The sequence below is a fragment of the Microcoleus sp. FACHB-68 genome (assembly GCF_014695715.1).
GTDB lineage: Bacteria > Cyanobacteriota > Cyanobacteriia > Cyanobacteriales > Oscillatoriaceae > FACHB-68.
In genome coordinates this window covers 1-57,671 of record NZ_JACJOT010000007.1, presented here as the reverse complement: position 1 = coordinate 57,671, position 57,671 = coordinate 1, and the positions used below count along the sequence as shown (strand labels likewise).

The following is a 57,671-nucleotide window of genomic DNA, read 5'->3' as shown; positions in this document are numbered from 1 at the left end:
TAGCTGTTCTCTTTGCTGCAATTGCTCTCGACTTTTGTACTCTTGATGGATAAAATCAACAAGATAATCATGAACTAATTGATAATGATCTGCCGGCTCTTCCCGGTGATGAAACACTAGACCTGAACCGACTAAAATCTCTAAGATTAAGTTTAATTTGTTAGCCTTAAATGTCAAGGCTGCCGCCAAGTCATGTTTAGTCTTGAGGGGGCGTCTGCCTTCGGCATCTGTGAGCGAAAATAATACTGTCCAAGCCGCTTCTTCATTTTCTGGCCCACAATCGCCGATGACTTGCTTAAGGGAGCGCTGAACTAATTTTGCTTTGGGATTATCATCATCAAGGCTGCGGTATTGTTCTAGGGTGGTAATTTTATCTTCTTGCAACTGAGCACCGACCACCTGCAACTCAATCGGACGCACAGTTTCTCGCTCACTGAGAAGGTTGTTGACTAAGGCATCAATTAAGGCTTCTTCTAAGTAAAACTGAGAGCCTTCAGTTAAGCTTTTCAAAACATTTTTGGCTTCAGTTTCAGAAAAGTTTTTGATAGGATAGCGAATTTCCTTATCTAAAATATTGTTATCAATGGCATCTAAGTTTAAATCGTTGAAGCCTTCATACTCCAGCAAATAGTGAAGATAATCTTCCCGTAAAGATAAGATAACCTTGACAAAAGGAATGTTGAGACAGTCGCGCAAAAATTCAAAAAACGGTCGTCGATTAATGGGAAGTTGATCAACAAAGAAAAATTCTTCAAATTGGTCAAAAATTAGCACAGTCAGCCGGTTGCGGTCGGCATTTTGACGCAGTTGTTCAAGAATGGCATCTTTTGAATTAAACGGGGGGGAGAGGGGGAAGGCGTCACTGATCGCGCTTGTCTCTTCTGGGGTTGTTTGCTGAAGTGCTTTGGCTAACTCTCTGCCTAGGGCAACCATCCAATCTGTGTAAACTCGCAGCACCACCGGCAAGGCGACGCGATCACCGATCGCTCGCTGCTGCAAGGCAGGAACTAAGCCGGCGTTGACTAAGGAGGATTTACCGACGCCAGAGGTTCCGTAAATCACGGTCAGCTTATAATCATTGCGACCCATCCGTTCGATTAAGCGCTCGATATCCTGCCGGCGTGCCGCAACTGCTAGTTCTGGAGCGACAACGCGCAGGCTTAGCGCTGTATCGTCTAAAGCTGGGTTAATTCCCTGTCGCTGGGGTTGCAGTTGGCCGGCACCGATGAAAGCCCGCAACCCATACTGATGCTCGATTTCCCGTTGCTGTTTTTTAATTAAAAAAGCATTTAAATACTGACCTTGCTTAAAATAAAGCGATCTCAGCTCCTCCATGATGCGAATGTAAAGCTGGGGATCGCGGCGGTGCGCCAGCGCCACTCTCGCCTGTTCCAGGTAAGTGATGGCAATGCGTTCACCATTGACATGAACCATTTGCCGGGAAAGGGGCAGCCGCTGTGTTGCGGCTTCCAGGCGCAGCGCCCGCGCTAGCAAAAACAGATATAAGCCTTGATCCTGCTGCTGGTTCACCGATGCTGAGGCCAAAATATCTAGGGCTTGTTGAGCTGCCCATTTGGCATCCCGTGCTTGTTTATTGGCCTCGCGGACTTGCTGAGTCGCTTTCTTAGCATCGATTTGGCCCTCACTTACTTTGGACAGTTGTAAGGCTTCCTCGGCTTTCTCCACACACACTTCAGCCAAAAAGCCATAATCCTGAGCGAGCTGCACCCGCCTGTCGTCGGTATAATGCAAAATCAGTGCTTTTTGGGCGAGTTTGTGCAACTGATCCCATGCTTCCAAACGCCGCAGAACTTCACCGAGATGGTTGATAAATTTTGAGATTAAATCGGGCCGGTTCCCCCGCTCAAAGACATCTAAACATTGTTGTAGGTAACGCCTTGCCTTATTCCAGTGCTGCCGACTCTCGGCTGGTTCCCGTTCGGCTTTGCGGCAATAACACAAACCAATATGAAATAAGACAACGCCTTGCCGTTCTATAAAATATTGGATGAGCAGGAAATGCTGTTGCGCTCGCCGGCTTTGTTGGATGTGTCTCCATCTACCCTGCTGCCAAAACCCTAAGCTTTGCTTGAAGTAGCCGAGGGCTAAATTGAAATCGTCATTGGCATAAGAATCCAAGCCGAGAACAAATTGCACACCGGCATCAACTGCCGGTTCTACGCGAACCCCGCGTGCTAGCAAATCGCGCTGGGCTAATTCAAGTTCTAGCCGATCTGGAGAACGCTCAGCCGGCATTTGCATACTGCTACCAGCTTGCAGAATTCGGGTGAACTCTGCCTCTGCCGGTTGCCGCAAAATGTGGATTAACTCCTCACAAGCGATTTCAAATTTAATTGAGGTTGCAGCCCAGCTTTTAAAATCGGCAGCCAAGCGCACCAGCTTTTGCAAAAGAACATCATTAACCCACAGCACCAAAGGAAACGGAAAATTTTTGCGAAATTCCTCCCGTACTTGGTTGGTAGAAGCCAGCACTCGCTCGATCTCTGTGACTGACTCCAAGCCGAAAACCATTAATGCTTGCGGGGTTTGATCTGCCAGTAAATCCCGGATTGTCGTGTAGAGAGTTGTAACGAACTCAGGCAGAACAAGCTCTGGAACATTGATCACCGGCATTTGAGAGGCGTTAGTGAGCCGGTACTCTTCGCTGCTAAGAAATTCCCGGAGCCGGTTTGCCATCCGCTCTTGCAGAACTGCATAATTGCAGCGGACAAAAATCAGCGTAAACTGGCCGGCAGAAAGAGTGATCGCCCTCGCCAAAATTTTCACTGAACGCTCGTTGTAGGCGTCCGTATATTCCAATGGGTGCGGGTCAGTCATCGTTAAATGTTTCGCTGCTGCCAAAGCTAATTGCATACCTCAAACTGCACCCTATATATTCACGTAATGCTGCGAGCATACGCTGATGTTAAGAGCATACGATTAACGCTAAAACACGACTCTTCACGTGGGGGAATGTCTTTCATTTTAGAAGCTCGCGAACACGCTTTGCGCTTATGCTCCAAGCCTGGCGCGTGTCTTCTCAAAGCGTCACAGTCTCTCAAAACTCAACCGCACTGCAAAGCACGTGTTTAACCTTTTAAGTAAATCTACCCCCACTCAACGGGCGAGCTCAGGAGAATCCGCCCTGCGCTAGATTTCAGATTGAGTGCTTTGCGTATCTACATCATCTAATTAGGTGGGTTTCTCAAGTGAATCCCTCTAAGGGAGGATTTTTAATATATTGCTGAGATGATGGGCTGTTTGCCATACCTCCAAAGCTATGCGGCTGAATGGGTTGACGCCAAACATCGAATGAATGAGGTTCTAATCCAAACAGCAGATGATCATCAGCTCATTTCCTGGAATCGGCACACAGGCGATTGTAACCGGCATTCGATGAACTGCCACAAGGTGCAACATCCTAGGATGCCGGTGGGTGCCATCCCATTTTTCGCAACGAGTGCAAAACATCGATTCAGAGGATGGGGGGGGGGATAAATGTTTGGCCGCCATTCCCTAATTCCCCGCCGGCCACTCTATTGATAGCGCCGCTCAACAAAAATAGGGAAATTATTGATCGGGTTTTAAAATTATCCCGATCAACGCACGAAGCCTCAGAAAAACAACACATATACCGAAAGACCTATACCGAACACTTTAAATTCCCCTGACTGAGATCGGCCAGGGGAATTATATTTTTTAAGGATCGATATTGATCGCAATGTTAAACCCCAAACATTGAAAATAATCCCGCCCAGCCGCGCCGGGTTGCCTGCTTTATGCCACTTAGACAAAGTGTCACAAGCGCTCTCAACCGGCGAACCTATGCAGCCGGCTTAACTGTCACAAACTGGCAAAAACAAAGTAAGCCGGCTTAACTGTCACAAACTGGCAGAAACAAAGTAAAAAACTTATCCACGATCAAAGCAACCCCTTCACAGCTGAGGTTACTGGAATGTATTTAAGCTTTTTCACCAGTTTTAGTGCTGGATTAGTTGTTTTGCTGCTGCTAGCCTTTGGACTACTGCAATGGTTACACATCCCCGCCGGCAGCATTCTGGACTGGGTGATTGGCGGAGCGAGTTTTTGGTGGTTGGTAGTGATTGTCACCGTGCCTTGGAATGTCTATTTTCAGGCTAAAGAAGTTTTAGCAGAAGCCGAACGATCCACTGAAAAGGGAATTGCAGTCGATGAAAAGCAAGTGACATACGTCAAACGTTTAGCGTCGCGTTCGCTTCTCGTTGCCATTGCACTGCATTTGCTTTCAGCCATCGGACTCTACACTTTGGCAATCACCGGCATCAGTGCAGTTGGCTATGTCAGTTCCGGTGCCGCCTTACTTCTAACGCTTTTAAGGCCGGCAGTCAGAGGTTATGAGTATTTAGCCGCGCGTCTGCGTGCGATCGGTCAAGAAGTGCAGTATCCCCGCGAAGACGTTGTGGAATTGCGCCAGCGCGTCATCACTTTGGAGTCAACCGTCGAGCAACTGCAACAGCAACTGAACCCTGAAAATCCCACCTCTTGGGTCTCCACCCAAGAGCGCCAATCACTCGCGACTCGTAACGAGCTAACCCGCGTTGCGGCTTCTTTAGAACAGCTACGAGTCACAAATCAGGCTGAGCATGATCGGCTAGCCAGAGAATCGCAAAATGCGGTCGCCCAGCTCAGCACTGACGGCCAATTTCTCGACCACGTTCGGGAAATTATTCGGTTCTTTAAGACAGCTTAAGGGAGTGCTGAGTCCTGAGTCCTGAGTCCTGAGTGGGGGAGTGGGAGAAAAGTTTCTCATCCAATGCCCAATGCCCCATGCCCTATCCCCCATTCCCCATTCCCCATTCTCCTACAACAACTTCGCTGACTCATACAACCGTCTGAGGAGAGCCATGATTTTCGCCCCATATTCTAAATTTGCCGCCCAGCGTCCGCTTAGCTGATCTACCAAAGGGGCAACCCCTCGCGTGACAAAGCGAAACCTGGGATCGACGATTTCCTGAACAATTGGCTCTGTAGAGGCATAAGCTTTTAAATGCTGGATGTGTGCTCTGACGCCAATTCTGGCGCTGGGGAAAGAAGCTCCCTCAATGCCGGTGCCCACTCCCCCTAAACCGGCAAAGTTATTTTGAGAAGGTCTAACACCGCTGACAAAGCGCAGAAATGCGGTTTCTAAACACATTTGACAGAACGCAATGTCATAATTGACGCCCTCAATACTGGCTTCCTCCCTATAAAGCTTGGGGATATCTGGAAACTGGTTCAGGGCAGCGTCATTGTTGGCTTTAAGAAACATGATTAACTCCATTTCGCTGGTGTTACCATGCCCCATAATCTTATCGAGCTGGCCGGCGCACACATTCAAAATAGAGCGAAGACTGACGGTGCGGGTAGAAGAGTCCCAACCTAAAGAGATATTGAAATCCCGCAGTTCAACTGCTCTGAGATAGACAATATTTCTGTAGGTAACGCGGCGAACTTGGGAGGCTCTTGTCAGATCGATTCCCAAACTATCGATTAAATCAATTGGAACGTAGGCATTGCCGTTGATAAGGATGCCTTTCTCGCCGTACAACTGCCCGTTAATGTTGATATTGCATAATGGATAAGTATCTGCCGGCCCTGGGGTTGGATCTGGCACTGGGATAGGAGTTGGCGTTGGCGTTGGCGTTGGCGTTGGTAAGGTCGTTCCGCGCACCCACGCCGCCAGTCCGTCTGCAATTCCTAAAGCGATATCCCGGCGTCGGTTTTGGATCAGATATCGGTCATCTGGATTGGTGAGAAAGCCAACTTCCATCTGCATTGACGGAATAATAATTCCCCGACAAAAGGGCAAACTCCCGACCTCGGTGGTAATGTCAGGCTTAGCGCCCCGACTGGGCAGTTGAGGTAGCCGCCGTAGCAATCCCAGCAGCAGCAGTTCTGCATCTGCTTTGCGCCGTTCGTTGTTGGCGATGTAATAAACGCTAGCGCCCCTGGTTGCTGGATTGAAATACGCATCGGCATGAATTTCTAGGGCAACATCACCCGGACGCTGACGAGCATTAATCCATTCAATGGTCTGTTTCATACTCAGCTCGTCCGGTACAGCCAAGACTTCTAAATTGCGAGAGCGCAACTCTGTTATCACCATATCGCGCAGCAAAATCATTTCTCTGGCTTCTGTGGTGCCACCGGCTACTACGCCGGAATCGAGAACTTGTCCCTCATAACCCCCGTGGCCGGCTGAAATAAAAACTCGTCCCATGTGCAATTCTTGTCCTAAAGATAGAAGTATTTGATATCAAGCAATTACCATAATGGATTCTGCCGTTCCTAGGTTAACCGAGCTGTGACCTAGTTTTATAGGAATACTGCGTTGCATTTACACTGACAGGCACTTTCAGAACATTGGCTGGCCGATAAGCCTGTCTGTATCCCCAAAGCAGCCGACACAATTTCCCCATCGCTCTTGGTTTCTGAACATTTGTTACCCTGTAACTGAACAAATTCGCAGAATCACGTCCCATCAAACCGGACTATATATGCGTAAAACCAAAATTATCTGCACCCTTGGCCCCGCTAGTTCCGATTACCAGACGATTAAAGCGATGGTAGAGGCCGGCATGGATGTGGCCCGCCTCAATTTTTCTCACGGAGAATACGCAACCCACGAGAAAAACATTCACATCTTGCAGGAAATTTCTTCTGAACTCAATCGTCCTCTGGCCATTCTCCAAGATTTACAGGGCCCGAAAATTCGGGTGGGAGACATGGAAGATGGAGCCATTTTAAGAGCCGGTGAGAAAACTGTGATCACCATGAATGAAGTCACCGGCACCGCAGAGCGATTTAGTTGCACCTATAAGGGACTCGCCTCGGATGTTAAGGAGGGAGAACCCTTGCTCATTAATGATGGACTGCTTCGCCTTCGGGTGGACAAAGTGGCCGGCAGTGAAATTCATGCAACCGTGATTCATGGTGGCCCCCTGGAAAGTCATAAGGGGATTAACCTCAGTCAATCTTCGATCTCGACTCCTGCTTTAACAGACAAAGACATCGAAGATTTAAACTTTGGGTTGAGCCAAAATGTTGATTATGTGGCGCTTTCCTTTGTTCGGGAAGCTTCGGATATCAAAGAAGTCAAAGGTGCCGTTAAACGCAAGGAAAAAGCAACGAATGTGGTTGCCAAGGTGGAACGTCACGAAGCCGTTGAGGAACTTGAAGGTATTGTCGATGCTGCTGATGTGGTGATGGTGGCGCGGGGGGACTTGGGTGTGGAAATGCCTTTGGAACAGGTTCCCATTATCCAAAAGTCGATTATTGAAATGTGCCACAGCCATCTCAAGCCGGTGATCACGGCGACTCAGATGCTAGAGTCCATGATTTACAACCCCCGGCCCACTCGTGCAGAGGTTTCTGACGTCGCAAATGCGATTATTGACGGCACAGATGCGATTATGCTTTCCGGCGAGACGGCAGTGGGACGCTATCCGGTGGAAACAGTCAAAACAATGGCCCGGATTGCGGAAACGGTAGAGGCACAGTTAGTCCGCTCTACCAAGTACCTCAGCGGAGTCAAGGATTTGGAGATGTCCAACTCTGTGGCTCATGCGGCTTGCCAGTTGGCAGAAGATTTAAAGGCAAAAGCGATTATCTGCTTTACAGAACATGGATTTACTGCGCGAATCCTGTCTAAATACCGGCAGCCAATTCCTGTAATTGCCTTAACGCCTTCAGTGTTGGTGCAGCGCCGGCTGGCTCTCTATTGGGGTGTGCGATCACTTCTCCTTCAGCAGGTTTCTAGTACCGATCAGATGATTTTCTTCGCGGAACAGGCTGTGCTTGAAGCTGGATATGTCTCTAAGGGAGATGTTGTTGTGATGACTGCCGGCTTGCCTTTACCTTTTACTGGCGTGACGAATTTAATTAAGGTTCACCGCATTGGGGAAACTCAGTTGGTTTAGTTATTTTTCCACGCCCTCGTCCGCAATACGCGTCATTTCAAATAAATTTTGGGCGTTAGGGCCGAGAAATGCTTCAAATAGTGCCGTTTGTCCGGGCGCAATTTCTATGAGGTTGCGCTCGGCTATTTCGTAATAGGCATAAGTCCAAGGGATGGTAATAAGTTCTTTAGTGATATCATCTCGCACCGGCACGTTTTCTGTAATGGCTTGGGTTGCTGTCTGACGCAAACCTGTGCTTCGATTGCCTTCGATTTCGGCTTTCATCGGAACGCCTCGTTCGGCTAAGCCACGGGCTGTGCTTTCGATATCGGGGTATTGTTGGGTATTGTGGCGGTTGATGTAGCCGGTGAAGTGGTTCACAGCATAACCATGCAGCAGCACCCAAGCTCCATATTGAGTGATTTTATTAACAGTTTCGACGGTTGAGCGTAAGGGGGGTTGCCAAGGACGGGTGAAGATTTTTTGAAGTTGATCGGCAATGTGTTCTGTGTCTGCTGTGTTCATTAGAGAGGCAATTGATTGGGTTGCTATTGCGAGATCGGTGGTGACAGTTTGCTCAATTAATTGTGCGATGTCTGCCGGCAGTTCTTCAACAATTAGTTCGCTGATAAACAGTTTAGGTAAATCAAATTGTTCTTGCTGAGGGTGCCGGTAATGACGGGCATAAAGTTTTTGATCGGGGAAGGATAATTCTCCAGCAACGAAGTAACCCAAAGCTTCTGCAATTTGCTCGATATATTCAATTCCCAAGTTTTTCTTGCCTTGGGGAGTTTCGACATTCAGACGCAAGGAACGGAAAGCGATGTGGTCATTGGCTATTGTGCCACCGGCTTCTAAGATCATTTGCTGATAGATGCCGGCATAACTTACCCTGGCGCTGTAATTTTCCCACAATTTATTCCACAGCTTGCCGGCAATTTCGATATTTTTTAAGTTGGTATCAGACGAGTTGGCTATCATTGGCTCTACACTCCTTAATTTTCTAATTTTCTGTTAAAACTAAATATTAAACTTTTAATTAAATTTAAAAACCATAGAAATTCAAATTCTAAGCAAAGAAAATAATAAAATCAAGCAAATTGACCTATATAATTTTAAAGATTTGGAGCTTCTCTGGGCAACTATCATCTTTTTATTAACCGCAGATAAACGCAGATAAACGCAGATGAATACAGGATGCCGTCAGGTATGGGCAGATGATACTAAATCCGGTTGGGTAAACCTCCTTTTTTAGGAGCGAAACTTTATTAACAATGGTTCATTAGTCGAAAAATCAAATCGGCGATCTTGCTTACATAGTAGGCTTTTAGCCTGTGATGAATGACCACAGGCTGGCTTTATGCCACTCTTATGTATTTACTTAACAACCTAGTTCTTCAAACAACTCCGTGAGAATCTGTAAAGCCGTTTCAACCTGATCGCTTTCAATAACTAAAGGTGGGCAAAACCGAATCGCAGATTTACCGCACCCCAGTAATAATAATCCTTTGTAAAAAGCCCGATCCACAATTTGATCCCGTAACTCAGAATTTAAATGACCGTCGCTATCAAGTAAATCAATTGCCACCATCAAACCTTTGCCTCGTGGCAAAGAAACCCGACTAAACCGGCTTGCCAGCTTACTTAGCCCCGCTTGTAATAGCTCACCCATTTTATAAGCATTATCAATCAAACCGGCTTCTAGTAATCGTAACGTCACATTCGCAGCAGCACAGGCAACCGGATTGCCGCCAAAGGTTGTTGCATGGGAACCGGGCGGCCATGTCATTAACTCAGGTCGAGATAAAATAGCACCGAGAGGCAAACCGCTGGCAATGCCTTTGGCAAGGGTAATAATATCTGGCATCACACCCCAGTGTTCAGTGGCAAAAAGTTTGCCGGTGCGCCCCATGCCGGCTTGCACTTCATCAACAATCATCAGAATGCCGTGGCGAGAGCAAATACTGCGAATGCGCTCTAAAAAGCCATCTTCCGGCACAATATAACCCCCTTCTCCTTGAATCGGTTCAACGACGATCGCCGCTACCTCTGCCGGCGGCAGCACTGTGGGGAAAAGCTTTTGTTCTAGGTAATCTAGGCTTTCATGGGTGCCGTAAGGGATGTGGGTGACACCGGGTAACAATGGCCCAAATTGCTGGCGCTGGACAGTTTTAGAGCCGGTGAGAGACATCGCGCCATAAGTGCGCCCGTGAAAAGCGCCCAGGAAGGCAATGATCAGTGATCGCCTTGTATAGTAACGCGCCAGTTTTATCGCCCCTTCGTTCGACTCCGCCCCAGAATTGCTGAAAAACACCCGCGCACCATTGGGAAAGGGAGCGCGTTTGGCTAAGTCTTCTGCCAGCTGCACCATCGGTTCATAATAAAAATCAGTTCCCGACATATGCACTAGACGCGCAGACTGCTCTTGGATAGCTGCGACAACTTCAGGATGAGCATGGCCGGTTGCCGTGACTGCAATGCCGGCAGTTAAGTCTAAAAAAACGTTGCCATCCACATCTTCGAGCATACAGCCGGCACCGCGAGCCACTACCAAGGGGTAACCACGAGTGTAGGAAGGGGACGTTACAGCCCGATCTCGCTCTACAAGCGCACGGGCGCGAGGCCCAGGCAGGGATGTCAAGAGCTGGGGAGTGCGAGGCAGAGTCCAGTTGGTGGGAACGCTCAGCATAGCTATTCAGGTTAAAGAGTCTATAATTTTAAATTTTAGATATTAGATTTGAGAGTTAAAGCATTTTTTAAAATAATAAACATTGTAAAATATTTTCCAATAGGAAGCTTGTATCCAAGAAATTGCGACAAATAAGCTTATAGAAAATCACCTATTAAAAATTCATTAAAGGGCGGAAAATTTTAATAAAACGCCTCAATTCTTAATACTTAGGGTAAATTTTACTTTTATGAAGCTACATACAAAACTTAACCGTTTGAGAGTTGGTTAAAATTGGGTTGTCACACAGAGCTGTTATCGAGCTGTTAATACAGCGCAATGCGTTGGCCTAGCTATCTCTCAGACTGGAGTAAGTTAATGAAATTGAAGTTTCTGTATCTGCGGCGTTATGGCGTAGCTGTATTGGCTGTAGCACTAGCGCTGCTGCTGACACTCCTACTAAAACCATTGCTGCAAACCACTCCCACCGCACTGTTTTTAGGGGCTGTGGCTCTCAGCTCTTGGTATGGCGGCTTCCCGTCTGGGTTGCTGGCCACTATTTTATCTGCCTTGTGCCTCGACTACTTTTTTCTGAAATCGGGCTATTCGATTCAAGCTATCGCGTTACAAGACATTTTGCTGCTGAGCTTGTTTATACTGGTGGCGCTAATGATCAGTTCGCTCAACGCCGCCCGCCTGAAGGCTGAAAAGCGGGTGAGAGTCAGTGAAGAGAATTTCCGCTTGCTGGTTCAGGGTGTGAAAGATTACGCGATTTTCATGATCGATCCTGATGGGTATATTGTGAGTTGGAACGAGGGAGCAGAAAACATTAAGGGTTATAAAGCTAAAGAGATTATCGGTCAGCATCTCTCCCGCTTTTACACTGCTGAAGACATTGCACAAAGTAGGCCAGAACGCATCTTGCAGGTGGCAGCCGCTAAAGGTCGGTTTGAAGATAAGGGTTGGCGCATTCGTAAAGACGGTTCGCGGTTCTGGGCTGATGCCATCCTCACCGCGTTACGAGACGAAGCCGGCAACCTCAAAGGCTTCTCAAAAGTAACACGCGATATTACTGCCACAAAGATCGCGGAGGAAGAAGCCAAAATCTCTCTTAAACAGCTCTCAGATATAAAATTTGCTTTAGATGAATCTGCGATCATAGCGCGAACTGATCACAGAGGAATTATTAATTATGTTAATGATAAGTTTTGTGAAATTTCCAAATTTTCTAAAGAAGAACTGGTAGGACAAGACCACCGAATCCTTAATTCTGGATATCACCCCAAGGAATTTTTTAGAACCTTGTGGGCAACAATTTCTAGTGGGCAAATTTGGAAGGGAGAAATCAGAAACCGAGCGAAAGATGGAACGTATTACTGGGTTGACACCACGATTGTTCCTTTTGTCGATGAACAAGGAAAGCCCTTTCAATATTTAGCAATCAGATCCGATATCACGGAACTTAAACGGGTAGAGGAAGAGTTAAGAATCCGAGCGCGACAGCAAGAAGCGATCGCCCAACTGGGTCAGCGAGCACTTTCGGGCACCGATCTTGGGACGCTGATGGACGAAACGGTGAGGCTAATCGCCCAAACCCTAGAAGTGGAGTATTGCAAAGTTTTAGAACTGCTACCAGAGGGTAATGCCTTGTTGCTGAGAGCCGGCGTGGGATGGCAGGAAGGATTGGTTGGTCACGGCACCGTAGGTAAAGGAATGGATTCACAAGCTGGTTACACCTTAGCGTCTTCTGAGCCGGTGGTTGTGACGGATCTACGGACGGAAACAAGATTCTCTGGCCCTCCTTTGCTGCATAACCACGGGGTCATTAGCGGTCTAAGCGTGATTATTTGGGGTTCGAGGACGCTGTCGAATAAGGCCGGCCAGACACTGAAAAGCAACTTTCAAAATGCTAAACCTTGGGGGGTTTTGGGTGCCCACACAACCACGTACCGGAAGTTCAGCCAGGATGATATTTACTTTTTCCAAGCGGCTGCAAATATTCTGGCGCAAGCGATTCAACGCCAGGGGGTGGAAGAAGAACGCGCCCGAATTTTAGAGCGTGAGCGAGCAGCCCGTGCAGAAGCGGAGGCAAGCGAGCGGTACAATCGTTTCTTCGCCGAAGCCGTTCCCCAGATCATTTGGACCGCTCAAGCGGATGGTTGGGTGGATTATTATAACCAGCGCTGGGTTGACTACACCGGCATGACGATCGAAGAAACTCAGGGCTGGGGATGGGGTCCAGTGTTGCATCCTGACGATGTCCAGAAGTGTATCAATAACTGGAACCACAGCGTTCAGACGGGCGAGCCTTACGAAATTGAATACCGCTTTAAAAGGGCTTCTGACGGGCAATATCGCTGGCATTTAGGTCGGGCCTTGCCAATGCGCGATCACAATGGTGAAATCGTCAAGTGGTTCGGAACTTGCACAGACATTGACGAGCAGAAACGGGCAGAGGAAGAACGCACCCAATTGTTGAAGCGCGAGCAAACCGCACGGGCTGTTGCTGAATCAGCCCGTGAAATGGTACAGCGTCTCCAAGCTGTCACGGATGCGGCGATCGCGCATCTGTCGCTGGATGATTTGCTTAATGAGTTACTGGATCGCCTCTGTGAAGTTTTGTCGGTAGATACGGCGGCTGTTTTACTGCTGGACGCTGAAAGTCACACGCTGGTGGTGCGGGCGGCTAGGGGAGTTGAGGGGGCAATTGAGCAACAACTCCGCATCCCCATTGGTCAAGGAGTGGCCGGACGCATTGCTGCTGAGCGTCAGCCGGTGTTGATCGACCGGGAGGCTTATAGTCTAGCCTACAGCCCCATCTTGCAAGAACAACAGATTCAATCGCTGATGGGTGCTCCGCTGTTGGTTGAAGATCGAGTGCTGGGAGTTGTCCAAGTCGGCACCGTTAATACCCGCAGTTTTACTTCAGACGATTTGCATCTGCTTCAGCTTGTGGCTGAGCGCGTTGCTTTGGCGATTGATCGTGCCAACCTGTATGAGGCAGAACAGTCCGCACGCACGCAAGCGGAAGCAGCCAACCGCATTAAAGATGAGTTTCTGGCAATTGTTTCTCACGAACTCCGCACGCCTCTCAATTCAATCTTGGGCTGGTCGCAAATGCTCCGCAGCCAGAAGTTAAATGAAGGGATTAGGACTAAAGCACTGGAAACGATTGAGCGTAATGCTAAGCAACAGGTGAGAGTGATCGACGATATTCTCGATATGTCCCGCATTCTGCGCGGCAAGATTCGCTTGAATGTGATTCCAGTTAACTTGGCAGGAATTGTTGAGGAGACATTGGAGACATTTAAACCGGCACTGGATGCCAAGAATATTCAAGTAGAGTCTATACTTGCCGGCTCAGATACTACCGTCTCAGGCGATCCAGATCGCTTGCAACAAATTATTAACAATTTGCTTTCCAATGCCATCAAGTTTACCCCTGAAGGGGGACGGCTGGAAGTCAAACTTGAGCTTGCCGGCAAGCACGTCCAACTTACGGTAAGCGACACCGGCATTGGAATTGACGCTGAGTTTCTGCCTCATGTGTTTGAAGGGTTCCGCCAAGCCGATAGCTCAACGACACGAACACACGGCGGGCTAGGTTTAGGATTGACGATCGTTCGCTATCTTGTAGAACTGCATGGTGGCACGATTGAGGCATTTAGTGAAGGCAAAGACAAGGGAGCGACGTTTACGGTGAAGTTGCCACTAGCGACGAAAGCGCGAGTTTCATGGCTAGTAGCAACAGAGGTTGAGAGTGAAGGAACCTCCCAAGACTTGTGGGTACTGGATGGCTTGCGGGTGCTGGTTGTGGATGATGATACCGATACCTGCGAATTGATTGCCACAGTGCTAACGCATTACGGGGTGAGCGTAACGGCGGTTTCATCAGCCCGTGAGGCGTTTGCAGCTCTTGAACAGCTGACACCCGATGTTTTAGTCAGTGACATCGGAATGCCTGGGGAGAATGGCTACCAGCTAATCCGCAAGCTCAGACAGCAAGAAGCAACGCGGGGGGAACAGATTCCGGCTGTGGCGTTGACGGCATTTGCCAGAGATGAGGATCGCCGGCAAGCGATGCTGGCAGGATTTCAAATGCACGTCTCCAAGCCGGTTGAGCCGGCTGAGTTGGCGAAAGTGGTTGCTAAGCTTGCCAGTTTGAGTTAGGGGCATGGGGCATGGGGCATTGGGCATGGGGCATGGGGCATGGGGCAAGGCTTCGCCAACCTAAAGGTATGGGCATTGGGCATTGGGCAAGGCTTCGCCAACCTAAAGGTATGGGCATTGGGCATGGGGAAAATTAAATATTTTTCCAATCTCCTTTGAAGAGGGCGCTACACGCTCTTGCGCCCCGACAACTCACTCTCCCACTCACCACCTCGCCCTCTCTCCTACTCTCTACTCTCTTACTCAGCACTCAGGACTCAAGACTCAGCACTCCCCTAATGGTTGTCAATTTGAGCGCGTTGCAAGCGACCGGAAAAATCTACATAAACGCTTTTCCATTCTGTAAAAACATCAAGAACAGCGCTGCCGGCTTCCCGGTGTCCGTTACCTGTTTGCTTAACTCCGCCAAAAGGTAGATGCACTTCTGCGCCAATGGTGGGGCCATTGATGTAAGTGATGCCGGCTTCGATGTCGCGCATGGCTTGGAAGGCGCGGTTTACATCGCGGGTATAAACGGATGAGGATAAGCCGTAGGGTGTGTCGTTGAGAACTGCGATCGCTTCTTCAAATGAACTGATTTCGATGAGGGCGACAACCGGCCCAAAGATTTCTTCACGGGCGACTCGCATATCGGGAGTGACCTGATCGAGAATCGTTGGCTGGAAGAAGAAACCTTTTTTAATCGGGCCTTCAGTTGCTCTCTCGCCGCCGGTTAATATTTTTGCACCTTCACTGCGGGCGACTTCCATATAATCCATCACCCGTTGCAACTGCACTCCGTTAATAATGGGGCCGATTTGTGTATCTGGATCTGTGCCGGCACCGATCCGCAATTTGCCGGTGCTTTCCAGCAGCATGGCGGTGAATTTATCTTTGATATCGCGGTGCAGGAGCAGTCGGCTGGTGGCGGTGCAGCGCTGGCCGGCGGTGCCAAAAGCTCCCCACAGTGCGCCTTCGAGTGCGAGTTCTAAGTCTGCATCTTCCATCACGATTTGGGCATTTTTACCGCCCATTTCCAGACAAACACGCTTGTGAGTGCGGCTGCAAATTTCTCCAACGTGGGCACCTGTTTGGGATGAGCCGGTGAAGGAGACTAAATCGACACCTGGGTGCTCAACTAAAGCTTGACCGGCTTCTTCTCCCAAACCATGAATTAAATTAACGACTCCCGGTGGCAAGCCGGCATCGTGGAATATCTGGATCAGGAAGTTCGCACACGCCGGTGTATCTTCGGCAGGTTTAAGGATGATCGTGTTACCGCACACGAGAGCCGGTAATGCTTTCCAACAGGGTATGGCGACAGGAAAATTCCAGGGTGTGATCAGGGCGCACACTCCTATGGGCATTCGCATGGTCATCGCAAATTTATTCGGCATCTCTGAGGTCGTTGTTTGACCAAATAGCCGCCGGCCTTCTCCCGCATAGTAAAAGGCGCAATCAACGCCTTCTTGCACGTCTCCACGGGATTCGGTGATGGGTTTACCCATCTCTAGGCTCATCAGGTGGGCGAGTTCTTCTTTGCGTTTGAGTAACAGTTCTCCTACTCGATAGATAAAGTCTGCACGGGTTGGTGCCGGCACCAAACGCCATGTCTGGTAGGCGCTTCGGGCTGCTTGAACGGCTTTGTCGGCATCGGCGCTGTTGGAATGGGGAAATGTGGCAACAAGTTCGTGCCAGTTGGCAGGGTTGCGGCTTTCTAGGGTGGCTTCTGATTGAGCCGGCATCCATTGGCCATCGATGTAGTTAAGGCAGGTATACATTGCTGGTTGGGGGGTTGGGTTTTGGAAGGAATTCCGAGATTTTTGTATTTCTCCCTTTCCTACTCTCTTGGAAGATTAGGGGATTAGGGGATTGTGTTTATTTGTCAGGTTTTTTGAGTTTATGTGAGGGGATAAGCGCGGTCTTTACCGCCAGTTTTTAAATTGTCATTGTCTATTTTTGTTGTAACTCACGAATTGGCAATTGTGGGGCTGCCCAATGGTAGACGCATAAGGAAGTGGCTTTAAAAAAAGCGGTTTTTCCAGATGCCGCCAGGGATTTTCGGAATCAAGTAGCAGAAAGTTACTTGATGGATTATTTCTCATGGGCATCTACAAAATTGCTTTATCGGGTTTATTACTGCTCGGCGGTGCTGTTAATTTTCAGGGTGTTGAGTTGCGCCTGTCTGAAGGATATCAAGTTGATTCCACTCAAAAAGTGGCTTTTTCTCAGGTGCAAACTACGAAGGATCGCTGCGATGATCGTCCGGGTTGTGATGATCGGCGTGCTAATCGTGGCAGTGGGCGTGTTGAGTCTGATCCTGTGCCGGTTCAAGCAAAAGATACTAAGGATGACGAGGATCGTCCCGGTGGTGATAGACGCTATGCTAATCGCGGCAGTGGGCGTGTTGAGTCTGATCCGTTGCCGGTTCAAGCCAAAAATGATCAGGATGATCAGGATCGTCCCGGTGGTGATAGACGCTATGCTAATCGCGGCAGTGGGCGCGTTGAGTCTGATTCTTCAGATTCTTTGCCAACAACAACCACTTGATGTCTATTTTCCTGTGAGGAACTGAGAGAGTTTCAAGTTCAATTTGAATGTGGTTTTAAATGTATGTTCTTGTCTGAAAGTACCCTATCTAAAATCTAAAATCCACAATAAAATAGGTAGGGTAAGGGTTCAGTGTTGATCGTAAAATAAAGTAATCAGCATTGACGACTCCTGCAAGAAACATTCATTAAATTTGGTAGTTTTAGAAAAGAAAGTAGCGCTGCGCTAATGGCAAAACGGTTGCCGGTTCGCAAGTTAGCAATTCGCCATCTGCTCGCACTTCATAGGTTTCTGGGTCAACTTCTATATGGGGAAGGGCGTCGTTGAGCTTCATATCTCGCTTACTCAGCCGGCGCGTTCCTGAAACCGCTACTGTCTTTTTCTGCAAGTTTAACTGGCTGGGAATGTTCAAGTCTAAGGCGGCTTGAGAAACAAAGGTTAGGGATGTGGATGTTCTCGCACCGGCATAACTGCCAAACATCGGGCGCATCTGAACCGGCTGCGGCGTGGGAATGCTGGCATTAGCGTCTCCCATCTGCGACCAGGCGATCATGCCTCCTTTGATGACGATTTCTGGTTTAACGCCAAAAAAGGCCGGTTTCCACAGGCACAAGTCTGCCAGTTTGCCGGCTTCGACTGAACCGACGTGTTCTGCAATGCCGTGGGCGATCGCCGGGTTAATCGTGTACTTGGCGACATAACGTTTGGCGCGGAAGTTGTCTGCCGGTTCCGAGTTGAGGCTTCCGCGTTGCACTTTCATTTTGTGCGCTGTCTGCCAAGTGCGAATAATCACTTCCCCAACTCTTCCCATTGCTTGGGAATCTGAGGCAATCATGCTGAATGCGCCCAAGTCGTGCAAGATATCTTCAGCGGCGATCGTTTCGCGGCGAATCCGTGACTCGGCAAAGGCCACATCTTCGGGTATGCCGCGATCAAGGTGGTGGCATACCATCAGCATATCGAGATGTTCTTCTAATGTATTAACAGTGTAAGGGCGTGTGGGGTTTGTGGAGGAGGGGAGAACGTTGGCTTGGCCGCACACTTTGATGATATCGGGTGCGTGTCCACCGCCGGCCCCTTCTGTGTGGTAAGTGTGGATGGTGCGGTTTTTGAAGGCGGCAATGGTGGTTTCGACAAAACCGGCTTCGTTGAGGGTGTCGGTGTGAATGGCAACCTGCACGTCATGTTCATCGGCAACATTTAAGCAGGTGTCAATGGTTGCGGGGGTGGTTCCCCAGTCTTCGTGCAGTTTTAGTCCGATTGCGCCGGCGGCGATTTGTTCGGTGAGTCCTGCCGGTTGGGAACTGTTGCCTTTGCCTAAAAATCCCAGGTTAACAGGGAAGGCGTCGGCGGCTTGTAGCATTAAGTAAATGTTCCGAGGGCCGGGAGTGCAGGTGGTGGCGTTTGTGCCGGTGGCTGGGCCGGTTCCGCCGCCAATCATGGTGGTGATGCCGGATGCGATGGCGACTTCGATTTGCTGGGGACAAATAAAGTGAATGTGGCTGTCAATGCCGCCGGCTGTGAGAATCATGCCTTCGCCGGCGACGGCTTCGGTTCCTGGGCCAATGATGATATCGACATTGTCTTGAATGTAGGGGTTGCCGGCTTTTCCTATTTTGAATATTTTGCCATCTTTAATCCCGATATCGGCTTTAATAATGCCCCACCAATCCAGGATTAAGGCATTGGTAATCACGAGATCAACCGCACCCTCAGCGTTAGAAATGGGAGATTGTCCCATGCCATCTCGAATGACTTTGCCGCCGCCAAATTTGACTTCATCGCCGTAGGTTGTTAAGTCTTGTTCAACTTCGATAAACAATTCTGTATCGGCTAGACGAATGCGATCACCTACAGTTGGGCCGTAGGTTTCTGCGTAGGCGCGGCGATCCATGCGATAACTCATGCTGACTCCCATTCACACTTAAATAGAATTTTTACACGCAACGGGCGCTAAAAAAGTTTAATTTTTGCTTGCGCTTAAGAGATTCCCGATGGCAGTAAATCTATTTGGTGTTGGATAGTGAGATGCTTTCTTGCGATTTCTTTATAGTTGCTTTGGCTTAAAAATATTGTATCAGTTACTTCAATTTGCTTTTCACAAATTCTCAATTTTTAATTTTTCAAAGGTAATGGGGAACCCATGTCCTTCTGGGGAGGCGCACATCACGCCGGCGGTTAGGGTTTGTGCCGGTGTTAAATAGGCTAGCCTCAGCATGGTGTATTCTTTTCCATCGAAAGAGTAGTGGATCTCGACTGCTGTGCCACGTCGGGTGAGGCGCAACCATATTGAAGCGGGATTTTGTGGTGCCGGCACTACAGACCAATCCGAGTAATCTCTTGTGACGACAGCGCTGATTTGCTGTACACCTTCAACAAATTCAATGCCACATTTTAACCAGTTTGCTTCATCCAACCGTACCATGATGCCGGCTTGATCGTACAGGTCTTGATATTCTCCGTTAACTTTGACTTCAATAATAAAGTCTCCGGTAATTTCCTGGTAAAAAAAGTGGCCGTTATCTCTAATAAAGCCGTAGTGAGTCTCGCGCCAAAAATCTGTTTTCCTTCCAGAAGTAACAGTGATCTTATCTTCTTCTACATTCCAAGCCGGTGGTTCATTATACCATTTCATTTTCTCTCTACCTTTTACAACAATCTCGTTTTAAATTTAAATCGAAAATTTTTTATCAAAAATCTAATCCGCGCATAATTTAGCGTATCAACTCCTTAACCTTATCTACGTTTATTTGTAGTTGTTCAATTCCGCAAATCACCCTTTGCAGTAATTACTAATCTGCTAATTCGGTTTTTTGGCAGAAATCATTAATCGCGAACCTGTAACTTTTTCATTTTTTCGCGCTTTGTAACTATTGTAAGTTTGGATTTTCGTGAATCCTTGGGTTTCAAGAAAATACAGAAGTTCATGGAGGGAAATTATTCCAAAATTATGAGTTTCATTAATTCTTACTTGCCCTTCTTCCGGATCGTCCCAAAAAAACAATTCTTCAGACGTAAAAATACAGTTATGGAAATTTGCGAAATGATGCACAACTAAATTGATGGTTTTCCCATCTCTTGTTGCTGTTCTTGCTGTACGATCTTTAAAGTTATTCAAAATCCACAAGAAGTTAGCGAGATCGAGAAATAAAAGACCTCCTGGCTTCAATGCTTGAAACATCCGCCGCAGGGTATCAATTCGATCTTCAATTTTAACCAAATAAGAAAAAGGGCCATTAATGGCTGCAATTATATTAAATTCTTCTGTTCCATGAATGCCGGCAAACCCTTCAGGCAGGACAGTAACATTTTTAAATTCTTCTGCGACAAGTAAGGCTTGTGTAATATAATCTGGGTCGGGTTCCATTCCGACTGTTTCCCAACCCATTGTGCCAAACTCACGCAGCATTCGACCAGTCCCGCAGCCAATATCAAGAATCTTTACCGGCTCCAAAATATCATAAGCAGCGGCTAACCATTGCACAAATTCAATAACTTCAGATGTATCAGTTTGATAAAATGCTGAATACAGATCACTTCGTAAGTTGCGTTGAGTGTTCATTTTTTTCTTCAATAACTTGTTGATAGTCTATCTGCTGACGAATTTTTTCTTTGACTTCGCTGCCGGCAAGCTTTTCACACAAATATAATCCTAAATCAATGGATGAAGTTACGCCTCTTGCTGTAATCACATCTCCTTCATCAACGATTCTTTCTGGAACAACAGATTCACAATATTTTTTCAGTTCATTGTAAGCATTGGGATGGGTGGTTGCTTTCTTTCCTTTTAAAAAGCCGGCTTCACCTAACAAAAGAGATCCCGTACAGACTGAAGTTTTTAAAGGGGTGCTTTGTGCCGTTCTCAGCCATTCAATAAAATGAGTTGTGCTAATTAATTTTTGTAAATGCGCTCCAACTCCACCAGGGACAATAATTAAATCATATCCTTGCAGAGATTCGTTGATTTTTGTGGGTAAAAGCCGCAACCCATTTTCATCACTCACTTCTGGAGAAATCGCGCAAATCTCCCAGGATAATTCAGGCATAAAACTCATTGTTTTAAGGCGAATAATTGGGTCGTAAATGCCAACAAAATCCAAAACAGTCATGCCTTGATAAATAATAAATGCAACCTTCATAATAACTTACTCAATTTGAAGTGTTGATGATGATGCCCCTAGGTTTCTATTGAAATTCGGGGCAAGAAAAGTTTTGCTGACACCTAGTTTTCGTATCATTGCCGTCAGGAAGCTTATCTGTACAGCTAGGGAACATAAACTGACATCGGCTCAACACCTAATTCCTTCCTCCATTCTGATAGAGGTTTATCCCAATGTTCTTCCCACTTTTGGGCTAAAAAGGGTTTTGCTTTTGCTCCCATTCTATATCCCACTGCAATGCGATCTAGCAAACTATCCAATCCTTCTGGCGCTTTGAATAGGGTACTCAATAAACCACCAGCTAATAAGATAGCTGACATGGTTCTACGCGTTTGAGCAAGTTCAAAAGCTTTCAGTCCTAATTCTCCCACAACATCGACAGAGAAATCTGTCACGATATGCCAAATATCATGGGTTTGCCGGATGCGTAAAACGATGTAGCTCGCGTCATCTTCAACTGCTAGCTTGCGATAGAAGTTAGGATCGAATCCCGCTTCTTTGATATAAGATGCGTAGGCATATCCCAAGGAGTTTTCGGGATATTTTAGTAAAGCATCCAAATCTGGAGATGGGGCAAGATATCGTTCTTGAATAATCTGGGCAACTTCAGGCTTAGATTTGACATAATCGACTGCTAGTTGAGTGGCTTTGGTATGACGCAGTCCATCTTCTATATCATAAACAGAGTCGGTTTGAGTGGGATCTCTTAATATAGAAACCACTCCTTTTAAGGTAGTCAAAAAATCTAAATTAAATGCTTGTAACTTGGGTAGCATAAAGTTCCCTCAAAGCAATTGTTGATGAAATGGAAAATTTATGACAAATATCCATTAATTTTGCTGTTGAAGCCGTAGACTTGGCGGCTGCCGGCAAAGGAGACTAATTCAACTTCTTTTTCATCCCCAGGTTCAAAACGAACTGCTGTGCCGGCAGGAATATTAAGGCGCATTCCTCGTGCGGTTTCACGTTCAAAATTTAAAGCTTCATTCACTTCATAAAAGTGGAAGTGGGAACCCACTTGAATGGGACGATCGCCGGTGTTCGCAACTGGTAACCGCACGGTGGTACGTCCTGAATTTAATTCAATTTCTCCCTCTTGTGTAATAATTTCCCCTGGAATCATGGTTGTCCTCTTCTCGGTATTTGTTTCTAATCTGTGTCATGCTTACCCTTGCCAATTATGGCCGGCAATAGAATTAATCGCACGGCTAACAGGGGCAGATTTGTCAGTCTCACCGGCATTACACCAGTTTCTCATTTCAGGCGTAAAATCGCTACCTGCCGGCACCATTATTTCACTGAAAATAAAAAACCCGTTCTTGATTAGAAAACGGGCGATTTTATTTGAAGTATCAGATTTAGATTTTTCCAGCCTGTCTAGGCAGCAACGGCCACCTTTTCTGGCGACGGCGTTTCATGTTCCACCCGAAATACATTCGCATAGAGGTTAGCGATAATTTGTTTTCCCTCTTGCGTGAGGTCTAAATAAAGAAGTGCGTCCTGAATGTAAGGATACACAACGTTCCAGTAAAACTTCGGGTAGTTCTTCCGTAAATCTCCTGGATGACGATATCCCAAGATTTTATCCTGGCCGGTTTCTACAAATTCGTAGTAAAGAGCGCTTATCTTTTGGAGGTAACGCGGATCGCTTAACTGACCGATCAGATCCGCAGCGCGAACCAGTCCGGGATAGTTGATAGTGTCTTGATGATCTTCATCTTTGGGAACGGGGAAACGGGTGAGTTCAATATTATTCTTGATCACCTCAGCATCTATTAGCAGGTGTCCCCCAAACCTTTCGTTAATAAAAAGTTTGCCCCGATCCACATGATAAGGTGTGAGACTGGCATCGGTCGATCCGAGTGGCAAGTTCACTAATTTGCCATCTATGCCGGTGGCGTATAACCTTTCTGCATCTTTGTCTTGCCGGCAAACACCTTTAACATATCCAATGTCGTGGCATAACAAAGAGATGGTGAAGTGCAGCCAGTCTTCACAGGAAACACCCCCTTCACGGATGTGCTTGCCCCGCAAAATTTCCTGCCCGACTAAGGTGACTAAGATTGTATGTTCGACGTTGTGATAGAGGGCGTCGCTGTTTGCGATATTTTCCAAGGCCATGTTGCCGGCCCAGGCAATAATATCTGCATAGTCTGGCTTGTACCCGCCGTAGGTGCGTTTGTAGCCACCCTGCAATTTTTCAACAAAGGCGCTTATCAGGAGTTCTGTGGCATTAAGCATTTAATTTCCCCCCCCCATCACGGAAGTGTTACCACTCATTCAAAATAGTATAAAGTTAAATTGATAAATACGTCTCTACCGCTCGATCTATTCGGGAGGTTTTTTCGATTTAATCTGCCAAACCCAGCCATCCCCGGCGCACCGCGTAGAGCAAGCGGTTGATCAGCCTGTAGTCTTGGGTGCTGATACAATCAGTTAGCAAGATTGCTCGGATTTCCTCTCTTTGACATACCTTAAGTTTACCAGTTTCCCAAACCTCGAAAGAGAGTTCGGTCAGGCTAAATTGTGGGAGGGCACTTGCAAACGGCATTATGTTTAATAAAACTCGACACCTCTATAATGCGTCATTCTTCTGCATAATACTGTGATTGCAATCCGTAAAACGCTGTGACGCTTACCTGCTGCATTTGTGATGTAAATCTCTAGTAAGTGGCGATCTGAAATGGCAGGTGAAGCGATTTAAATTCGGTAGAAGTTGTGAGAGTAATAACATAAGTTGGTGATACTTATCACTGACTTAGATTTTCAGGGCGTTTGCTTAGTCTTGTTTTTTGTGCCGGCTTTTGCGAAATGATTGAGAAAATCAAGAGAATGATTGAGCCATGTCAAATTATCCAACACGCGCACTTGTGATGTTAACGCTCACACAACGGTTGCCGGCGAACCCAGGGGCGATTGTAATGTTAACCCTTGCTCTCACAGCCGAGGAACGCTCTCGCAGCCGCTACCGGCTAGAAACGCCTGAGTTTTCAGTGTCGCTTCAACTGCCACGAGGGACGGTGTTACGCGATGGCGATCTTTTGCAACCGGCAAATAGTGAGCAGTTCGTGCGAGTTGTGGCCAAACCAGAGCCGGTGTACACTGTGAGCGGTAAAACTCCCTTGGATCTATTGCGTGCTGCCTATCATTTGGGCAATCGTCATGTGCCCTTAGAAATCACACCCACTTATTTAAAATTAGCACCCGATCCGGTATTGCACTCAATGCTAGAGCAACTAGGGGTTGAGGTGCGGCAGGAAGTATCACCCTTTCAGCCGGAAGCCGGTGCTTATGGGCATAGTCATTGAGTGCTGAGTGCTGAGTGCTGAGTGCTGAGTGGGGGGATAGGGAGAGTATGATTCATTATTTCTTAACTATGCCCAATGCCCAATGCCCCATGCCCAATGCCCAATGCCCCTACCTTTAGGTTGGCGCAGCCTTGCCCTATGCCCCATGCCCCATGCCCCATTCCCAATGCCCCATTCATGTTAAATAATTTAGCACTTTTAAATTTGTTACAGTTAGCGAGTCCGGCGCTGCCGGTGGGAGCTTATAGTTATTCTGAAGGACTTGAAACGCTTGTTAATAATAGTACGATTAATAATAGACAGAGCTTAGAAAACTGGATATTACACTCTTTAAAATCCGGGGGAATTCGGCTGGAAGCAGCGGTGATGGTGCGTGCTTATCGGGCTGCTGAAGCGGGGGATCTGGAGAGTTTAAAATACTGGAATGCTTGGGCAACAGCGGCAAGAGAAACGGAAGAGTTGCGGCAGCAAAGTTTGCAGATGGGAAGTGCTTTAAACCGGCTGCTTCGGTCAATGCAGCCGCAGTTAGAGGTGTGCTTGAGTGCTTGCGGGAATTCTTGTAATTTTGCCCTTGCTTTTGGGATTGCAGCTCAATTTTGGCAAATTGATTGTGAAGCGGCTGTGCAGGGTTATGTACATAGTTGGGCATCCAATTTAATCGGTGCCGGTGTTAAACTGATTCCGCTCGGTCAAACTGCCGGCCAACAGTTATTACTGAGTTTACATCCAAATTTGATTACAGCTACCCAAGAAATTTTATCCTGGGAAGATGACGATTTAAGCGTTTGCAGTTGGGGCTTATCGCTGGCGAGTATGAACCATGAAACACTTTACACTCGGCTATTTCGCAGTTAAAACTCCCTAATTTATAAAGGTGAAATCTCATGGACGAACCTACAATTGAGCGACTGCGTCGCATCTCGCAGAGTGTACATCAAGTGGCAGCACAAGGACGGGAAGCCATTACAGTTGGCCCTTTTCAAGCGCTGCTTGAGCCGTTTACAGATATGATTTGGCTGAACTATGCGGTTCCCATTGCCCCGCTAGGAAGCGCTAGAGAGGTGGCTGAAGCACTGGCAGAACTGCGGCGTGTGTTTGCTGAGCGCCAGCGTACCATCCGCTTTGAGTTTATAGAGGCGCTTTGGCCGGCACTTCCTGGGGCATTAGAAGAGGCCGGTTTGCAACTACAGGCACGTCAACCACTGATGCTTTGCACACCCGGCGATTTTCAACCGTTTAACGCCCCTGATGTGCAGGTGCAGCGCCTCACTGACACCGAGAATCTAGAGATTCTCACAAACTACCTATCTATACAAAGCGAAAGTTTCAACTTTGGGGAGATAAATGAACCTCCATCGGCAGAGATGATCGAGCAGTTGCGCGAGCATTTGCAGCGTGGCAGTTGGCGGTGCGCGATGGCAACTGTTGAGGGAATGCCGGCTGGGGGTGGCTGTACAATGCCCTTGGAACGGCTTTGTGAGCTTGCGGGTGTGGGTACATTACCCTCTATGCGCCGGCGCGGTGTGGCGGCTACGCTGTGCAGCTTTCTGGTGCAAGATCATTTTGACTCTGGGGGCGATTTGGTTTGGCTTTCTGCCGGCGATGCTGTTTCTCAAGCACTTTACCAAAAAATTGGATTTAGTGTCGTGAACACGCAGTTAAACTATATTGATACGGATAAAAATCTTGCTATTTAAAGTTTAAAAAATCAAAGCAGATAATGGTCTAAACCGTAATTTTTGACTTTATCATCTCACACCCATGCCCCATGCCCAAAAAAGTTATGTTTTTAAAAGTAAACTACTATAAATTCTTATGAGTGCATTTCGTGTAGGAATTGCCGGCCCTGTTGGATCGGGAAAAACTGCCTTAGTTGATGCTTTATGCAAGGCGATGCGGCAGCAATACAAAATTGCGGTTGTTACGAATGATATTTACACCCAAGAAGACGCTCAATTTTTAGTTCGCTCTCAAGCCTTAGAACAGGATCGCATTTTGGGAGTGGAAACCGGCGGCTGTCCCCATACTGCCATTCGTGAGGATGCTTCCATTAATTTGGTGGCAATTGAACAGTTGGAGGTGCGGTTTTCAGATTTAAATTTGGTGTTTGTAGAAAGTGGGGGAGATAATCTCGCCTCAACGTTTAGTCCGGAGTTAGTTGATTTAACGATTTATGTGATTGATGTGGCTGCCGGCGATAAAATTCCTCGCAAAGGTGGCCCAGGAATTACGAAGTCAGATTTGCTAGTAATTAATAAGATTGACTTGGCTCCTTATGTTGGGGCAGATTTGGGTGTAATGGAACGCGATACTAAAAAAATGAGAGGCGAAAAACCGTTTGTTTTTGCAAATTTGAAAAGCCAGGAAGGACTAGAAGTTGTGGTTAACTTTATCCGTTATCATCTAAACTGATTTCTGGTTTGTAGGACAGGTTTAATGCCTATCCTACAAAAGCTGCCGGTTTAGCCCATTAAAACGTAAATGTTGTGCGGAGTGTCCCAACATACATCGTCTTGTTCTCGCTGTTGTGTTCAGGATCGAGAATGACCATTAAACCTGGAGTAATGCCGATATTGTCCGTAATTTGATAGCGATAAAACGCTTCTAAATGTAAAGAGGAATCTTCATCTTCAGCAACATCACTATTGGTTATTTTTGGCGGCATTCCCACGACAATTCCCCCTAAGTTACCTTCTTTGCCGAGGTCTGGAAAAGCTAAGGTAAGTGCCCAGTTTAAAATCGTGGCATCGTCTCCCTGATTCGCAACTCTCACTCCATTACTAAAAGCATTATTTTGAGCAGTTGCTTCTGTCCTACCAACCCAACCGCCTAACACAAATCTGGGGCTAAGCCGCCAAGTTGCTTCTACGCCATAAGAATCTAATGAAGTGGCAACATCTCCAAAGGGTTTTTCTGCTAAGGAACTGCCCACTCCACCGGCAGTGCTGACATTATTATTTGCCACATCTTCTCCGGTAAAATAAGAGCGCACATAAGTCAAACCTAACCCAATATTTTCGGTGGGTTGCACGGTTAATTGTGCGATTGCGCCAAAAGTTCCATTAAAAAATCCGCGTTTAGGACTGGGATCGCCACCGGAAAGATAATTGCCGGCTAAATAACCTAAAGATAAACCCAAGCTTTTGCTGAAATTATAGGTTGCTCCCGCACCTACACCGGCCCCACTAAGCCGATAAATAGGGTTACGCTGTCCAAATTGGGAGATAGTTCCTAGGGCAGCGCCGCCGTAATCTAGGGCGTTGAGTGAGGGGGCAAAATCATCGAGTTTACCGCCGGCAAATTCGATCAAAACGTTGCCTTTGTCGCCGAGAGGAAAGTTATACCAACCTAAATCAATGTCGAAATTATTGCCAGTGCCTCTGTCTGGGTGGAGTCGCGCCATATTTGTGCCGGCAGCAGCACCTAAATTTGGAGTATTAGATGCGTATAAGCGAACTAATAAACTATCTTGGCCGGTGAAACTCGTAATAAAATTGAGACGCACTCGTTCAGATAAAGTGGGGACTGCGTTTCTGCCGGTGTCGATTTCTCCGATGATATCGCTGGCAGCAAATACGACTTCTCCAACGAGTTTTGTGGTTGTAGAGAATTGATTGGCTTCTAGTTCAGATGTACGGGCTTCTAAAGCGTCAATCCGACCTCTTAAAGTAGCCAATTCTCCTTGAAATTCTTCAAGTAGCCGGTTAAGAATTGCTAAATCTTCTTGGGTGACAAAGTCTTCCCCCGGCTGAATTAGCTGAGTAATCGCTTCTAAGCAGGCATTTAAACCGGCAGCAAATTCATATCGCGTTATTGCCCGATTTCCTCGAAATGTTCCATCGGGATATCCAGCTATGCAACCATAACGTTCAACTAAGTTTTGTAAAGCTTGAAATGCCCAATCAGTTGGTTGCACATCAGACAGTTGGGAAACGGATGTCACTTGTTCCATTTCCTGATTTTTTACAAGAGTTTCGACATTTTCTACTTGAGGGCTACCAAGATTTAATGGCTCATTTAGTGCCGGCATTTCTTCAATCACTGCCGGCTCAATTGCGCTCTCCTCAGATTTAATTGGCAATTCAAGAATTTGCAATTTTTTGGGGGATTCTTCAGCAATTGTGGCCATTGAAACACCCAGCAGAGAGATTAAAATTGCTGGGCTAATGAGCAACAATCGCCACAAAACTTTATGCATTTTTCCTCACACCCGGACACAGAGATGAATAGCGAAAAAAATAGCAAAGGCCGCTTGTAAGTAATGTAGTGTAAGCTACAATCTGCCTTTACCTATAGAAGGCCCAAGAAGGCCGGTTGAGCGATCAGTAAAATTATTAGTTATCCCAAAACAGTGCAAGGGAATCGTGAAAATTACACCATTTAGACGCCTCACACTACAGGCTGGTGAGCCTTTGCCAATTGTAAAGATTAGGTTAAGTCTAGGGAAACCTGTCAAGAAAATTTTGGTTTTGTATCGCAGATAACAATTTTTGTGGAGAGGCAAGGTTTAGTATCACACGTTATGTGTAGTGTCCATCTATCATCTGGACTAATAAAGATATGGTAAGGCGATTAGGCCGGCGTAAATTTTTGCTCTATGGTTCAGCCACTCTAGGAACCAGTATTTTCTTGAAAGCTTGTAGCGGATCGCCGACACAGACTGGAACAAATGGCACGACGACAGGTGCTTCTCCCTCTCCAAACGCTACAACCGTTGCCGCTGCCAGTGGGGACACTATTAAAGTTGGCATTCTTCACTCACTCACCGGCACGATGGGAATTAGTGAAAAAAGCGTCGTTGATGCCGAACAACTCGCTATAGAAGAGATTAACAAAGCCGGTGGTGTTCTCGGCAAACAAATCCAAGCGGTTGTAGAAGATGGGCAATCAGATTGGCCAACTTTTGCAGAGAAAGCGAGAAAGCTGATAGAGCAGGATAAAGTTGTCACTGTTTTTGGTTGCTGGACTTCTGCCAGTCGTAAAGCAGTGCTGCCGGTGTTTGAGCAGAAAAATCATATGCTCTGGTATCCTGTGCAGTACGAAGGTCAAGAGTGTTCTAAAAACGTCTTTTACACAGGTGCCGCTCCCAATCAGCAAATCGAGCCGGCGGTTAATTGGCTATTAGAAAATAAAGGCAAAAGGTTCTTTTTAGTTGGCTCTGACTACGTTTTTCCGCGCACTGCCAACACCATCATTAAAGCACAGCTAGAAGCCCAAGGTGGGGAAACAGTCGGGGAAGATTACTTAACCCTAGGAAGTACAGAAGTAACGCCGCTGATTACTAAAATTAAAGCAGCTTTGCCCGATGGCGGCGTAATTTTCAACACCCTCAATGGTGACAGTAACGTTGCTTTCTTCAAACAACTGCAAGGTGCCGGTTTAGGTCCAGATAAGTATCCGACAATGTCGGTGAGTATTGCCGAAGAAGAAGTCAAAGCAATCGGTGTAGAATATCTCAAAGGTCACTATGCCGCCTGGAACTACTTCCAAACCGTGGATAGTCCTGCTAATAAGAAATTTGTTGAATCGTTCAAGGCTAAATATGGAGCTGATCGGGTAACGAATGACCCGATGGAAGCTGCTTATATTATGGTTTACTTGTGGAAACAAGCCGTTGAAAAAGCGAAAACACCTGACGATTTAGAATTAGTTAGAGCTGCGGCTTTAGGGCAGACTTTTGATGCGCCTGGAGGCTTGGTCACTTTAGACAATAATCATCATTTGGCTAAAGTCGTGCGCTTAGGGCAAGTCAGGGATGATGGTTTGTTTGAGATTGTTTACTCTACACCTAAAGCAGTAGAGCCATTACCTTGGAATCAATTTGTGAAAGACACCAAAGGCTATGCTTGTGATTGGTCAGATCCAGCAAAAGGCGGAAAATACAAGAAAGCCTAAAATCTGACAAGTTTAGATTTTTTAACCGCAGATAAATTAAAAATGCAACTTAATTTAACGAAAATCATTTGTGTTTATTAGGTATTTATCTGTGGTTAAAAAACTAAAGTCTGAAATTTCAGAACTTTGAGTGTTAATCGCACTGCTACCGCTTTATATTTCAAATTAGCTTAAATTAGCTAGATACTAACCCCAAAGAAAAGGTAAAAATCGGAGAAATATTCCGTGAACAATTTAGCTTTGCAAGTCATTGATGGTTTATTTAATGGAATAAGTATTGGTGCAGTCTTATTAATTGCGGCTTTGGGGTTAGCAATTATTTTTGGCTTGATGGGCGTGATCAACATGGCTCACGGCGAGTTAATGATGCTGGGAGCTTATACAACTTTTGTGGTGCAAAATGCCTTCAAAATTTTGGGTGCACCTTGGTCAGAATTATATATTTTCTTTGCCCTAGTTTGCGCGTTTTTAGTGACGGCTTTAGCAGGGTTAATCCTAGAAAAAGGGGTAATTCGCTACCTCTACGGTCGTCCTTTAGAAACCCTGCTGGCGACTTGGGGAGTCAGTTTGATTCTACAACAGTTTGTCCGTAGTGTTAACTGGGTACTCGTGGTTGGAATTGGGCTATTTTGTCTATTATTTTTTGGGGCGATGTGGTTGCTAAACCGGCAATCGGTTATAGAGCAAGTTCGCAACAGAGCAATTGCAGTCATATTACCTTTGTCATTAGGAATTAGCTGGGCTGCTGGTCAAGTTTTAGCTCAAACTTATCAATTAGCCGTAACCAAGCCGTGGTTTGGTGCCCAGAATGTTAATGTTACAGCACCAGCTTGGCTGCGAGGTTGGTGGGAGCCGGCTACAAATTTGAGGCTACCTTATGCGCGGCTATTTATTATTGCGCTAACGGTTATTTGTGTGATAGGAATTTACCTATTTTTAAACCGTTCGGCGTGGGGATTGCGAATTCGGGCAGTGATGCAAAATCGCAATATGAGTGCTTGTTTAGGAATCCCCACAAAAAAGGTAGATGCCTTGACATTTGCTCTCGGTTCTGGATTAGCTGGGGTTGCCGGTTGTGCAATTAGCTTATTAGGTTCGGTAGGGCCGAATACAGGTCAGAATTATGTGGTAGATACGTTTATGGTGGTCGTCGTGGGTGGGGTTGGCAAGTTAGTCGGCAGTATTGTAGCAGCACTAACGATTGGGACAGTTAGTTACTTAATGGGTTCAGGTACACTGGCAGCTTTGTTCAAGCCGGTGCCATATTTGGCCGATATTTTTGCCTTCTTTTCAACAACAAGTATGGCGAAAGTGATGGTTTTTGCGCTGATTATTGCTTTTTTACAAGTGAAGCCGGCAGGAATCTTCCCGCAAAAAGGGCGTACCGTTGATGCTTAAGAATTAAAATATTTAACAGGGAGAAATGAAAATGCAACAGGGGGAAAAAGGTACAGAAGTCGAAAGTGAGAATGAGAGCGATCTACAACCAAAAAATATAAAAGTTGAGCGGTTCTCCTTGAGAAGAAAGAAAGCGGAGGATTGGAGAAGTGGAAGCGAGAATTCTTCACGGTTGCACTCTCTAACATCTAAACAAAATTCGCTATGGATAGAAGCCGCTGCGGTTGTGGTGATCGCAGCGATCCTCATCTTTATAATGCCGGCACTTCTGACAGAGTTTCGTCTCAACTTGCTGGGGCGATTTTTAGCCCTGGCAATTGCTGCCCTCGGCATTGATTTGATCTGGGGTTACACGGGAATGTTGAGCCTAGGGCATGGCGTTTTATTTGCTCTAGGGGGTTATGCTTTGGCAATGCACTTAAAGCTGCAAATTCCCCCCGATGCCAGTATTCAGTTACCGGAATTTATGTCGCTTTATGGGGTAACAGAACTCCCTTGGTTTTGGCAACCTTTTTACTCTTTTGGTTTTACCGTGGCTGCCGTAATTCTAATTCCTTCTGTGGTAGCAGCATTACTCGGTTATTTAGTGTTTCGCAACCGCATTCGAGGCGTTTACTTTTCGATTCTGACGCAGGCGGCAACGATTGTATTTTTCAACTTTTTTAATGGACAGCAACAACTGATTAATGGTACTAACGGGCTAACAGATTTTAAAACGTTATTTGGAGCAGAAGTCAATGCACCTCGGACGCAGCTCGTTTTCTATTCGATTACGGTGCTGTTGCTGGGTGGTGCCTATGCCTTGTGCCGTTGGTTGACAAGTGGGCGATTTGGGCGTTTGTTGATGGCAATTCGGGATGATGAAAGTCGGGTGCGTTTTTCCGGCTACAATCCCACCGGCTTTAAAGTTTTAGTATTTGCTATCTCTGCGGCACTTGCCGGCATCTCAGGTGCAATATTTACGCTGCAAACCGGCATCATTTCACCCAAAGCAATGGATATTGCTTTTTCCATAGAAATGGTAATTTGGGTGGCAGTAGGGGGACGAGCAAGTTTGGTCGGTGCGATTGTTGGGGCAGTTGTTGTTAACTATGCAAAAAGTTTGTTGAGCGAACAATTACCCGAAGTTTGGCTATTTTTTCAAGGCGCACTGTTTTTAATTGTGGTGATGGTACTTCCGAATGGTTTAGTGGGTTGGTTGCGTTACCAAGCTATTGATCAGATTAAAGGATTCTTTGGATTCCGCAAACAAGTCGCAACCTATCCCAGTCTAGAAGAAGATCCAGAAGTGCGACAGGAACGAGAAAAGATAGGGACTGGGGACTAAGAAAATAAAAGCCGGCTGAGGTGCAGTGTGAACGAAAAAATTCTGGAAATTGAAAATTTAACCGTTAGTTTTGATGGATTTAAAGCGCTTAACCAGCTCAATTTTAGTATGGATGCTGGGGAGTTGCGCGTTGTTATTGGCCCGAATGGAGCGGGAAAAACCACGTTTCTGGATGCCATCACCGGCAAGGTGCAACCAACCACCGGGCGGGTATTATTTAAAGGGAGAAATTTACGCTCCCTCTCTGAAGATAAAATCGCCCGATTCGGGATTGGCAGAAAGTTTCAGACGCCGCGAGTTTACCTTAATTTAACGCCTCGTGAAAATTTAGAGTTAGCGGGCAACCGCAATAAAAATGTTTTAACAACTTTGTTTAAAAAGCCCCCAATATCTGAACGAAGAAATGTTACCCAGTTATTAGAAACAATTGGGTTAGTCGCAAAAGCAGATATTCATGCCGGCTTACTGTCTCACGGGGAAAAGCAGTGGTTAGAAATTGGGATGCTCGTTGCTCAAGCCCCAGATTTACTGCTAGTCGATGAGCCGGTTGCCGGTTTGACGGATGAAGAAACAGAATTAACCGGCAATTTACTTCTCTCCCTGGCGGAAAGTCACTCGATTATTGTCATTGAGCATGATATGGAATTTGTGCGACAAATTGCTCGAAAAGTAACCGTCTTACATGAAGGTTCCCTTTTATGTGAGGGCACGATTGAAGAAGTGCAAAATAACCCGCGTGTGATAGAAGTGTATTTAGGAAAACCGATGACCGATTACGAGGTAGCTTGAGGCGAAATTGAGATGATGCTGCAAGTAGCTGGATTAAATGTTTACTACGGTGAGAGTCATATTCTTCGGGATGTGGATTTAAGCGTGCCGGCGGGCAAAATGGTATGTCTAATTGGACGCAATGGCGTAGGCAAAACGACGCTTTTAAAAACTGTGATGGGGTTGCTCAAACCTCGCAGTGGCACGATTACCTTTGCCGGCAATTTAATCAATTCCAAATCTCCAGATAAACGCGCCCGATCAGGGATTGGATATGTACCCCAAGGACGAGAAATTATCCCGCGTTTGACGGTAAAAGAAAATTTGCTCTTGGGTTTAGAAGCAAGAAGCCGGCAAGAGAAACGCCTCACCCCCAATCAAGCCATTCCCGATGAAATTTTTGAGCTATTTCCTGTCTTAAAATCCATGCTTTCTCGCATGGGTGGCGACTTGAGCGGAGGACAGCAACAGCAGCTAGCTATTGCCCGTGCGTTGATGGGAAAACCTCAATTATTGGTATTAGATGAACCCACGGAAGGCATCCAACCCTCGATCATTTTAGAAATTGAGGCAGCAGTGCGAGGCATCATCGCAGCCACCGGCATCTCTGTTTTATTAGTTGAACAACATCTGCATTTCGTCCGACAAGCAGATTGGTATTATGCCATGCAAAAAGGCGGAATTGTGGCTTCTGGCGCTACGAGCGAACTTAGCAATGAAATTATACAAAGATTTTTAGCGGTGTAAGTCTAGACGCTGCCATCTGTTAGACAATAGAGAGTGCCGGTGGAGACGTGAGCGATTGCGTCTCTACCTTACTTATGTAATTTTAGCCCAACGATGATCCGGATGCCGGCAGAAAACTTATCCACCGGCTGGCATGGCAATCTTAACTTGATTTACGCCAAACGTGCCGGCACAACTCAATTAATTCATAATCAAAATCAAGCACCTTTGAAAGTGCAGCGACCATTTTATCCTGAAGGGCCGGCTGTCTGTCATAGCATTATTTTACACACCGCCGGCGGCATCGTGGGGGGCGATCACTTATATTCAGATTTTCACCTTCAACCGGATGCTCACGCCTTAATTACCACCGCAGCCGCCGGTAAAATTTATCGAAGTAATGGTAATTCTGCTAGACAAAACATTCAAATTCATGTCGAAACGGGTGCTTGTTTAGAATGGCTGCCGCAAGAATCAATTATATTTAACGGGGCAATTTATCAGCAAAATTTAAAAGTTGAATTAGCCCCAAAAGCAAGCTGGTTGGGATGGGAAATTACCCGTTTCGGTCGAACTGCTAGAGGTGAACAATTTTTGCAAGGAAATTGGCGTTCTCACACAGAAATTTGGCAGGAAGGACAACCTTTGTGGATAGACCGGCAGCACTTAACAGGTGGAGAAGAAATGTTCAACAGTCCGCACGGATTAGCCGGACAGCCGGTGGTGGGAACATTGGCTTGGGTGGGGCAGCCGGCAACGCCAGAAATCGTAGAAAAAGCCCGCCTTTTGTGGCAAACTGCTGAACACCAAGGCGAAGCCGGAGTCAGCCGGCTCACCGCAGGACTCTTATGCCGATATCGTGGTCAGTCTACCTCAGAGGTGAGAAACTGGTTTACAGATGTTTGGCAACTGCTACGCCCATCCTTTTTAGGACGTACCAGCCGCCTACCGCGAGTTTGGCAAAATTAAAGGAGTTATGAATGCAACTCTCACCGCAAGAAAAAGACAAATTACTAATTTTTACTGCCGGCTTGCTTGCAGAACGTCGCAAAAATAGAGGGTTAAAACTGAATCACCCAGAAGCCGTTGCTTATATTTCTGCGGCAATTTTGGAAGGGGCGAGAGATGGGCGCACTGTTGCAGATTTAATGAGTTACGGAACAACGCTGCTAACGCGGGATGATGTCATGGAAGGAGTGCCAGAAATGGTAGATGAGGTACAAGTAGAAGCAACCTTTCCTGATGGCACAAAATTAGTAACTGTGCATACCCCAATTCGTTAGCAACAGTGCTAAAAACTTACACCGCACTTTTTTGAATTTCCCTGACATTTGAGCCGGCAGGTTCAAGCAGTAAAGTGAGTCCGCATCTGCGAACCACACAAACACTCTGGCCGGCTGCCAGCGTGACTTCTTGCTCACAACGAGCCGGCCACAATGAGCCATCAAATTGAACTCTACCCACCTGTTGAGGTTGTATCGGCTCATCTACAATCGCTCCCGATACTAAGTAGCGAAAGGTTAACTTGAGAGAATGTTTTCTGACACCAGTGCTAGGCCGGTTGTCAGCTTTCGCCGCTGAAAAAATCCTGACAGCAAACATGAAAATATCCCACAGCCTCAACGGGATTGGCATGGATTTTGTCCTCCAATGAACACCGGCTCTCAGCGGCCATTTTTGCTTAGTGCGTGAGGACGCAGGGCTGTAAAGCCTAGAAAATTCAACCCTCAAGTAAGATGATTGACAAGGTATACTTTCTAACTTAGTATATTAAATATATAAATTTTGCGGACGTTATCAACCGCTAAGGCAACAAATTTTAGGGCCATTTGGCGGTCGGGACAGTCACTCACGTGTTAAGGGAGATGCCGGTGCGATGCAACTGTTCGCACTACGACTGTGTAAAATCCTCCTGCCGAAGGATTTTTAATTTTCCGTAGCGATTCAGCCGACATTATAGGGAACTTTACCGGATGAATACACTGCATTATTTAAGGAGTTGCCCATTAGTTAACCTTTACTCCAAAAAGCTAAGTTATATTTTTTCAAAAAAATTAAGTATGAGTATTCAAAAGTATATTGTAAAAATTCTTTCAGGAAAACTTAGGAATACACTCACACAAAGCCAATGGAAGCTCTCACCAGTACGCGTCTTGAGGGTAACAGAATATAATAAAAATCGGAGACTTTTGAAATGCGAGAAGACTATCTTGATTCCCCCAATACCCGAAGAATATCTGCAAATGTTAACCGCTGAACGCGGCGTGTCTGGTGCCGAGTTACAAGCTTTGCAAATGGCCCTTGGCGGCCAATCGACTGCCGAGATCGCAACAGACCTGGGCATTAGCAACATTGCTGTCCGCAAGCGACTTGGTGAGGTCTACAGGAAATTTAATATCACAGGTGCCGGCCCAGGCAAATTAGCTGAATTGAGACACCAGCTGCTGTCCATCTATCAAGGTGGGCCGCATCAGGCACTATATGCAACGTCTTCCCAGCCGGCTTCCTCCGCACCCGTTATTCTCCCCCAGCGCCGAGATTTGAGCGAAGCACCCGACGTTCCCGTTTTTTATGGGCGCACGGAAGAAATGGCCACCCTAGAACAGTGGCTCTTGCAAGATAAATGCCGGCTTGTCTCAGTCCTCGGCTTAGGCGGCATTGGCAAAACCAGTTTATCTGTCCAAATCGCCAAACAAATTCAGGAACAGTTTGACTTTGTCATTTGGCAGTCACTTCGCAACGCCCCGACAGCCGAAGAGTTATTAAGTGGTTTAACCCAATTTTTATATAACCAGAAAAAACCCGACGTATTAACAGACATCAACGGTCGAGTCTCGCGGTTGATCGAGTATTTACGCAATCACAAATGTCTGCTGATTTTAGATGATTTTGAAAATGTCCTGCAAAGTGAAGAGCTAGCCGGTCAGTATCGTAAAGGATACGAAGGTTATCGCGAGCTACTCAAACGAATTGCAGAAACCAACCATACCAGTTGCTTAATGATCGTCTCTTCAGAGAAACCCGCAGACTTAGCCTTACTTGAAGGAGAAAAAGTTCGTTCCTTGCCACTGATCGGTTCAGGAGAAGTCGCCCTAGAAATTATCCGAGAGAAAGGCTTGTCAGGCCGGCAGCCAGAATGGAGCGCCCTAATTGACCGCTATGGAGGCAACCCATTAGCGATTAAAATCATGTCTTCAACCATTAAAGAATTGTTTAATGGCAATGTCGCAGACTTCTTAAAAAACACACTGTTTCTTGGAGATATTCGATATTTACTCGACCAGCAGTTTGTGAGACTATCTGACTCAGAAAAAGAAATTATGTTTTGGTTGGCAATTGAAGGCAATCCGCTAGACATTACTACCTTGAGAGAAGAGAGTTTGTTTCCTGTCTCACCCTCAGAGTTGCTCACAACACTGGCCTCTTTAGATCGGCGTTCACTGATCCAAAAAATAACGGAAAAAAGTGAAACTCTATTTACGCTTCAGCCGTTAATTATGAAGTATGTACTCAACCAATTTGTGGAGCAAGTAATAGACGAAATTCGAGAAGTGGTCAAAACGCAAAAACCTGAAAGATTAGCAGTCTTAAAAAGTCATGCGTTGAACCCAAATGAAAGTTTGCCAGATATTCATGAACTTCCTGATGTCTTGAAATTAGTGAAGCAGAAGCTGGAAACAATGCTGTATAGCAACCCAGGATTCGTTGAAGATCAGATTAATGGTCTAAAACAAGTTTTATCAAAGCTTGAAGGCAAATCCCGACGGGAAGTTAGATATGCCGAGGATAATATTCGTACACTGCTTACGATTCTTAAGGAAGATATAAGCGCGTGATTTACTGCATCAACCCCAGATGTCCTAATCGCGAAAACCCAGACAATCTGGAAACTTGCCAGACTTGCGGTTCCAGCTTGCTGATCAATGACCGATATCGGGTCGTGAAACCATTGCGGGAACTTAACCCAGCTTATCCGACCGATATTTATGAAGTCAAAGATTTGGGTGGGGTTGATGACTGGGGAACCTTAAAGGTTCTGAAAGTTTTGAAGTTCAACAACCCGGAACTCACGCGCCTGTTTAAGGAAGAAGCACGCGCTTTGATGTTTTTAAGGCATCGAGGAATTCCCAGAGTTGAACCGGATGATTATTTCACATTTTCTCCTAACACCGGCAAGTCGTTGCCTTGCTTAGTTATGGAGAAAATAGAGGGAGACAACTTAGCAGATTGGTTAGAAGGTAACGGCCCAATTACCAAAAAAGAAGCGCTGGATTGGCTGCAACAGCTCACAGAAATTTTGGATCGGGTACACGAACAAAACCTTTTGCATCGAGATATTAAACCCTCTAATATCATTCGCAAACCAAATGGCCGGCTGGCTTTGATAGACTTTGGCACGGTTAAAGTCGGGAATGACGGTGGGACGAGAGTTGGGACAACGGGATACGCAGCACCAGAGCAAGTAATTGGCCAATCAGGGCCACGCTCAGATTTCTATGCTTTGGGGCGCACTTTTGTCCATTTACTCACCGGCATTCCTCCACAAGATTTTAGTACCGACTCTGATCCAGAAACTCTGAATTGGCGAGAAAGCGCCAAGGGTTTAAAACCTTGGACGCCGCTTTCAAAAGGTTTAGCAGATTTAATTGATGAGCTGATGGAACCGGAACCTAAGAGCCGGCCAGAAAATACCTGGGAAATCTCTAAACGCCTAGAAAGCATTGCTAAAGCTTCAGACACGCCTAATTCTGGTTTCCGAAAGTTAAAAGCAGCACTGCTGTCTTTAGGATTTATCAGTTTTCCTCTAATCGCTCCTCAAATTCCCGTTCTAGTTAATCAATTTTTGGTTCCTAAACTTGATCGTTTTTTTGTTTCACTTGGGACTGCAAACTATAGTGAGGGTCAACTTCAAAGTGCCAAATTTTACTACGAATTAGCCCTCAAACTCAATCCTAAGTCTGGGGCTGCTCACTACAGCTTGGGCATGATTTGCGAAGATAAAAAAGATTTTGAGTGTGCCAATAATCAATACTCGCTTGCTACGCAGAGCAACGATAAAAACGTTGCTCCTGCTGCTATCAGTAACTTAAGTCGCTTGCAAATTTTGGATCGAGACAGTGCCAAAGCCGTCGATCTACTCTTGCCTAATTTAGAGCTGGCTGAACACCCTAGAGTGAAAGCCGCTTTGTACAAAAACCTTGGTTGGGCTAGGCTTGAGCAAACTCGCTATGCCGAAGCAGAGACTAACTTGCAGAAAGCCATTAAATTAGCGGGTAATTGGGCTTCTCCTCACTGCTTACTCGCACAGGTACTAGAAGCTCAAGGCAAAAAGCCAGCCTCACTTGTGGAATGGAAAAACTGCCGCGACTATCCTTCTGGAGGTAGCCCAGAGGAAGATACCTGGAAAAGTACGGCACGGCAACGTTTGAATGAAGCAGCAAAGAAAAAATGATTAGCGTTGGTGGTAGCACCGGCAGCGTTAGAAGCCGGCAGTAACCGGCAACCCACTGCAAACCGATAAATTCATTAGACAATCAACCATTAGCCGGCACCAACAAGCAAACTCTTTGAATTCCACCCAAGATGAAGCTCAAAATGGTCGGGTGCTGCCTCCGTGCCGGCATCCGGGTTTTTCTCAATCTCCTCCCTTTCTAATTCCTCATCTCGCTCAGATATATCTACCTCATCCAAGATTTCCAGCTCTACATCGATTTCCACCGGCTCTGGCTTGTCATCCTCATTGGCCCGTGTAAAAATCGCTTTCATAATAAAAGTTGGCAGTTGTGGCGATTGTGGTTTTTTCTCCCACACCATTTGAGCCACAGAAGACTTTTTGGCAGCAATATTAAACCAAGTCATCATAGAATTTTCCTTTGATCAAAAGCGATTTTTTCGTTAATTACCTGGTTGAAAACAAAAAGTCGCGCAGCACTGCCTCACACTTATCAACTAATGTGAGTTATGTGAGGGGTTATAGCACCCAATCATTGTCTGATTGTCTAGTCGCTTTCCAAAGACTTTTCAGTAACCAGTTTTCTCAAGCACACATCCAAAGATATACGTGAGAAGAGGCAGAAGAGGATAAGAACAGAAAAAATTCCCCTTTACTGCCGCAGACTTCACCATTTATCTTTGACGAAACCGGATTGATTTCCCCTAATTTTTTTGAATCTCACTTTCTGGATTTAATTTTTATATATTATGTGTTAAAAACATATATGTCAAGCTACCCCACTAAAAAATAAAAGTTTCTATGGATTAAGTATTATATAAAATGAGAAAAATCCTTGTTTAGTGAGATTTAATCAAAACCGGCTAGGGGTGCCGGTTGACAGTTGCGAAGGTTGGTTCTACTGACATCGTCGTTTTCAGGACTCGCCGGCTTAGGTTGAGTACCGGCATTGTGATATCTAAGTTATGGAAAGTATTCACGGTTACACAAGACTCGCACTAGACGGTGATAGTAAAATGCAGTGCTAGTTAGCCAGTAAACACATAAAACGAAGGAGCCAGAACTTTGAGAAAGGTAGAAGCCATTATTCGGCCATTTAAGCTAGACGAAGTCAAGATTGCCCTTGTCAACGCCGGCATCGTTGGGATGACTGTTTCCGAAGTCCGGGGCTTTGGGCGTCAAAAAGGACAAACCGAGCGCTATCGCGGTTCCGAGTACACCGTTGAGTTTCTACAGAAGCTCAAAGTCGAAATCGTTGTGGAAGATGACCAAGTCGATATGGTTGTAGACAAAATCATCGCCGCCTCCCGCACCGGCGAAATTGGAGACGGCAAGATTTTCATCTCGCCGGTTGATCAAATTATCCGAATTCGTACAGGAGAAAAGAACCAAGAAGCGATTTAAAAGCTGAGAGCTGGGGGTGTGCTAACCCCCAGTCCCTGCTCATTCCTGCATCAGTTGCTGGATTTGGGGTAACAGCGCTTCAAACGCTTTGCCCCGATGGCTGCACTGTCGCTTCAACTCTGGCGTCATTTCCGCGAAAGTTAACTGCTGCGCCGGCACATAGAAAATCGGATCGTAGCCAAATCCGCCAGTACCCCTTGGCGCGTGGAGGATTTCACCCCGGCAAATCCCCTCCACTTGCAAGGCAATTCCTCCATCAGGACGGGCAATAGCGATAGCGCAGACAAATTGAGCCTGTCGATTGGCTTCATCGCCCAATTCCCCTAGCAGCCGGCTAATCCGATCCGCATCCGTTTTGCCATAACGCGCCGAATAAACTCCGGGCACACCGGCAAGCGCATCCACTGATAAACCAGAATCATCAGCAATCGCCCATTCCCCGGTTGCTTTAGCCACCTCAGACGCCTTCAGACAAGCATTTGCCATAAACGTCTCGCCGGTTTCTTCAACGTCCAATTCATCAGGTTTCAGGCGTAATTCCCAACCCAGATCAGACAAATACGCCTGCATTTCCTTCAACTTACCGGGATTGCCGGTGGCGACAACAAGCAATTTTGGATTTGTCATTGGTTAGTTTTTCGTTGTTAAAATCGATTCGCCCACTCTTTTGCCCATGCCAAAGTGTGACGCACTTGCTCAGGCGTTGCAGCTTCGCAATATAGCCGCAAAACCGGCTCAGTCCCGCTAAAGCGAATCAGTAGCCAGCTATCATCCGCTAAACGAAACTTATAACCATCAATTGGATTGCAATCCACCACCGGCTGACCGGCTATTTCTTGCAGTGGCTGCTTTTGCAGTTGTTCTAGCAAACGCGATCTCACCTCCATACTCGCCAAAGGCAGATCAATGCGATCATAAGCAGCCGTAAAGCCGGTTTGTTCCTGTAGCCGGCGGTAGATCTCGCCTAAATCTTGATTCGATTCCACAACTGCTTCCAGCAGGTAAAGCGCTGATAGCAAGGCATCGCGTTCCGGAATATGTGTCCCGTAGCCAATTCCCCCCGACTCCTCACCGCCAACTAACACCGGCACCTCTAGCATCCGATCCCCAATGTACTTGTAGCCGATGGGCGTTTCATAGATTGGCAAATTGTATAAAGCAGCAAGGCGAGGAATTAAATCGGAACCACTCACCGTTTTTACAACTTCCCCTGTCCATCCCCGGCGTTTCGCTAAGTGATCAATCAGAATTGGGATTAAAATTTGAGAGCTAAGGAAATTGCCTTGAGCATCCACAGCCGCGATCCGGTCGCTATCGCCATCAAACACAAATCCAATCGCTAAACGCTCTCCACTTCCCCCACCCTCTCGTCGGTGGGTTCGCATCACTCGAAATAACTGGGAAAGATAGCGAGGCAGTGGTTCCGGCGCACCTCCATCAAATAGGGGATCGCGGTTGCTGTTAATTTCTTGCACCGGCATCTCTAACAACTGGTTTAACCCGCTGGCAGCCGCACCGTGCATCACATCTGCAAAAACCGTGAGTTTTCCTTGGGAAATCGCATCCTGAATCCGCGAGATATCCACCTTTGCCCTTAGCCCCTCACAGTAACTCGGCCAGGGATTGAACATTTCTAGTTTTCCCGCAGTTACCGGCTGCTCATTCTGTGCCGGCACTTCTCCTTCCAACCGGGCTTCAATCTGTTTTGTTACCTCTGGGGACACCGAACCCCCAAAATATCCCTTGACTTTTAATCCTAAGTATGCAGCAGGATTGTGGCTGGCAGTTAAGACGATTGCACCTAGGGCATTTTTTTGCTTAGCTGCCCAACTGAAAGCCGGAGTCGGGGCATAACCTTCCGAGAGCAATACATCGAATCCTGCCGCTTGGATGGCCTCAGCCGCCGCCTTGGCGAAGTCTTCAGCCAGAAAGCGCCGGTCATAACCAACTATGACGCTATGGCTGCCGGTGGTGTCGCCATAGATGTCTGCTAAGACTTGTGCGGCCACTGGCGCAACTCGCACCACACGCTCAAAGGTGAAATCTGCCGCAATCACGCCCCGCCAGCCGTCTGTACCAAACTTGATTGGAGTAACAGATGCCGGCACAGAGGAAGGTTGAACCATGATTAAATTTGCCTCGCTTACATTTATGACACCAGTTTTTCATGGCTTCTCCACATTATAAAAATGGGCGCTCCTCTCAAAGCATCGAGCAAAAGAAAAAAAACGTGTGATGTAAATTTTTTTGCGCTCAAAACCAGAATTTTTAATCCCAAAATCCCCAAATCTTGGCTCCAGCAAAACTCAAAACCCATAGAAAATAAGCTTTTCCAGATCATCTGCCAAATCTTGATATAGGATGGTTTGCTGGGGCTGGGTATAATTTGCCCCTGTGGTTGCTATAGGAGCAAGGTGTCGGATATGGCCAACATAATTGGAGATACGCTCGATAACTCCATCATTGGAACTGCGGAAACTGATTTAGTTTTGGGTCTTGAGGGAGCCGATACACTCTTTGGCCGTCAAATTACTGACCAGTTATTTGGCAACGCCGGCACTGACCTATTGTTTGGCGAGGACGGCAACGACATCATCTGGGGGGGTGGAGATGAAGATACCCTGTTTGCAGGAGTCGGCGATGACACTGTCTATGGGGACTTAGGCAATGACCAGGTATACGGCGAGGCCGGCCTAGATCAAGTTTTTGGAGGAGCCGGTGACGACACTTTATGGGGTGGTGTGGGCAATGACACCGTTTTAGGTGAAGAGGGTCTTGACACCATCTATGGAGAAGCCGGCGATGACCAGTTATTTGGCAACGGCGAGAGCGATCACCTTTTTGGCGATGACGGTGTAGACATCTTGCGGGGCGGTCAAGGAGATGACACCCTTCAGGGTGGAAACGACAATGATGTTGTCGGCGGAGATTTTGGCAACGACTATGCTAGCGGCAACAGCGGCAACGATGCCTTAACCGGCGCAGATGGCGACGACACCCTGCGCGGCGGTCGCGGCAATGACTCTCTTTTAGGCGATGATGGCAATGACTATCTGTTGGGTGACTTTGGTGAAGATACGATAACAGGCGGTGCCGGCCAAGATGTATTTGTTTTGTCTGCCAGTGCCGGCCCTGAGTACATCACTGACTACTTCGACAACCAAGATTTTATTGGCTTAGGTGATGATTTAACTTTCGCCGACCTTGAGTTCGAGGAGGGACTTAATTTAGTCTCAGAAAACGCTCTCAGGACATTTACTATCATCAACGCCCCAGGTGGTAAGCTTTTGGCAATCTTGGCAAGTGTTCCCTCTCCAGCGCTGTTGACTGAGGAGGATTTTATAACCGTTGGTGAAACCGGCCTGGGTACAGGTGCATTCGTTACAGCGTCTGGTGATATTATCACCACACCCACAACTCCCTAATAACCCTTGTTATCCTGAGCCTATGCTGCCCCTCTCCCCGCGTATATTCAAAACAGCTATGAACGCCGGCACTCTTAAACTTAATTTCCGACTATGACCGGCAGATTTATTGTTTTTGAAGGGGTTGAGGGGTGTGGGAAAACCACACAGTTACGAAAATTACAGATGTGGCTGCAAGCAGACAGCCGATTTAAACACCGTTCTATACTGGTTACTAGGCAACCAGGAGGCTCAGAACTTGGTTTGCAGTTGCGCCGGCTACTTTTAGAACCACGTCCAGGCGAACCGATTCAAGATCGGGCAGAATTATTTTTATATGCTGCTGATCGAGCGCAACACGTTGAGGGATTCCTCAAGCCTCAGTTAGCTGCCGGTGCGATTATTTTATGCGACCGCTACACAGATTCCACCATTGCTTACCAAGGCTATGGTCGGGGTCTAAATCTAACCGTAATAGAACAGCTAAATCAGCTAGCAACAGACGGACTGGAGAGCGATTTAACCTTATGGTTAGATGTAGATGTAGAAATCGGTTTAGCGAGGGCCAAGCGTCGGGGAAGCGTTGATCGCATTGAGCAAGCAAATCTAAATTTTCACCGGCGAGTTCAGCAAGGATACACAGAACTCGCCAAAGCCCATCCCCATCGAATTGTGCGAATAGATGCCAGTCCCAGTGAAGAACAAGTTGCCCAGCAGATTCAAACAATTTTGAATCAACATTTTTTCCCCGGAAGAATCGAAAATCGCTGAGAACAAATCCTAAAAGTTTTTAACCCGTAGCTTCCTAAGTCCCACTTTGAATTATGAGCGATTTTTTTGAACAGCTCATCAGCCAAGAACCGGCAGTCGAGTTGCTAACCCAAGCAATCGCACAGAATCGAATCGCACCGGCTTATTTATTTGCCGGCCCTGACGGTGTGGGGCGTAGTTTAGCCGCCCGTTGTTTTATTGAGCAACTTTTCTGTATTAATCTCCCCGAACATCAAGAGATTGCCTCAATACAAAAACGAGTGCGTCAGGGCAATCATCCCGATCTACTGTGGGTGGAACCGACTTATTTGCACCAAGGAAAGCGACTTTCGGCAGCGGAAGCAGCGGCAGCCGGTGTGAAGCGAAAAGCTCCCCCTCAAATTCGGCTGGAACAGATCCGGGAAATTAGTCAATTTCTCAGTCGGCCTCCTTTGGCAGCGTCGCGCTCGGTAGTCGTGATCGAACGAGCAGAAACAATGGCGGAGGCGGCAGCAAATGCCTTACTGAAAACGCTGGAAGAACCGGGACAGGCGACGCTGATTTTGATTGCACCGGCATCCGAGTCGTTATTGCCAACGTTGGTGTCGCGCTGTCAGCGGATACCGTTTTATCGATTGTCACGAGAGGCGATGGATCAGGTACTCAGGCGGCACGCTCATGAGGAAATTGTGGCAAATGAGCCGGTGATGGCGCAGGCGCAGGGAAGTCCGGGAGATGCCATCACCTGTTGGCAGCAATTACAAACGATTCCCCCGGAACTGCTGCAAGCGGTAACGCAAATGCCCCGCACACCCCGCAAAGCTTTAGAACTGGCAAAAGAAATTGACAAAGCTTTAGATACGGAAGCGCAGTTGTGGTTGGTGGAGTATTTACAGCACTGCTACTGGCAACAACAACTTCAAGCCGGCATAATTCATGAGTTACCTCTACGCCGATTGGAAACAGCCCGCCAGTATTTGCTCAATTATGCCCAGCCACGATTAGTCTGGGAGTGCACACTTTTAGATATGTGTCAATTAGGGAAAGTTTGCTAAAGTGGGTTTATCCGCCAAAAAAGCGGTCTTTCCTTGTTCCTATGCGCCTCTTTTCTATCCTGGAAATTTAATGCTTATGCGTTAAAGGGATTCGGTGCCGGTGGAAACACAGAGACTCAAAAGCAGAAAAAAATTAACTTATGATAAGAACTATAGGTAAAATACTAAATGAAGTTAATTTAATTCACAAGCACCACTTTAGCGACAGGTGAATAGGTCTATGATCCTACAAAAAGCAATTGTAGGGTTGTGCTGGCCGGCAAACTGGTTATTTTAGTGGTGATCAAGTCAAACAACGGGGAATAGTCTGAGACTCCGAGGAAAAAAGCAATTGCCAATTCCTTTAAGCGCAGGAGTGAAGCTTTTGTAACTCAGCCACAGTGAGCTTGCATCTACAAACAAGTCCATTAGATACTTAGGAAATTGCAAGTCAATGTCTGAAGACATTCAAAATATGGCTTTGGAAGTTTTACCAGAACCCGAAGTTTTACCAGAACCCAACGCTGATAATGCTGTGTTTTTAGAGCCTGCAGGTGACCAAATCCAGCCGGCAACGGACGTGGAATCACCCGATCACTCTAACCCTCGCGACACAGAACCGGCAGACGAATTAAAAGCCATCGCTAAGGCTTTAATGGTTAATTTGGCTTGGACAATGGGAGGATTGTTTAATAAAGAGTAAATGTTTTGCCGGCTGATTGAGTTTGAGCGATGTCCTTGAGCTAATATTGTCATTAATTTGCAGAAACTCACAGGTTCTCATAAATGCGGGTTCCCTGACACACAGTAGCAAGAAAGCCAAGAAGCCGTAATTTTCTATCGCCGGCACATTTACAGCCAATCGATCACTGCAATCACATCAGCATCTATGAACCTACAGAACCAGGCTAATCTGACCATTCAAGAAGCCCAACAACTTCTTGCACCTTTTAACTGTATAGAAACAAAATCAGTAGATTCTGAATCGGAAAAAGTCTTAATCCGTCAAGCCCTGCTTTTACTAGCCGGCCACTCTGATTACCAAATATTAGGAATTTGCGCCGGCACTCCAGAGCAAGGTCTATTAGCGCTAGAAAGCTATGCAAAAGCTTTAGGCTATGAAGCTTCCCTCGACATTTCCAAAGCTGAAGGCTCTGTTTATATTAAGTTCAACCCTCTCACAGGCTTATGTTATTTTGACTCCTACACAGGAAAACATCGAGGCGTTCTGGTTTCTTGTCAATCTTCTTATCAAGAAGGAATTAATGAAATGTATGGTCACTTACCGCTTGAGTTATTTATATGAAAATCTTAAAATAAACGTTTAGATAAAAAACTACAGAGAATTTATATTCTACTCAATACCAGATGTAATCCTAAATTTAGGCTGTTCCTATTTTCTCATGAAATTTTTAATTTCTTAAAACATAGGATATAGAGTATCGAAATTACGAGTTTTTGTAAGCTTTTTGTAATAACGATCATACATCCTTAAACTATCCTTTCGTACCTCATTTGCAATCACACCTAAAACAGGAAAATCACCAGTGCTTAATCGATCCAAGACTTGTGTCAAAACAGTCCGATTTGTTTTACCCATCCGCACCACTAGGATGAGTCCATCTGTATTTGCCGCCAGAAATTTACTATCTGCCACATTCAGCAGCGGTGGTGCATCATAAATAACTAAATCAAAGGCGGATTTTAACTTATTCATTAAATATTGCATATTTTTAGATGAAAGAAATTGAGGCGCATCTGTTAGCATTTTTCCAGCAGTTAGCACCCATAAATTTTCCTCAATCTGTGATTTAATAATCACATTATTCACTTGAATATTGCTGGAAATTACATCACTTAATCCTTTCTGGGGTGCTAAGCCAAGCTGAGTGTGAATTTGAGGCCGGCGCAAGTTTGCATCCACCAATAATACTCGCTGCCCCATAACAGCCGCAGCTTTTGCTAAGTTCAACGCTACTGTAGATTTTCCATCTCCCGATGTAGCAGAACTAATCACCAAAGATCGAATACGTTTGTCCAACTTTAGAAAGCGAAATTTTGTATAAAGTAAGCGAAAAGCTTCTTGGAAAAAGGAGGGACTAAGGAGGTGAGACGAATTAAGTTCCTCTTCCGCTAATTCCCCTCTTAACGGCTTTAGTAATGTTTGCTCACTATAAGGAATCATTCCTAAGAGAGGTAAACTTAGAGAATTTTTTAAATCATCAGTCGTGTGGAAAACATTGTTCAGTCGTTCCGCCAACGCAGCTGCACCCGCACCTAATAACAAGCCGGCGGCTCCTCCTAAAGCTAAAGTAATGGGCAGTTTTGGAGACACAGGCACCGGCATCCCTTTCATATCTTGCATAATTTCCGGTAGAGAAATTAATTCCCAAGGCACCTCCTGCTGAGCAGCTTCAACCCGCAGCACTTCTCGTTGTGTTAAAAGTTGCTTTAGTGTGTCAGTGGCTATATTTAATTCTGCTTCTAAATTTGAGTGTTCACGAACCAAGGAAGGAAATCGGCTTACTTGTTCATTTAACTGCCTTTCCGCCTCTGCAGTGGCGTTTAAGCGCACCTCTTGAACGAGGATAGTGTTTGCAGTATTGATTAACTGTTGAGCTAAATTCAAGCGAATTGAATCTTGGAAAGGTAAAGTCTTAATGTTTCCTGTTTTTCCTAAAACTTGTTGCGCTTCTTGATTCAACAAAGGAATCAAATTTTGCTGTTGCTCTCGCAACATTCTCAGAGTCGGGCTAGTTTCATGAAATCGAGCTGATTCAATAGCAATCTTTGTTTCTATTTCTTTAAGTTTATTGAGCAACTGTTGATATCGAGGTGCTTGAGTTAAAGCCGCAGCGGCAATTGCATCATCAGGATCTAAACCTAGACGTTGCTGTAGCATCGTATAGAGTGAGCGCTGCTGATTTAAGGTTGTTTCTGCCTCTACTCGCTGGTTTTGAATTTGAATCACTCGCTCAGATAGCTGCTCTCCCTGAATTTGCAGATTTATAATATTAAATTGCTGCCGAAATTCCAGAAGTTTTCTTTGCTGCTCATCCACACGCCGGCGCAAATCAGGCAGTTGCTTCTCGATAAAGTTAATTCCTTCGCGAGTAGAAGTTTTGCGATCATCAATACTGTAGTTAACATAGCCTTGAGCGACTTTTTCTAAAACAAAGTTAATTTTTCCTTTGTCCAAGTTGCGGTATCGAACTTCTATGATTTTAGTTTTGTTGTAGCGCTGAATTAATAACTGATTTTTCCCGGCTTCTTTATTAAAAAGAGAATCATAGCTCATATCTTTATATCGAGCTTGTAATTGCTCAATAATCGGAGACATGACTTTAGGACTCCACAAAACCTGTATTTGCGACTCATAATCTAAACCGGCTGCCGGCATTTTGCTTTTCAAGTCAATGGGAAGCAAGTTATTACCTTGACTTCCAGGCATCATCGGCTCTAATAACAACTGAAATTTGCCTTCATACTCAGGTGTTTGAGTAAAACTCCAAATTCCAACGACAGCCGTCACTCCCGTTGTTACACCGGCAATTAAAACGCTTCTACGACGAACAATCGGCAAAACCTGGCTGAGATCGAATTCTTCATCCTCATGTTTGTGCGCTTCAGATAGGTAAATGCGAGGTAATATCTGAGGTGGCCGGTTATGAACTTTAGGCAAAAGCTGCTGAGAAGATGGTTGGTTTTCTATCGTATTCATTAACTCAGCTCAGAAAATTTAAGGGGATTGAAGAATGATTTAAAAGAATGCCGGCAGATGCAACTCCTCACCCAAACCCTGCTGCTTTGAGAATTAGAACAAGTTGAGAATTGGGAAAATAAACCGCAGTGGACTTAACACATCACCCACCGTATCTGACAAGCCTGCTAACCCAGATTTACCAACGATAACCACATCATTAGGGCGGAGAGTTGGATTATTTTGTTCATTAATTCCATTTTCAAGATCAATTTCTATACTGCGTTTAGAAACTGTGCCATTCGCGTTGAGGCGAACCAGTTCCACAGTTCTTTTCCGCGCGCGTGTGTTAAATCCGCCCGCTGCGAGCAATGCTTGATTTAAAGGTGTATTGGGTGGAACTTGTACGGCTCCTGGTTTGACCACTTCTCCAACTATATTGATAGTAATTTCAGCGGGTGAAAAACTAGCAGAAGCCAGCTCATTTGCCTCTTCGGAATTCAGGGCAATTGCAGTGGGAATAACAATTGTATCGCCTTGTTGTAAAGTTACATCTTGACGTAAATCACCAGATTGTAAAAGATCCCAAAGATTGACGTTAATGGTTTTTTCAGAACCTTCTCTTGTCATGCGGCGTACTTGAACCTGGCGGATATCAGCTAATTGCGTGATGCCGCCGGCAACTTGAATGGCTCGTGTGATCGTTGGAATAGTGTCGTTTTCATCTGACTTAATAATATGAGATCCCGGACGAGCAACTTCACCCACCACAGCAATACTGACAGGTTGAGTTTGATCAGCAGCAAAGTTGGCGGCAGCTAATTGAGGAGCTTCTGCTAAATTAACATCAGTGGAAGTTGGAATAACAATCGTATCGCCTTGTTGCAAAATCACATCTTGCTGAAGATCACCACCTCGTAAAAGTTGCCATAAATCTACAGCAATTAGTTGTTGTGAACCGGCTTGTGTGGGCCGGCGAATTTGTACGCGACGAATATCAGCAGATTGCGTCACTCCGCCAGCAACTTTAATTGCCTTTGTTAAAGTTGCCCGCTCACCGGCTTCATCCACCGTTACGGTATAAGAACCGGGTTTAGAAACTTCTCCAACGACGGCAATATTTAAAGGTTGAGTTTTAGCCGCAGAAAAACTGGCAGATGCCAATCTAGGCGCTTCTGCTAAATTAGTGCTGACTGAAGTAGGAATAAAGATCATATCCCCATCTTGCAACGTTAAATCTTGACGCAAATCGCCGCCTTGCAAGAGTGCCCACAAATCGATTCCAATGATTTGATCTGCACCGCTTAATTGAGGCCGGCGCACTAGCACCTGACGCAAGTTTGACGCTTGATTAATTCCCCCAGCTAGCTGAATTGCTTGGGTGATTGTAGGAAATTGAATTCCACCGTTCCCATCCCCTTCGCCGGCAAGTGGAATGGTATAAGAACCAGGACGATTGACCTCTCCAGAAATCCCAACTTTCAAAGGACGCGGTGCGATTAAACTTATGGTTATAATGGGTTCCCTAACAAAGTAAGCGTACTTCCCAGAAATGGTAGAAGCTGCCCCTTCCAAAGTTAATCCTTTAACCGATACATTACCAATCAAGGGTAAGTTTACGGAACCATTAACCAAAACTTGATATTCACCCGCGTATTCGGGAACGTTTAAAATATCCAGACGGATGCGATCCCCCCCTCCTAAGGTGTAATCAGCCTGCTGAGCTTCAATTGCAGAAGTTGTTGGCCGCACACTGAAACCGGCTGGAGGTGCCGCGATAGAAGTCGTATTCGTTATTAACTGAGTGTTGAAAGCCGAAGGCGGCGGCGGCGCAATGCGAATCGGATTAGGTGATAGTGTTGGCAGTGGTGGCTGATTTTGGGGCTGGTTGGCAACTGCGCTCGGTGTCAGCGCCGGCATCTGTCCAGTTTTAACCAAGGCTTGATAGAGAAACGCTGCGACTTCTGCCCGTGTTGCGGCTTGATTAGGATTGAGTGAACGGATATTAGGATAATTAACAACCAGGCGATTTTCTATCGCTGCTGCAACGCTATTACGGGCGTATTCAGGTATGCTGCCGGCATCATCAAAATAAGTCTCTAAGTTATTCGGATTAACGGTAGTGGCTTTTAAGTTAAGTCCTTCCGCCAAACCGACTAAAACTTGCACGCGGGAGATATTTTGAGTGGGATTAAATAAGTTACTGCCCTCTCCCCTAATAAAGCCCATTTGATACGCGTTTTGAATCGCATTATAAGCCCAATAATTCGCCGGCACATCGGCAAATTGAGCGGCAGGACGCAGGGAATTTTTCTGAAAAGCTTGTTGAATAATTGTGGCAAACTGAGCGCGATTTAGTGCCACGTCCGGTCGGAAGTTTCCATCAGAAAAGCCTTGAATAATCCCCCGCGAAACCAGAGGTTCTATAAAACTTTGCGCCCAGTGACCGGGCACATCAGCAAGACGCTGACCGGCAACTTGGACGATAAAGCTTTCTGGTGAAGCGACAGGGACAACGGGTACAGGTGTGCCGGTGTTGCCACTTACGACAAAATTACTAGCCTCTTGTTCTCGGTGTGGAGAGGGTGAAGTTGAATAAGCGCTAGCCGTTCGGGTCAAATCTTGGGTAGCGAGGGCAGTTAAGGTACAAATGGCAACAAACGAGACACGCATAGAAGTAGCCTTGCCGGTCAGTAAGCGAGTGGAAAGGTTCGACAGCACCCCGCATTGAGTCGATACCCAAATGCTATCTACTGATACCAAATCTCAACTGACCATCAGGACGATGGCTACTTGCTGGCAACTAGCTAATATGTAAAGTTTTCAACGGAGAGGGTGGGATTTGAACCCACGTTAGGGTTGCCCCTAAAGTAGATTTCGAGTCTACCGCATTCAACCGCTCTGCCACCTCTCCAAGTGCCGACGCTATTTATAGTATTTTACTCGATCTTTTGCCAATTACAGCAGGGAAGCTTTGTTTTCCGTTGCCTCTAGCATTGTTTCAAATCCACCTGCCGGTGTCCACTGAAGTGCACCATCCCGTTCCGTCCAGTATAGCTGGGCCTTGGCTTTACTCAGTTGGGCCGCCGTGTCTGGATCGACAGACTTAGAGGATGAGATCGCCACTGCCGGCTGCAATGTCTTCAGTAAACTGGCATTGAGATGCTTCCCAGACCACCAAAGCACTTGCAAATTCTGCAGCTTTTCTGCTTTCAGTAATTTTTGTTGCTGAGCTGGATTGAGATCCCCTAATAATAACCAATTTTGGCCATTAATTTGAAACTGCACCACCAGCAGTTCCGGATCAATTAGCTCAACAGAAGTCGTGCCGGCAGACACGGCTTGGCCAACTGGCAATGGCTGGTAAAATCCCTCGTGTGCTTTAATCGCCCTTGCGATTGCACCATCAGGGCTATGTTTTATACTGTGCAGTGTTTTAATAGGCAAGCGTTCTAAAATTAAATTCCAGCCGCTTCTGGAGTCAGGCTGAGCGCCCGTAGCAATTGCCCAATCAATTTGATTAACGCCTTGCTGCTGCAAAAAAGGTAATACCGTAAATCGAGCCGTACTGTCATCTCCACTATTAACAAGGGTAATTTTTCCCCGATCTTGAATGACCAAAACCGGCTCTTTCGTGGTATCGAGTACCGTGATCCGAAATAAGGTTGTTTTTGTTTGATGGGCCGGCACAACGACCAAACTCACTGCTATTAAACCAGCAAACCACCAGCGCCCAGCAATTGATAAGGGATAAAGAATAAACGATAAATTAAGTTTGCCTTTGCCTGATTGCTTTTTACTCTCTTTCTTATAATTTCCCATCAACCAGACTAAGCCAATTAACCCATACAGCGCCACTAACTGGATTCCAGTGAGCGCGCCGACTGCCACTGAATTGCCGGGTAACTTGTTGAAAAACTCTACAATTACAATCATCGCATGGCTGGGGTAATACAACGGCCACGCCAAAGCGCTTCCTGCTGTTGACCAAATTAAGCCGGCAAAACCGCTAATAAAACCACCCAAACTAATCACAGAAATTAGAGGGGCGGTGATGATATTAACTAAAATACTATAGGGAGATACGACGTTAAAAATGTAAAGTTGCAACGGTAAAACCCAGACAGAAGCAGCAAGTGGAACGGCAATTAAAGAGGCAATAGCCGGCGGCAACCAATCTAAACGTTTAATAATGGCCGGCACCGTCACAACTAATCCTAGTGTCGCCAAAAAACTGAACTGAAACCCTAAATCCCAAACCCACAAAGGATTAAATAGCAGCAGAATTGTTGCCGCTACTAGCAGTGAACCCAATGGCTTCACCTTCCTTTCTGCCACCAAAGCAACTAATGCGCCAATTCCCATAATGGCAGCACGGCTTACTGAAGGCTCTAAACCAGTTAAGCCAACAAATATAGCAATGGCACCTGTCCCTATGGCAAATTGAACGCGCATAGAAAGACGCCGCGTTAAAGCCAATACCATCCCTAAAATTAAGGACACTTGAGCGCCAGAAGCTGCGAGAGTGTGGGCTAACCCAACCTGTACAAAGGGGTCTTTAATGTCATAAGGCAGATCGACGGCTTGTTTCCCTAAAGCCATTGCACTGACCAGTGGGCCTTCCGGGACGCCCAGCCAATTAACTTGTGAGCGAATAATTCGCTGCCGCACCGCCCACCATCCCCATCTTGTGCCGGCTTGTCCATTGGGCCAGCTAACTTGACGCCCTCGCAGGCCGGCAAAGCAGCCTTCTTTAGCCAAGTAAGCTTGAAAATTAAAAGCCCCTGGGTTTGTCGGAGCTTTAGGTATGTATAAGACGCCAGTGACAGCAACCCTCTGACCCGGATATAAACCTGTTGCTTGGAGGAGGGGCACTGTTACATATAATTTACCAGTGGCTACCTGAGAGCCTTCTGCCGATTTATTTGGTTGATTTGCTGATGGAGATTTTTCAGGAGAAATAATCTCGTTAAAGTTAGTTGCTTCTAACCAAAATTGAGCTTTTTGAGAGCGAGTTAAGTGTGGGGTACTGCCGACTTTCCCCCACACAATCACAACTTGCTCTAAAGCTTTTTGATCAGCTGGCTTGACAAATCTGCTAATGTCATTGGCTGCCGGTTGTGGAACTCGTGTTTGAAAATACAGGGTTGCCAATAATCCGATGATGCCGGCACTTAGCCACAGCCAAAATTTAGGGCCGGTTCTCCAAAATCGAGGAATTACCAGCGCTGCCGCTATTCCCAAAGTTAACAGGATTAAGCCCCCTGCCGGCACGCCAAAATACTGTCTGGGAGTTGCCGCACACAGCAACCCCACAATGTAAGCCAGACTCAAAATTATGCCGCCAGTGCGGGTCATTAGATAGCTAGCCCTAGTTTCAAACCGAGTATCGCATGAAGAAACAGCAGGCAAAGTGCTGTACTGCCCAGGTAAGCGTGAGCTGTGCGTAGCACGGCTTTATTGCCGCCGAAACCACTTAGAGAAATGACGCCATTGATAGCAAGTAATGCCAGCACAGTTGAGCCGGTCCAAAAATGAGGGCTTTCCAGCACCGGCTGATGTTGCATAACGAGCGATAGCACCCCGCCGGTGTAGCCTAATGCCAGAAACAGAAACATCCACGGTGCTAATTTCCGGTGATCGCTACGACTCTTACTTGCTGTTTCTGGATCGGTAACTGCCCGCCCACGCCAGCCGGCTAACCCAACAAAACTGCCCATCACAAACACGACAATGGCCATCATCAGGGGGTGCCCCCAATGGGTAATGGGTTCAGGAATTCCTAACCTGCGAAATTGCTCAGCAATGGGTTCGAGCAGTTGACTCAGATCCATCAGTTACAAAACCTCGTCCTTCAGCATTTTGATAGAGCCGTAGAAGCCGATAGGCCGAACGAATATTTTAGGTTATCTCAGCCTATCCTATAGGAATTACTGCGACGTTAATTGAGCTGCCGGTGGCTTACCCTCCAGCCTTCGCCCCAATGGAAATTCTAACTGCTCGCGTTGCTGCAAGTACAGCTGCGCCACTCGTCGCGCTAAGTTGCGAATTCTCCCAATGTAGCGTGTCCGCTCCGTTACAGAAATTACTCCTCTAGCGTCGAGCAAGTTAAACGAGTGAGAACACTTGAGCACATAATCCAGACTCGGTAGAACTAGCCCGCGCTGGGTTAACTGTTCTGCTTCTTGTTCGTATAGCCCAAACAATGTAAACAGCAAATCGGGATTCGACGCCTCGAAGTTATAAGTACATTGCTCAATTTCTCCTTGAAAGTGAACGTCTCCATAGCTCACCTCATCTGTCCAGCGAATTTTGGTAAACGCATCAACCTCTTGAAGATACATGGCCAGCCGCTCTAGTCCATAAGTAATCTCGATAGCTACTGGACGGCAATCAATTCCTCCACACTGCTGGAAGTAGGTGAATTGAGTAATTTCCATGCCGTCAAGCCAAACTTCCCAGCCTACACCCCAAGCTCCTAAGGTGGGAGATTCCCAGTTGTCTTCCACAAACCGAATGTCGTGATCCTCTGGGCGAATGCCTAATGCCCGTAAGGAATCGAGATATATGTCTTGGATGTTATCCGGTGAGGGCTTCATCAACACTTGATACTGGTAGTAGTGCTGATAGCGATTGGGATTTTCGCCATAGCGGCCATCCGTAGGACGCCGGCAAGGCTCTACATAGGCGACTGACCAAGGTTCAGGGCCAATCGCTCTTAAGAATGTATGGGGACTCATCGTGCCGGCCCCTTTCTCTATATCGTAAGGTTGGGCAATTAAGCAGCCGCGCTCGGCCCAAAACTGATGCAATGTAGCAATGACCGATTGAAAATTCACAGGTGTTTTTCCTCAGCAGCAAGACGTGCATTACTCATTCTCGCGCAAATGCTACGCCCTGCAGGGGTTTGAGAGTTTATGAAACCCAAGTTCAAATATTTTTTCAAAAAGGGTTGACAGAGCTCAGTTGAGTTGATAGATTAGTAAAGCGCTCAAGAGGAAGCGACGCGAAAGCGAGACGCCTCGAAGCGCCCTGAACCTAGAAAAAATAATAGTTTGAAAG

The 57,671-nt window shown here is 46.4% G+C and carries 48 protein-coding genes and 1 tRNA gene (1 of these 49 running past the window's edge); 24 read left to right on the top strand and 25 right to left on the bottom strand.

The window, feature by feature from the left end; all coding sequences use genetic code 11:
* Positions 1-2,874: the 5' portion of an AAA family ATPase gene (locus H6F73_RS08715; RefSeq protein WP_242072395.1), read on the bottom strand. The gene continues 2,178 nt to the left of window position 1, outside the view; the window shows 2,874 of its 5,052 coding nt (coding positions 1-2,874); its start codon is at positions 2,872-2,874; its stop codon lies beyond the left edge, outside the window.
* A gap of 450 nt (positions 2,875-3,324) precedes the next feature.
* A complete protein-coding gene (locus H6F73_RS08710) occupies positions 3,325-3,513 on the bottom strand; it encodes a hypothetical protein (RefSeq protein ID WP_190758422.1) in 189 nt (62 codons plus the stop codon).
* 442 nt (positions 3,514-3,955) lie between these two features.
* On the opposite strand from H6F73_RS08710, the gene H6F73_RS08705 reads away from it, so the two are divergent.
* Positions 3,956-4,729 (top strand): hypothetical protein, encoded by a 774-nt coding sequence (locus H6F73_RS08705; protein ID WP_190758421.1) that lies wholly within the window; start codon positions 3,956-3,958, stop codon positions 4,727-4,729.
* Between the two features lie 111 nt (positions 4,730-4,840).
* Here H6F73_RS08705 and H6F73_RS08700 read toward each other — a convergent pair whose 3' ends face one another.
* Entirely contained in the window at positions 4,841-6,238 is a 1,398-nt protein-coding gene (locus tag H6F73_RS08700) for an N-acetylmuramoyl-L-alanine amidase (RefSeq protein WP_190758420.1), read from the bottom strand.
* Between the two features lie 277 nt (positions 6,239-6,515).
* Between H6F73_RS08700 and pyk the strand changes: the two genes are divergently transcribed.
* Positions 6,516-7,937 carry a pyruvate kinase gene (gene pyk, locus H6F73_RS08695; protein ID WP_190758419.1) on the top strand — a complete coding sequence of 474 codons (1,422 nt, stop codon included), beginning with the start codon at positions 6,516-6,518 and terminating at the stop codon, positions 7,935-7,937.
* Here pyk and H6F73_RS08690 read toward each other — a convergent pair whose 3' ends face one another.
* Together H6F73_RS08690 and H6F73_RS08685 are read right to left on the bottom strand one after the other, a co-directional pair.
* Positions 7,938-8,897 carry a DUF1338 domain-containing protein gene (locus tag H6F73_RS08690; protein WP_190758418.1) on the bottom strand — a complete coding sequence of 320 codons (960 nt, stop codon included), beginning with the start codon at positions 8,895-8,897 and terminating at the stop codon, positions 7,938-7,940. It lies immediately after the preceding gene.
* A gap of 400 nt (positions 8,898-9,297) precedes the next feature.
* Positions 9,298-10,605 (bottom strand): acetyl ornithine aminotransferase family protein, encoded by a 1,308-nt coding sequence (locus tag H6F73_RS08685; RefSeq protein WP_190758417.1) that lies wholly within the window; start codon positions 10,603-10,605, stop codon positions 9,298-9,300.
* A gap of 357 nt (positions 10,606-10,962) precedes the next feature.
* Between H6F73_RS08685 and H6F73_RS08680 the strand changes: the two genes are divergently transcribed.
* A complete protein-coding gene (locus tag H6F73_RS08680; protein WP_190758416.1) occupies positions 10,963-14,754 on the top strand; it encodes a PAS domain S-box protein in 3,792 nt (1,263 codons plus the stop codon).
* Positions 14,755-14,765: 11 nt separating this feature from the next.
* A complete protein-coding gene (locus H6F73_RS26940) occupies positions 14,766-14,891 on the top strand; it encodes a hypothetical protein (RefSeq protein ID WP_277882594.1) in 126 nt (41 codons plus the stop codon).
* Between the two features lie 138 nt (positions 14,892-15,029).
* Here H6F73_RS26940 and H6F73_RS08675 read toward each other — a convergent pair whose 3' ends face one another.
* Positions 15,030-16,514: an aldehyde dehydrogenase family protein gene (locus H6F73_RS08675; protein WP_190758415.1), complete on the bottom strand. Its 1,485-nt coding sequence runs from the start codon at positions 16,512-16,514 to the stop codon at positions 15,030-15,032.
* Between the two features lie 322 nt (positions 16,515-16,836).
* Between H6F73_RS08675 and H6F73_RS08670 the strand changes: the two genes are divergently transcribed.
* Positions 16,837-17,283 (top strand): hypothetical protein, encoded by a 447-nt coding sequence (locus H6F73_RS08670; protein ID WP_190758414.1) that lies wholly within the window; start codon positions 16,837-16,839, stop codon positions 17,281-17,283.
* A 202-nt stretch (positions 17,284-17,485) separates the two neighbouring features.
* Here the strand turns inward: H6F73_RS08670 and ureC are convergent, their stop codons facing one another.
* The 8 genes from ureC to H6F73_RS08630 all read right to left on the bottom strand — a co-directional run bounded on the left by ureC (position 17,486) and on the right by H6F73_RS08630 (position 23,994).
* Positions 17,486-19,189: an urease subunit alpha gene (ureC, locus tag H6F73_RS08665; protein ID WP_190758413.1), complete on the bottom strand. Its 1,704-nt coding sequence runs from the start codon at positions 19,187-19,189 to the stop codon at positions 17,486-17,488.
* Positions 19,190-19,381: 192 nt separating this feature from the next.
* The gene (locus H6F73_RS08660) at positions 19,382-19,918 is read right to left on the bottom strand and encodes a DUF1349 domain-containing protein (protein WP_190758412.1); all 537 of its coding nucleotides are present in this window, start codon (positions 19,916-19,918) and stop codon (positions 19,382-19,384) included.
* Positions 19,919-20,083: 165 nt separating this feature from the next.
* Entirely contained in the window at positions 20,084-20,845 is a 762-nt protein-coding gene (locus tag H6F73_RS08655; RefSeq protein WP_190758411.1) for a class I SAM-dependent methyltransferase, read from the bottom strand.
* Entirely contained in the window at positions 20,817-21,422 is a 606-nt protein-coding gene (locus H6F73_RS08650) for a DJ-1/PfpI family protein (protein ID WP_190758410.1), read from the bottom strand. Before H6F73_RS08650 ends, H6F73_RS08655 begins: the two co-directional genes overlap by 29 nt.
* 125 nt (positions 21,423-21,547) lie before the next feature.
* Positions 21,548-22,219, bottom strand: coding sequence for a Coq4 family protein (locus H6F73_RS08645; protein ID WP_190758409.1), 672 nt, complete (start codon positions 22,217-22,219; stop codon positions 21,548-21,550).
* A 38-nt stretch (positions 22,220-22,257) separates the two neighbouring features.
* Complete coding sequence (locus H6F73_RS08640; RefSeq protein ID WP_147689077.1) at positions 22,258-22,566, bottom strand: urease subunit beta; 309 nt, start codon at positions 22,564-22,566, stop codon at positions 22,258-22,260.
* Between the two features lie 254 nt (positions 22,567-22,820).
* Positions 22,821-23,684 (bottom strand): Npun_R2479 family HD domain-containing metalloprotein, encoded by an 864-nt coding sequence (locus H6F73_RS08635; RefSeq protein ID WP_190758408.1) that lies wholly within the window; start codon positions 23,682-23,684, stop codon positions 22,821-22,823.
* A gap of 109 nt (positions 23,685-23,793) precedes the next feature.
* Positions 23,794-23,994: a hypothetical protein gene (locus H6F73_RS08630; RefSeq protein ID WP_190758407.1), complete on the bottom strand. Its 201-nt coding sequence runs from the start codon at positions 23,992-23,994 to the stop codon at positions 23,794-23,796.
* Between the two features lie 322 nt (positions 23,995-24,316).
* Here H6F73_RS08630 and ureE point away from each other — a divergent pair, with 322 nt between their 5' ends.
* The 4 genes from ureE to ureG all read left to right on the top strand — a co-directional run bounded on the left by ureE (position 24,317) and on the right by ureG (position 27,163).
* Positions 24,317-24,751, top strand: coding sequence for an urease accessory protein UreE (ureE, locus tag H6F73_RS08625; RefSeq protein WP_190758484.1), 435 nt, complete (start codon positions 24,317-24,319; stop codon positions 24,749-24,751).
* 177 nt (positions 24,752-24,928) lie between these two features.
* Entirely contained in the window at positions 24,929-25,606 is a 678-nt protein-coding gene (locus H6F73_RS08620; protein ID WP_190758406.1) for an urease accessory protein UreF, read from the top strand.
* A gap of 29 nt (positions 25,607-25,635) precedes the next feature.
* A complete protein-coding gene (locus H6F73_RS08615; RefSeq protein WP_190758405.1) occupies positions 25,636-26,448 on the top strand; it encodes a GNAT family N-acetyltransferase in 813 nt (270 codons plus the stop codon).
* 118 nt (positions 26,449-26,566) lie between these two features.
* Positions 26,567-27,163: an urease accessory protein UreG gene (ureG, locus tag H6F73_RS08610; RefSeq protein WP_190758404.1), complete on the top strand. Its 597-nt coding sequence runs from the start codon at positions 26,567-26,569 to the stop codon at positions 27,161-27,163.
* Between the two features lie 58 nt (positions 27,164-27,221).
* On the opposite strand, the gene H6F73_RS08605 is transcribed toward ureG, so the two are convergent.
* On the bottom strand, positions 27,222-28,949 hold the full coding sequence (locus H6F73_RS08605; RefSeq protein ID WP_190758403.1) for an iron uptake porin: 1,728 nt from the start codon (positions 28,947-28,949) through the stop codon (positions 27,222-27,224).
* A 362-nt stretch (positions 28,950-29,311) separates the two neighbouring features.
* Between H6F73_RS08605 and urtA the strand changes: the two genes are divergently transcribed.
* The 7 genes from urtA (at position 29,312) to ureA (ending at position 36,148) form a co-directional block, all read left to right on the top strand.
* Positions 29,312-30,646, top strand: a complete 1,335-nt coding sequence (gene urtA, locus H6F73_RS08600) for an urea ABC transporter substrate-binding protein (protein ID WP_190758402.1) — start codon at positions 29,312-29,314, stop codon at positions 30,644-30,646.
* Between the two features lie 240 nt (positions 30,647-30,886).
* Complete coding sequence (locus tag H6F73_RS08595; protein ID WP_190758483.1) at positions 30,887-32,044, top strand: branched-chain amino acid ABC transporter permease; 1,158 nt, start codon at positions 30,887-30,889, stop codon at positions 32,042-32,044.
* Between the two features lie 31 nt (positions 32,045-32,075).
* Positions 32,076-33,371 (top strand): urea ABC transporter permease subunit UrtC, encoded by a 1,296-nt coding sequence (urtC, locus tag H6F73_RS08590; protein ID WP_190758401.1) that lies wholly within the window; start codon positions 32,076-32,078, stop codon positions 33,369-33,371.
* A gap of 27 nt (positions 33,372-33,398) precedes the next feature.
* On the top strand, positions 33,399-34,160 hold the full coding sequence (gene urtD, locus H6F73_RS08585) for an urea ABC transporter ATP-binding protein UrtD (protein ID WP_190758400.1): 762 nt from the start codon (positions 33,399-33,401) through the stop codon (positions 34,158-34,160).
* 15 nt (positions 34,161-34,175) lie between these two features.
* Positions 34,176-34,886, top strand: a complete 711-nt coding sequence (gene urtE, locus H6F73_RS08580; RefSeq protein ID WP_190758482.1) for an urea ABC transporter ATP-binding subunit UrtE — start codon at positions 34,176-34,178, stop codon at positions 34,884-34,886.
* A 102-nt stretch (positions 34,887-34,988) separates the two neighbouring features.
* Positions 34,989-35,834, top strand: a complete 846-nt coding sequence (locus H6F73_RS08575) for an urease accessory protein UreD (RefSeq protein WP_190758399.1) — start codon at positions 34,989-34,991, stop codon at positions 35,832-35,834.
* An 11-nt stretch (positions 35,835-35,845) separates the two neighbouring features.
* The gene (gene ureA, locus H6F73_RS08570) at positions 35,846-36,148 is read left to right on the top strand and encodes an urease subunit gamma (protein ID WP_190668898.1); all 303 of its coding nucleotides are present in this window, start codon (positions 35,846-35,848) and stop codon (positions 36,146-36,148) included.
* Positions 36,149-36,164: 16 nt separating this feature from the next.
* Here the strand turns inward: ureA and H6F73_RS08565 are convergent, their stop codons facing one another.
* Positions 36,165-36,500 (bottom strand): NfeD family protein, encoded by a 336-nt coding sequence (locus tag H6F73_RS08565; protein WP_190758398.1) that lies wholly within the window; start codon positions 36,498-36,500, stop codon positions 36,165-36,167.
* A gap of 575 nt (positions 36,501-37,075) precedes the next feature.
* Here H6F73_RS08565 and H6F73_RS08560 point away from each other — a divergent pair.
* Together H6F73_RS08560 and H6F73_RS08555 are read left to right on the top strand one after the other, a co-directional pair.
* Positions 37,076-38,701 (top strand): NB-ARC domain-containing protein, encoded by a 1,626-nt coding sequence (locus H6F73_RS08560; RefSeq protein WP_190758397.1) that lies wholly within the window; start codon positions 37,076-37,078, stop codon positions 38,699-38,701.
* Positions 38,698-40,317: a 4-Cys prefix domain-containing protein gene (locus tag H6F73_RS08555; RefSeq protein WP_190758396.1), complete on the top strand. Its 1,620-nt coding sequence runs from the start codon at positions 38,698-38,700 to the stop codon at positions 40,315-40,317. Before H6F73_RS08560 ends, H6F73_RS08555 begins: the two co-directional genes overlap by 4 nt.
* Before the next feature lie 89 nt (positions 40,318-40,406).
* Here H6F73_RS08555 and H6F73_RS08550 read toward each other — a convergent pair whose 3' ends face one another.
* Positions 40,407-40,727, bottom strand: a complete 321-nt coding sequence (locus tag H6F73_RS08550; protein ID WP_190758395.1) for a hypothetical protein — start codon at positions 40,725-40,727, stop codon at positions 40,407-40,409.
* Positions 40,728-41,382: 655 nt separating this feature from the next.
* Between H6F73_RS08550 and H6F73_RS08545 the strand changes: the two genes are divergently transcribed.
* Positions 41,383-41,721, top strand: a complete 339-nt coding sequence (locus H6F73_RS08545) for a P-II family nitrogen regulator (protein WP_190668904.1) — start codon at positions 41,383-41,385, stop codon at positions 41,719-41,721.
* A gap of 39 nt (positions 41,722-41,760) precedes the next feature.
* Here H6F73_RS08545 and rdgB read toward each other — a convergent pair whose 3' ends face one another.
* Both rdgB and H6F73_RS08535 read right to left on the bottom strand, forming a co-directional pair.
* A complete protein-coding gene (gene rdgB / locus H6F73_RS08540; protein ID WP_190758394.1) occupies positions 41,761-42,348 on the bottom strand; it encodes an RdgB/HAM1 family non-canonical purine NTP pyrophosphatase in 588 nt (195 codons plus the stop codon).
* A 17-nt stretch (positions 42,349-42,365) separates the two neighbouring features.
* Positions 42,366-43,847 (bottom strand): phosphoglucomutase/phosphomannomutase family protein, encoded by a 1,482-nt coding sequence (locus H6F73_RS08535; protein ID WP_199330480.1) that lies wholly within the window; start codon positions 43,845-43,847, stop codon positions 42,366-42,368.
* Positions 43,848-44,144: 297 nt separating this feature from the next.
* On the opposite strand from H6F73_RS08535, the gene H6F73_RS08530 reads away from it, so the two are divergent.
* The 5 genes from H6F73_RS08530 (at position 44,145) to H6F73_RS08510 (ending at position 48,215) form a co-directional block, all read left to right on the top strand.
* A complete protein-coding gene (locus H6F73_RS08530) occupies positions 44,145-45,146 on the top strand; it encodes a calcium-binding protein (RefSeq protein ID WP_190758480.1) in 1,002 nt (333 codons plus the stop codon).
* 93 nt (positions 45,147-45,239) lie between these two features.
* Positions 45,240-45,896 carry a dTMP kinase gene (gene tmk, locus H6F73_RS08525; RefSeq protein ID WP_190758393.1) on the top strand — a complete coding sequence of 219 codons (657 nt, stop codon included), beginning with the start codon at positions 45,240-45,242 and terminating at the stop codon, positions 45,894-45,896.
* Positions 45,897-45,949: 53 nt separating this feature from the next.
* Positions 45,950-46,930 carry a DNA polymerase III subunit delta' gene (gene holB, locus H6F73_RS08520; RefSeq protein WP_190758392.1) on the top strand — a complete coding sequence of 327 codons (981 nt, stop codon included), beginning with the start codon at positions 45,950-45,952 and terminating at the stop codon, positions 46,928-46,930.
* Positions 46,931-47,363: 433 nt separating this feature from the next.
* On the top strand, positions 47,364-47,612 hold the full coding sequence (locus H6F73_RS08515) for a hypothetical protein (protein ID WP_190758391.1): 249 nt from the start codon (positions 47,364-47,366) through the stop codon (positions 47,610-47,612).
* Between the two features lie 186 nt (positions 47,613-47,798).
* Positions 47,799-48,215 (top strand): DUF1824 family protein, encoded by a 417-nt coding sequence (locus H6F73_RS08510; RefSeq protein WP_190758390.1) that lies wholly within the window; start codon positions 47,799-47,801, stop codon positions 48,213-48,215.
* Between the two features lie 114 nt (positions 48,216-48,329).
* Here the strand turns inward: H6F73_RS08510 and H6F73_RS08505 are convergent, their stop codons facing one another.
* The 6 genes from H6F73_RS08505 to glyQ form a co-directional block, all read right to left on the bottom strand.
* Positions 48,330-50,630 carry a polysaccharide biosynthesis tyrosine autokinase gene (locus H6F73_RS08505; protein ID WP_190758389.1) on the bottom strand — a complete coding sequence of 767 codons (2,301 nt, stop codon included), beginning with the start codon at positions 50,628-50,630 and terminating at the stop codon, positions 48,330-48,332.
* A 93-nt stretch (positions 50,631-50,723) separates the two neighbouring features.
* Positions 50,724-53,372 carry an S-layer homology domain-containing protein gene (locus H6F73_RS08500; RefSeq protein ID WP_190758388.1) on the bottom strand — a complete coding sequence of 883 codons (2,649 nt, stop codon included), beginning with the start codon at positions 53,370-53,372 and terminating at the stop codon, positions 50,724-50,726.
* 64 nt (positions 53,373-53,436) lie between these two features.
* Positions 53,437-53,523 (bottom strand) — tRNA-Ser (locus H6F73_RS08495).
* A gap of 44 nt (positions 53,524-53,567) precedes the next feature.
* A complete protein-coding gene (locus H6F73_RS08490; protein ID WP_190758387.1) occupies positions 53,568-55,967 on the bottom strand; it encodes a ComEC/Rec2 family competence protein in 2,400 nt (799 codons plus the stop codon).
* Entirely contained in the window at positions 55,967-56,443 is a 477-nt protein-coding gene (locus H6F73_RS08485; RefSeq protein WP_347239505.1) for a DUF4079 domain-containing protein, read from the bottom strand. The genes H6F73_RS08490 and H6F73_RS08485 overlap by 1 nt, the downstream gene beginning before the upstream one ends.
* Positions 56,444-56,539: 96 nt before the next feature.
* Positions 56,540-57,448 carry a glycine--tRNA ligase subunit alpha gene (gene glyQ / locus H6F73_RS08480; protein ID WP_190758386.1) on the bottom strand — a complete coding sequence of 303 codons (909 nt, stop codon included), beginning with the start codon at positions 57,446-57,448 and terminating at the stop codon, positions 56,540-56,542.
* Positions 57,449-57,671 lie beyond the last annotated feature (223 nt).

What these genes read in the sequence shown, in the direction of transcription:
- H6F73_RS08710 (WP_190758422.1), bottom strand. Translation starts at nt 3,513, where the DNA reads ATGGCGGCCAAACATTTATCCCCCCCCCCATCCTCTGAATCGATGTTT.
- H6F73_RS08705 (WP_190758421.1), top strand. Translation starts at nt 3,956, where the DNA reads ATGTATTTAAGCTTTTTCACCAGTTTTAGTGCTGGATTAGTTGTTTTG.
- H6F73_RS08700 (WP_190758420.1), bottom strand. Translation starts at nt 6,238, where the DNA reads ATGGGACGAGTTTTTATTTCAGCCGGCCACGGGGGTTATGAGGGACAA.
- pyk (WP_190758419.1), top strand. Translation starts at nt 6,516, where the DNA reads ATGCGTAAAACCAAAATTATCTGCACCCTTGGCCCCGCTAGTTCCGAT.
- H6F73_RS08690 (WP_190758418.1), bottom strand. Translation starts at nt 8,897, where the DNA reads ATGATAGCCAACTCGTCTGATACCAACTTAAAAAATATCGAAATTGCC.
- H6F73_RS08685 (WP_190758417.1), bottom strand. Translation starts at nt 10,605, where the DNA reads ATGCTGAGCGTTCCCACCAACTGGACTCTGCCTCGCACTCCCCAGCTC.
- H6F73_RS08680 (WP_190758416.1), top strand. Translation starts at nt 10,963, where the DNA reads ATGAAATTGAAGTTTCTGTATCTGCGGCGTTATGGCGTAGCTGTATTG.
- H6F73_RS26940 (WP_277882594.1), top strand. Translation starts at nt 14,766, where the DNA reads ATGGGGCATTGGGCATGGGGCATGGGGCATGGGGCAAGGCTTCGCCAA.
- H6F73_RS08675 (WP_190758415.1), bottom strand. Translation starts at nt 16,514, where the DNA reads ATGTATACCTGCCTTAACTACATCGATGGCCAATGGATGCCGGCTCAA.
- H6F73_RS08670 (WP_190758414.1), top strand. Translation starts at nt 16,837, where the DNA reads ATGGGCATCTACAAAATTGCTTTATCGGGTTTATTACTGCTCGGCGGT.
- ureC (WP_190758413.1), bottom strand. Translation starts at nt 19,189, where the DNA reads ATGAGTTATCGCATGGATCGCCGCGCCTACGCAGAAACCTACGGCCCA.
- H6F73_RS08660 (WP_190758412.1), bottom strand. Translation starts at nt 19,918, where the DNA reads ATGAAATGGTATAATGAACCACCGGCTTGGAATGTAGAAGAAGATAAG.
- H6F73_RS08655 (WP_190758411.1), bottom strand. Translation starts at nt 20,845, where the DNA reads ATGAACACTCAACGCAACTTACGAAGTGATCTGTATTCAGCATTTTAT.
- H6F73_RS08650 (WP_190758410.1), bottom strand. Translation starts at nt 21,422, where the DNA reads ATGAAGGTTGCATTTATTATTTATCAAGGCATGACTGTTTTGGATTTT.
- H6F73_RS08645 (WP_190758409.1), bottom strand. Translation starts at nt 22,219, where the DNA reads ATGCTACCCAAGTTACAAGCATTTAATTTAGATTTTTTGACTACCTTA.
- H6F73_RS08640 (WP_147689077.1), bottom strand. Translation starts at nt 22,566, where the DNA reads ATGATTCCAGGGGAAATTATTACACAAGAGGGAGAAATTGAATTAAAT.
- H6F73_RS08635 (WP_190758408.1), bottom strand. Translation starts at nt 23,684, where the DNA reads ATGCTTAATGCCACAGAACTCCTGATAAGCGCCTTTGTTGAAAAATTG.
- H6F73_RS08630 (WP_190758407.1), bottom strand. Translation starts at nt 23,994, where the DNA reads ATGCCGTTTGCAAGTGCCCTCCCACAATTTAGCCTGACCGAACTCTCT.
- ureE (WP_190758484.1), top strand. Translation starts at nt 24,317, where the DNA reads ATGTTAACGCTCACACAACGGTTGCCGGCGAACCCAGGGGCGATTGTA.
- H6F73_RS08620 (WP_190758406.1), top strand. Translation starts at nt 24,929, where the DNA reads ATGTTAAATAATTTAGCACTTTTAAATTTGTTACAGTTAGCGAGTCCG.
- H6F73_RS08615 (WP_190758405.1), top strand. Translation starts at nt 25,636, where the DNA reads ATGGACGAACCTACAATTGAGCGACTGCGTCGCATCTCGCAGAGTGTA.
- ureG (WP_190758404.1), top strand. Translation starts at nt 26,567, where the DNA reads ATGAGTGCATTTCGTGTAGGAATTGCCGGCCCTGTTGGATCGGGAAAA.
- H6F73_RS08605 (WP_190758403.1), bottom strand. Translation starts at nt 28,949, where the DNA reads ATGCATAAAGTTTTGTGGCGATTGTTGCTCATTAGCCCAGCAATTTTA.
- urtA (WP_190758402.1), top strand. Translation starts at nt 29,312, where the DNA reads ATGGTAAGGCGATTAGGCCGGCGTAAATTTTTGCTCTATGGTTCAGCC.
- urtC (WP_190758401.1), top strand. Translation starts at nt 32,076, where the DNA reads ATGCAACAGGGGGAAAAAGGTACAGAAGTCGAAAGTGAGAATGAGAGC.
- urtE (WP_190758482.1), top strand. Translation starts at nt 34,176, where the DNA reads ATGCTGCAAGTAGCTGGATTAAATGTTTACTACGGTGAGAGTCATATT.
- H6F73_RS08575 (WP_190758399.1), top strand. Translation starts at nt 34,989, where the DNA reads ATGCCGGCAGAAAACTTATCCACCGGCTGGCATGGCAATCTTAACTTG.
- ureA (WP_190668898.1), top strand. Translation starts at nt 35,846, where the DNA reads ATGCAACTCTCACCGCAAGAAAAAGACAAATTACTAATTTTTACTGCC.
- H6F73_RS08565 (WP_190758398.1), bottom strand. Translation starts at nt 36,500, where the DNA reads ATGCCAATCCCGTTGAGGCTGTGGGATATTTTCATGTTTGCTGTCAGG.
- H6F73_RS08550 (WP_190758395.1), bottom strand. Translation starts at nt 40,727, where the DNA reads ATGATGACTTGGTTTAATATTGCTGCCAAAAAGTCTTCTGTGGCTCAA.
- rdgB (WP_190758394.1), bottom strand. Translation starts at nt 42,348, where the DNA reads ATGACAAATCCAAAATTGCTTGTTGTCGCCACCGGCAATCCCGGTAAG.
- H6F73_RS08535 (WP_199330480.1), bottom strand. Translation starts at nt 43,847, where the DNA reads ATGGTTCAACCTTCCTCTGTGCCGGCATCTGTTACTCCAATCAAGTTT.
- H6F73_RS08530 (WP_190758480.1), top strand. Translation starts at nt 44,145, where the DNA reads ATGGCCAACATAATTGGAGATACGCTCGATAACTCCATCATTGGAACT.
- tmk (WP_190758393.1), top strand. Translation starts at nt 45,240, where the DNA reads ATGACCGGCAGATTTATTGTTTTTGAAGGGGTTGAGGGGTGTGGGAAA.
- holB (WP_190758392.1), top strand. Translation starts at nt 45,950, where the DNA reads ATGAGCGATTTTTTTGAACAGCTCATCAGCCAAGAACCGGCAGTCGAG.
- H6F73_RS08515 (WP_190758391.1), top strand. Translation starts at nt 47,364, where the DNA reads ATGTCTGAAGACATTCAAAATATGGCTTTGGAAGTTTTACCAGAACCC.
- H6F73_RS08510 (WP_190758390.1), top strand. Translation starts at nt 47,799, where the DNA reads ATGAACCTACAGAACCAGGCTAATCTGACCATTCAAGAAGCCCAACAA.
- H6F73_RS08505 (WP_190758389.1), bottom strand. Translation starts at nt 50,630, where the DNA reads ATGAATACGATAGAAAACCAACCATCTTCTCAGCAGCTTTTGCCTAAA.
- H6F73_RS08490 (WP_190758387.1), bottom strand. Translation starts at nt 55,967, where the DNA reads ATGACCCGCACTGGCGGCATAATTTTGAGTCTGGCTTACATTGTGGGG.
- H6F73_RS08485 (WP_347239505.1), bottom strand. Translation starts at nt 56,443, where the DNA reads ATGGATCTGAGTCAACTGCTCGAACCCATTGCTGAGCAATTTCGCAGG.